The following is a 55473-nucleotide window of genomic DNA, read 5'->3' as shown; positions in this document are numbered from 1 at the left end:
CCTCTCCCAGCACGCGCATGAACCCGGCGAGCACCACCAGATCGGGCGCGAACGCATCGATCGCCGCGGCGAGCGCCACCTCGAACGCCTCGCGCGAGGAATGGGCCTTGTGATCGACCACGGCCGTGGCGATGCCGTGGCGCCGGGCGAATTCGAGGCCGGCGGCTTCGGGACGGTTGCTGATCACCGCCGCGACGCGCGCCCCTGGAATCGCAGCGCGCACGATCGCCTCCATGTTGCTGCCGCGGCCGGAAATGAGGATCACCAGATTGCGCACACCCGCTCCTTTCACGCCGGCTTCACGATAAACTTGGATTGTAGCGTCTACCGCCAAGCCCCATGCCCCGTATCCACCTGCTGCCCGACGCCCTGATCAACCAGATCGCTGCCGGCGAAGTCGTCGAGCGCCCTGCCTCCCTCGTCAAGGAACTGGTCGAGAATGCGCTCGACGCCGGCGCCCGTGCCGTGGCGGTGACGCTCGAGCAGGGCGGCGTGCGCCGCGTCCGCGTCCAGGACGATGGCCACGGCATAGCGCGCGAGGAGCTCGCGCTCGCGGTCATGCGCCACGCCACGAGCAAGCTGCACACCGCGGAAGACCTGGAGCGCATTGCCACGATGGGTTTTCGCGGCGAAGCGCTCGCGGCGATCGCCTCCGTCTGCCGCCTGACGATCACCTCGCGCGCTCAGGGAAGCGAGCACGCCTGGCGGTTCGACGCCGTAAGCGGCGAACTCGCCCCGGCGGCTCTGGAATCCGGCACGGTGATCGACTGCGCCGACCTTTATTACAACACGCCGGCGCGGCGCAAGTTCCTCAAAAGCGAATCCACCGAATACGCCCACTGCGAAGAGGCCCTGCGCCGCGTGGCCTTGTCGCGCCCAGAAGTAGCCTTTGCGCTCAGCCACAACGCCCGCAGCGTGCTGCATCTCAAGCCAGGCACCCCCGAGGAGCGGCTCGCCGCCCTGCTGGGGGAAACGTTCATCGAACGCAGCCGGGCCGTGGAGGCCGAGGCCGGTCCGGCTCGGCTCTTCGGCCGGGTGATCGAACCGCGCCACGCCGATCAAAGTCGACCGCCGCAATACTGGTTCGTCAACGGCCGCTTCGTGCGCGATCGCATGCTGACCCAGGCACTGCGCCAGGCCTACGCCGACGTCCTGCACGGATCACGCCAGCCCGCCTTCGCCCTCTTCCTCACCATCGACCCCGCGCTCGTCGACGTCAACGTCCATCCGGCCAAGATCGAGGTGCGCTTCCGCGATTCGCAGGCGGTGTTTCGCTTCGTGCTCGACGCGGTGCGCCGGGCGCTGGCGCCGAGCCGCATCGCGCTCGAAGCGCTTGAAGAAACCGATCGGCGAGGGAGCCCCGAATCTCTCGGCACGGCGCCCCTGCCGCAACAGCCAAGCCTACCCTACTCTTCCCGGAGCGGCGCACCGGCCTCGCGCCCGGCCCCCTATCCCGCCTCGCCTCCCCGCGCCCCCGCCGGTTCGCGCCTGCACGACGCCGCCGCCGAGACTGCCTATCTCGCCTTCGCCCGCTCGGCCCTTGCCCCAACGAGGGAAGCGGACGGCACCTCGGCCGTGCGACCGGTCGCAGAAAGCACCGAAAAGGGCTCGCCGGAAATTCCCGCCCTGCCGGCTGCCACCAGCACCGACGACGCCCTCGCCCCCCCGCCGCTGGGCTACGCGCTGGCGCAACTGCACGGCATCTACCTGCTCGCGCAAAACGCCGCCGGACTCGTGCTCGTCGACATCCACGCCGCACACGAGCGTATCCTCTACGAAGGGCTCAAGGAGGCATGGGATCGCACCCCGAGCGTGCAACGCCTGCTCGTGCCGCTCGTGCTCGCGGTCGATGCCCGAGAATATGCTGCATGGGAAGAACACCGTGAAACGCTCGAACGGCTGGGGTTCGACGTCGGCGCCCTGGGCCCCGGGCAACTGGCCGTGCGCTCGGCTCCCTCGCTCCTCGCCCAAGGTGCGCTGGAACCCTTGGTACGCGCCCTGCTGCACGAACTTTCCGAGCTGCCGCAAAGCCTTGCCGTCGAATCCTTCCGTGATAAGATTTTAGCCACGATGGCCTGTCATGGAGCCGTACGGGCCCACCGCCCGCTCACGCTCCCCGAAATGAACGCGCTCCTGCGTGCCATGGAGCGCACCGAACGCAGCGACCAGTGCAATCATGGTCGCCCCACCTGGGTGCAACTGAGCCTCACCGAGCTCGACCGCCTCTTCCTGCGCGGACGCTGAACGCCCGCAGCTCTTCTGGCCGCTCAGCCCCACCCCCAGCGGTAGAGCGCATAGGCAAGGAGCAGTGCCGCCACGCTCGCCCAGCCGAGCCGGTCGATGATGCGGTGCAGCCTCGCCTCCATGCGCTCGCCGCCCCAGCGCATCAGCGCCGCCACGAGAAAAAAGCGCGCGCCGCGCCCCACGAGCGAGGCGAGCGTAAACGGCAGCAGCGCCATCTGCGCCACCCCGGCGGCGATGGTAAAGACCTTGTACGGGATCGGCGAGAAGCCGGCGATGAACACCGCCCACGCTCCCCAGGCGTCGAACCATGCCCTTGCCTGCAGATAAGGCTCCCAGTACGAAGAACCCTCCAGCCAGGGCCGGATCCCCGCGAACGCGAAATAGCCGATGGCGTAGCCGAAAAGCCCTCCCAACACCGAAGCCACGGTGGTGAGCAAGGCCAAAGCCCAGGCGCGGCGCGGCGCGGCCATGGCCATCGGCGCGAGCATCACATCCGGCGGCACCGGAAAAAACGAGGATTCGGCAAACGACAGCAGCGCCAGATACCACGGCGCGTGTGGATGGCGCGACCAGCGCATGGTGCGCGCGAACAGCGAAGAAAAGATCTTCATCGACGAAAATGGCCTGGCGGGATGAGAATCGGCCGGATTCTATGCTATAGAAAAGAAAATGCACATACCGCCACCCCCAAAGGGCGAGGTCACCAACCGTCCCCTTATCCCCTGGCTGCTCGGCCCTACCGCCGGCGGCAAGACGGCGCTCGCGCTCAGGCTCGCCGAGCGTTTTCCGCTGGAGATCGTCAGCGTCGACTCGGCGCTGGTCTATCGCGGCATGGACATCGGTACCGCCAAGCCCACAGCCCAGGAACGGGCGCGCGTGCCGCACCATCTCATCGATCTCGTCGAACCGGAAGAAGCCTACGGCGCGGCGCGTTTCCTTGCCGATGCGCTCGCCGCCATCGAGGAAATCCTCGCGCGCGGGCGGCTGCCGCTGCTCGCGGGCGGCACCATGCTCTACTTCAAGGCGCTAAGGGAGGGCCTCTCCGACCTTCCTCCAGCCGATCCGCGCCTGCGCGCCGAGCTCGACGCACGCGCGGCACGCGAGGGCTGGCCGGTGCTACACGCCGAACTCGCCCGCCTCGACCCGCAGGCTGCTGCCCGGCTCGCTCCCACCGACGCGCAGCGCATCCAGCGCGCACTCGAGATCGTCCTTCTCACGGGCGAACCGCTCGCTGCACGCTACGCCCGCCGCACCCCTGCCGCCCACGGTTACCGCTGGCTGCCGCTCGCGCTCGTGCCGACGGATCGCGCACGGCTGCACGAGCGCATCGCCGAGCGCTTCCGCGCAATGCTGCAAGCAGGATTCATCGAGGAAGTGATGCGGCTACGGCAGCGCCCGAACCTCACCCTTTCCCACCCTTCCATGCGCGCCGTGGGCTATCGCCAGGTCTGGCACTACCTCGAAGGCACGATCAGGCGCGAAGCCATGATCGACGCCGGGATCGCCGCCACGCGGCAACTGGCCAAACGCCAGCTCACGTGGCTGCGCCAGTTCGGCGAAACCTGGCCCGAGCTGCGCCGCTTCGACCCCTTTGCGCCGGACACGCCGCAGCGCTTGGCTGCGGCGCTGGAGGAGGCGTTTTAGGCTGGCGAGCCCACGATGCGCGCCTGCGGCTCATCCCCTACCCGCGGCACCACCTCGCCGATGCGATAGACCGTCTCGCCCTGCGCCCGCAGCAGTCCTTCTGCCGCCCCGGCCTTCTCGGGCGCGACCACGAGCACCATGCCAATGCCGCAGTTGAAGACGCGCGTCATCTCGGCCTCGGCCACCTCGCCCTGCTCCTGCAGCCAGCGAAAGAGCGCCGGCCGGGGCCAACTGCCCAGATCGATGTGCGCGGCGAGCGGTTCTGGCAGGATACGCGGCACGTTCTCCCTGAGCCCACCGCCGGTGATGTGCGCAAGCCCCTTGACGGCCTCGGGCAGCTCGCGCAACAGCGCCAGGATACTGCGCACGTAGATACGGGTGGGTTTCATCAGCGCCTCACGCAGCGGCTTGCCGTCGAGCACGAGTTCGGCATCGCGCGCCGCATCCACCCCATGGCCCGCCTTGGCGAGCACGCGGCGGACGAGGGAATAGCCGTTCGAATGCGCCCCGCTGGACGCGAGCCCCAAGAGCACGTCGCCGGCGGCGATGCGCGAACCGTCGAGGATGGCTTCGCGCTCCACGGCCCCGACCGCGAACCCGGCCAAGTCGTATTCGCCTTCCGGATACATGTCGGGCATCTCGGCCGTCTCGCCGCCAATCAGCGCACAGCCGGCGAGTTCGCAGCCGCGCGCGATTCCGCCCACTACCCGCGCCGCCACCTCGACGTCGAGCTTGCCGCAGGCGAAATAATCGAGAAAAAAGAGTGGCTCGGCGCCTTGCACGAGGATGTCGTTCACACTCATCGCCACCAGATCCTGCCCCACCCCGTCGTGCATCCCCCATGCAAAGGCGAGTTTGAGCTTGGTACCCACCCCATCGGTGCCGGAGACGAGCACCGGATCGCGATAGCGCCCACCCAGCGCGAAGAGCGCGCCGAAGCCGCCGATGCCAGCGAGCACTTCCGGGCGCATGGTGCGCGCCGCCAAGGGTTTGATGCGTTCGACCAGGGCATCGCCCGCGTCGATATCCACTCCGGCATCCCGATACGTCAGTCCCGTCACAGCGACTCCTCTTGCTCAGCTTCCGGTTCCCCGGCGATAATTGGCACCTATATATCACAAGGCGGTCGTTCCGACCGAACCCTCGCACATGGCGCACGACGCAAAATTGTACGATACCGCATGAACGGCGCACCCTCCTCCCGCGCAGAATTTTGGCTGTGGGGCGGATGTGCGGCGCTCTTCGCGCTGCTCTTCTACTCCCTGCTGCCGGTGCTCACGCCGTTCATCGTCGGCGCGGTGCTCGCCTACATCTGCGGCCCCATCACCGACCGGCTCTCCGCCCTGGGCCTGCCGCGATCCTTGGCGGCCTGGCTCACCATCATGGCCGTCGGGCTGGTGCTGGTGACCCTCGTCCTGCTCGTGCTGCCCATTTTCTGGCGCCAGATCGCCGTCTTCATCCAGCAGCTGCCCGACCTGCTGGGCCGGCTCGACACGCTCTTGCAGGACCTGGGGCGGCGCATCGGGGTCGACATCGATCGCATCGACCCGGAGTTCGTGCGCGACTGGCTCAAGGAACACTGGGCGAGCGCCCAGAGCTGGCTGCTGGTGCTGCTGGGCAAGCTCAAGAGCGGCGGCGCCGTGCTCGTGGGAACGCTCATCGACCTCGCCCTCATCCCGCTGGTGATGTTCTATCTGCTGGTGGAATCGCCGCGCCTGCGCCGCGCGTTGTTGCGCCTGCTGCCGCGCGACTGCCAGCAGCCGGTGGCAAGGAAGATGCGCGGCATCGACCAGGTGCTGGCCGAATTCCTGCGCGGGCAGCTGTCGGTGATGATCGCGCTCGCTTTTTACTACAGCATCAGCCTGAGTCTGGCGGGGCTCAATTTCGCCCTGCCGATCGGCGTCATCACGGGACTCGTCGCCTTCATTCCCTACGTGGGCTACGGCACGGGAGTGGTCCTGGCCACCTTGGCCACCCTGCTGCAAGGGCCGGAGCTCGGGCTCGTGCTGCCCGTGGTCATCATCTTCGCCCTCGGTCAGGCCCTCGAGACCTATGTGCTCACCCCCTATCTGGTGGGCGAGCGCATCGGGCTGCATCCCTTGGCGGTGATCTTCGTGCTCATGGCCTTCGCCCACTGGTTCGGCTTCGTCGGTATGCTGATCGCGCTGCCCACCGGCGCGGTGCTGCTCGTGGTGTTGCGCGATCTTCTCGCGGCATGGAAGCGCAGCACCCTCTACCGTGGACGTCGGGGGAAAGGCCCTTGAGCACCCAGCTCGTGTTCGATTTCTTCGACGACACCGTGCCGACCTTCGAGCGCACGGTCATCGGGCACAACGCGGAGCTGGTAGCGGCGCTGCAGTGCCTGGTGCAGACGCGAGACGGCAATCCCCTGCCCGCCGCCCATCTCTACCTCTGGGGCGACTCAGGCAGCGGTCGCACGCACCTTCTGATCGCCACCGCCGAGTTCGCCCAACGCCACGCTCGCCCCGTACACTACTTCGCCGCAGAGCATTTCGCCGGCGAAGCGCTGCCGGAGACGCCTGAGGCGATCCTTCTCCTCGACGACGTGCAGCGCGCCCCCCCTGGGCTGCAACATGCGCTCTTCAACGCCTACAATCGCGCACGCGAACTCAAGCAACGGCTGGTGGTGAGCGGTGACGCCCCGCCGCTGCGACTGGCGCTGCGCGAGGATCTGCGCACCCGCATCGGCCAGAGCCTGGTGTTCCACGTCGAGCCACTCGACGATGCGCAGCGGCTCGGCTTCCTGCAGCAGTGGGCCCAGGCACGCGGCATGCGGCTGGAACGCGACGTAGCCACCTACGTGCTGCACCGCATCGAACGCGACCCGCGGCGCCTGGCCGCTTTCGTCGCCGCGCTCGACCGGCGATCGCTCGAGCGCCAGCGTCCCGTGACCGTGGCGCTCGCGCGCGAGGTGCTCGCCGAGCTGGAGGCGGAACCGCTTCGGGATGAATCTGGTCTATCAAACAAGGAATGATGGTGAACCTCTCGCTCTTCGATCTGGACAACACCCTGCTTGCCGGCGACTCGGATTTCGAGTGGGCGCAGTTCCTGATCCGCAAAGGACTGGTCGACGCCGAGCTCTATGAAGCAAAGAACGCCGAGTTCTACGCCCAGTATCAGGCCGGCACGCTCGACATCCACGCTTTCCTCGATTTCCAGCTCGCCCCGCTCGCGCGCCACGAGCGCCGCACACTGGAGGCGCTGCACGCCGAATTCATGCGGGAAGTCATCGAACCCATGATGACGCCGGCGGCCAAAGCCTTGGTACGCGAGCATCTGGCCGCGGGCGACGTGGCGGCGATCGTCACCGCCACCAACGCCTTCGTCACCGGACCGATCGCGCGCGCCTTCGGCATCTGCCACCTCATCGCCACCATCCCCGAGCAGCAAGACGGACGGTTTACCGGCCGCTGCCGCGGCACGCCGGCCTTCCAGGCGGGCAAGATCGCGCGCGTCGAATCCTGGCTCGAATCGCTGGGCCTATGGTGGACGAGCTTTTCCCGCACCACCTTCTACAGCGACTCGCACAACGACCTTCCCTTGCTCGAACGCGTCGACGAGCCCGTCGCAGTCGATCCGGACGAGCGGCTGCGCATGCACGCCCTTACCCACGGCTGGCGCATCTTGTCGCTGCGCGAAGCCTCGCCCGCGACGTGCTGAGAAACCCATGATCCGCAAACTCATCAAAAAAGTCATCGCCAAAGTCACCAAACCGAGCGCTTCGGTGCCGGCCGTCTTGCCGGCCGCGCGCTACGGCATCACGCCCGAGCACATTTCTCCCGGCGCCCGCCTCGTGTGCGAGACGCTGCAGCGCCACGGCCATCAGGCGTACGTGGTGGGTGGCGCGGTGCGTGACCTGCTCTTGTCGCGCACGCCCAAAGACTTCGACGTCGCCACCGACGCCCATCCCGAGCAGGTGCGTGCCCTTTTTCGCCGCGCCCATATCATCGGACGCCGCTTCAAGATCGTGCACGTCTATCACGGCAAGGAAACGGTGGAAGTCACCACTTTCCGCGGCCTGGTCGATCCCGAGCGCGCCCCCGTGGATGCACACGGCAGGCTGCTCGACGACAACGTCTTCGGCACGCACGCCGAAGACGCCCAGCGGCGCGACTTCACCATCAACGCCCTCTACTACGATCCGGTGGCCGGCGTGCTGCACGACTTCCATCACGGCGTGGGCGACATCGAGGCGCGTACCCTGCGCGTGATCGGCGACCCGGAGCAGCGCTACCGCGAAGATCCGGTGCGCATGCTGCGTGCCGTACGGCTCGCCGCCAAGCTCGACCTCCTGATCGACCCGGCGGCCCGCGCCCCCATCCGGCGGCTCGCGCCGCTCCTGGAGAACGTTCCGCCGGCGCGGCTCTTCGACGAGATCGTGAAGATCCTCACCTCGGGTTACGCACTCGCCTGCCTCGAGCGGCTGCGCGAGGAGGGCTTGCACGGAGGTTTGCTGCCGGTGCTCGATCTCGTCTTCGCGCATCCGAGCGGCGAGCGCTTCGTGCGCCTTGCCCTGGAAGACAGCGACCGACGCATCCGCGAGGGCAAGAGCGCCTCGCCCGCCTTCAGCTTCGCCGCCTTGCTGTGGCCGCGCGTGCTCGACGAATGGCGCCGGCGTCAGGCCCAGGGCGAACCGGTCTTCCCGGCGCTGGAAGCCGCAATGGACACCGTACTGGAGACGCAGGCCGAGTCGCTCGCGATCACGCGCAAGCTCGCCGGCGACATCCGTGAGCTGTGGATGATGCAACCGCGCTTCGAGCGGCGTGCCGGTAAGGCCCCCTACCGCCTCGTCGAGCAGCCGCGCTACCGTGCCGGTTGGGATTTTCTCTCGCTGCGTGCCAAGGCAGGGGAAGTGCCGGAAGAATTGCCGCGCTGGTGGCAGCGCTTCGCCCACGGCGACGAGGCCGAACGCGCGGCGCTGCTGCGCGAAGCGCGAAGTGCCGGTGAACCGCCGGCCAAACGCAAGCGCCGCCGCCGTCCGCGCAAGGCAAACGCGGTCGAACCCGGGACGATCGCAGTCACTCCCACGCCGGACGCGCCATGACCCCCGTGCTTGCCTACGTCGCGCTCGGAGCCAATCTCGGCGAAGCCGAAACCACGGTACGGGCGGCGATCGCCGCCCTGGGGCGATTGCCCGGCACGCAGCTCGTTGCCGCCTCCTCGCTCTACCGCACCGCGCCGCTCGAAGTCCCCGAGCCGCAGCCGGACTACATCAACGCCGTAGCGCGCCTGGCTACGACGCTGACGCCGCATGCCTTGCTCGACGAACTCCTCGCGCTGGAAGCGCGCTTCGGCCGCGTCCGTCCCTACCGCTGGGCGCCGCGTGCGCTCGATCTCGACCTGCTGCTCTATGGCGACGTCGTACTCGACACCCCCCGCCTCACCCTGCCCCATCCGCGGCTGCATCGGCGCGCCTTCGTGCTCGAACCGCTGCTCGAACTCGATTCCTTCCTGGAAGCCCCTGGCCTGGGGCCGCTGTCGGCCTGGCGTGCGCGGCTGAGCGACCAGGACGTCGAACGCCTCCTGCCCCATCCCGCATGAACGCGCTCTCCCACCCCCCTCTCTGGCTGCAAACGGCGCTGCTGCTTTCCGCTTCCAACCTCTTCATGACTTTTGCCTGGTACGGCCATCTCAAGCATCTGGCCGACCGGCCGTGGTGGTTCGCCGCGCTCGCCTCCTGGGGCATCGCCTTTTTCGAGTACCTGCTGCAGGTGCCGGCCAACCGCATCGGCGCCCAGGCGCTCGCCCTGCCGCAGCTGAAGCTGATGCAGGAAGTCATCACGCTCGCCGTCTTCGTGCCGTTTGCCGTCTTCTACATGAAGCAACCGCTCAAGCTCGACTATCTCTGGGCCGCGTGCTGTCTGCTCGGCGCCGTCTATTTCACCTTCCGGACGACCTGACCATGCTCGACAAGGCCCGCTATCTCGTCATCGAAGGCCCGATCGGCTGCGGCAAGACTCGGCTCGCGCAGAAACTGGCCGAGGCGCTCACCCTGCAGCCAGCGCTGGAAGCGCCCGAGCGCAACCCCTTCATCGCCCGCTTCTATCAACACCGCGAACGGTGGGCGCTGCCCTTGCAGCTCGACTTCCTCTTCCAGCGCCTCGAAGCGCTCTCGAGCGTGAGCCAGATGCTCGCCGCCGGGCAGCGCGTGGTGAGCGACTTCATGCTGCAGAAAGACACTCTCTTCGCCGAGCTCAACCTCGAGGCGGACGAATACGCCCTCTACCGGCGGATCCAGGAGCGGATCGTCCCGGCAAACCTCCCCAAGCCCGACCTCGTCGTCTACCTGCAGGCGCGCCCCGAGACGTTGGCCGAACGCGTCGAGCGCCGCGCCTGGGCGGCCGAGCGCGGCATCTCGCTCGATTACCTCACCGACGTCTGCGCCGCCTACGCCCGCTTCTTCTATGAGTACGACGCCTCCCCCCTCTTCATCCTGGACGCGGAGGTACTCGATCCCATCCACGAATCGGGCGACTTCGCCCTTGTGCTCGAACGCCTGCGCGAGATGCGCAGCCACCGCGAGTATTTCGGCTACGCCTGAGCGGCGCGGGTTGTGCGCCGCGGCGAAATGCGCCACAATCGCCCGCACCATCGCTGCACGGAGGAAGTCATGAGCGCCCAACCCTTGGACGACAAGCCCGTCACGCTCACGCGGCTCGCCGAGATGCGCGCCGCCGGCGAGAAGATCGCCATGCTCACCTGCTACGACGCGAGTTTCGCCACGCTCTTGGAGCGCGCCGGCGTCGACGTCCTGCTCGTGGGCGATTCGCTCGGTAACGTCGTACAGGGACAAAAGAGCACCCTGCCGGTGACGATGGCCCACATGGTCTATCACACCGAATGCGTGGCCCGCGGAGCCCGGCGCGCCTTCGTCGTCACCGACCTGCCGTTTGCCTCCTACCAGGAAAGCCCGCAGCAGGCGCTACGCAACGCCGCTGCCCTCATGGCTGCCGGGGCGCAGATGGTCAAGCTCGAAGGCGGGCAGGTGATGGCCGAGACGGTGCGATTCCTCGTCGAACGCGGCATTCCGGTGTGCGGGCATATCGGCCTCACGCCGCAGGCGGTGCACCAGCTCGGCGGCTATCGCGTGCAGGGGCGCAGCGAGGAAGACGCACGCCGCCTCCTCGAAGACGCCCTGGCGCTGGAAGAAGCCGGAGCGACACTCCTCGTCATCGAGATGGCCCCGCGTACCCTGGGTGCCGAGATCAGCGCCAAACTTTCGCGCACGGCCACCATCGGCATCGGCGCCGGGCCTGAGTGCCACGGCCAGGTCTTGGTACTGCACGACATGCTGGGCATCTACCCCGGGCGCAAGGCGCGCTTCGTCAAGAATTTTCTCACCGGCCGCGATTCGGTCGAGGAAGCGGTGCGCGCCTACGTGCGCGAAGTGAAGGAAGGGACGTTTCCCGCCCCGGAACACTGCTACTAGAGGCTTTAGAGGCTTGCCATGACCACGATTGCACCGCTCACGACCGTGGCCGAAGTCCGCGCCCTGCGGCCCTCCCTGGGACGCGTGGTGCTGGTGCCGACCATGGGCTGCCTGCACGAAGGGCACCTCGCCCTCGTGCGCCAGGCCAAGACGCTCGCCGACACGGTGGTGGTGAGCATCTTCGTGAACCGCCTGCAATTCGGCCCGAACGAGGATTTCGAGCGCTACCCGCGCACCCTGCCGCGCGACCTGGAGCTGCTCGCCGCCGAAGGCGTGCGCCACGCCTTCGCCCCCAGCGAAACGGAAATGTACCCCGAACCGCAAACCTACACCGTGGCGCCTCCGCCCGAGCACACCGACATCCTCGAAGGCGCCGTGCGTCCCGGGCATTTCCGCGGTGTGGCCACCGTGGTCACCAAGCTCTTCGGCATCGTGCAGCCCGAAGTCGCTCTCTTCGGCAAGAAGGACTACCAGCAGCTCATGGTGCTGCGCAACCTGGTGCGCCAGCTCGCCCTGCCGGTGACGATCGTCGCCGGCGAGACGATGCGCGCCCCCGACGGCCTTGCACTCTCCTCGCGCAACACCTATCTCTCAGAAGCCGAGCGTGCCGAAGCCCCGCGCCTCTACCGCGTGCTCACGCGCATCGCCCAGGCCGTGCGCGCCGGGGCCACCGACCATGCTCGGCTGGAAACGGAGGCGATGGCCGAACTTGCCGCCCACGGCTGGCAGCCGGACTACGTCACGGTACGCCGCCGCGCCGACCTGCAGCCGCCCGCACCGGGCGAGCAGGAACTCGTCGTGCTCGGCGCCGCGCGCCTGGGCAGCACGCGGCTCATCGACAACCTCGAGATCTGACGGGAACCGACATCAGCGCGGCGTGTAGCGCAACCCCACGAAAGCGCTCAGTCCCGGTGTGTTGTAGCCGCGCACGCTCTCGTAGTCCTTGTCGAAGAGGTTGTCGATGCGCGCCTCCAGCTTCAAATCCGGCGCGAAACGATAGCTCGCCACGAGGTTGAAGAGGCTATAGGCGCCGAGCTCGCCGCCGCCGGCCGTCGCGGCTTCCGGACGCCGCCCCATCCCCACCCATTCGAGGCCGGCGTCCCACGCGCCCCATTGGCGCCACAGCGACGCGGTGGCGCTGTGCCGCGCCCGGCGCGCGAGCGCTTTGTCGGTGGTCTCGTCGATCGCCTGCAACCAGTCGTAGCTCGTGCGCCACTGCCAGGCACCCGCAGCCCCCTCCCAGGCGAGCGTCACCCCCTCGAAGTGCGCTTTGCCGACGTTGATGTAGCGTCCGCCCCAGGTGTCGGTCGGCACCCAGTCGATCAGATTTCTCACCCGGTTGTAATAATAGGTGAGCGAGGCGGATTGCTGGCCGCGCTCCCAGACGAGCGCGACTTCGCGGTTGCGCCCTTTTTCCGGCTCCAGCTGCGGATTGCCGGAATAAGGGTCGAAGAGCTGGTAGAGCGAAGGCGCCTTGAAGGACGTCCCCAGACTCGCGTGCGCTCGCCATTCGCGGGCGATCTGATAGCCGTAGGCGAGCGCGTAGGTATCCTCGCCACCAAAAGTCGAATGCTGGTCATGCCGCGCGCTCAGCTGCCAGCGGTGCGGCCCGAGGTTGGCGCTCCAGGCGGCCACGGCCGAGTTGATGGCGATGGATTCCTCGCTCGAGGACTCGTCCCCTAACGGCGCGTTCTGCTCGAAGCGCTCCAGCGCGAGCATCGCCCGCCCCAGCGGCAGGGCCACGTCGTTCTGCCAGCTGTATTCGTCGTTCTCGGTGCGCATCCGGCTGGGCCAGGAGGAGACGTATTTGTGCCAATCCAGAGCGTGCCCGATGCGCAAGGTGCTCGTCCAAGCGTCGGTGAGGGCGTTGCGCGTATAGACCTGCCACTGCTGCGTGCGAAACTCCTCGTAGTCGTTGAACTGGCTCGTCGGCGGGATTTCGTCGTAGTGGGCCCGACCCTGGTTTTGTCGCAGCACGAAGCCCATCTCGTGGCCGGCGAGCGGCGTGAGCACGAGCGAGGCGGTACCGCCGCGGTTGCGGTAGGCATCGTCGTCCGCGTCCTGCCCCGAGGCATTTTTCATGGCGGAGAAGCCACCGCTATAGCTCTGCTGGAAGTCCGCCCGCAGCCGGACGAGCTCGTTGCCCACCGACAGCCCGGCGCTGCCCTGCGCCGTGTCGTACGAGCCATAGCCCGCGAAGGCATCGACCGAGAGGCCGGGCGCACCGCGCCGGGTGAAGATCTGGATCACGCCGCCGATGGCATCCGCCCCGTACAAGGTCGAAGCCGGTCCGCGCAGGATCTCGATGCGATCGACATCGGCCAGCGACAGGAAACGCAGGGGCGAACCGGCCAGGTCGAGCGAGTTGATCGGGACGCCATCGACCAGCACCTTGGTCTGGTCGGGACGCGTCCCGCGCACGAAGAGGCTGGCCGACGTCCCAGGCCCCCCGTTGCGCGTCATCTGGATGCCGGGCTGACGGGCGAGCAGGTCGACCACGGTCTCGCCCCCCGCGCGCTCGATCTCCTCGCGCTCGATCACCGTGACGTCGGCAAGGATCTCGGAGACCCGCGTCTGCTGCCGCGTGGCCGTGACCACCACCGGCTCCAGCGCCTCCTGGGCCTCGACTCCAAAAGAAAAAGACGACAAAAGCAGGCTCGGCGGCAGCGCGGCCGCCAAAGATTTGACGAAGCGATTCACATGATTCCCCTCGGCCGGCCACCCCGCCGGCCCGAATGGAAAGCCCACCGCAGGCGAGCATCTCGCCTGCGCCCTGAGTTTCTGGCCGGTCTCCGGGCTTGCGAGATTTGACGCGCCGCCTTCCCGGGCCCAAAGAGCCCAGTGGCGTTTCGGCGCGCCCGCACTCGCCTACCGTTGCGGGGGCAGCAGCGGCTTTGCCGGAAGCACTCCGGCGCACCGCTTTCCCGTTTCACCGCGCCGGGAGAACCCCGGCCACGGCACCAGAAACGTGAGGGCGAATTCTACCTCAAGGCGCCCCGACCTCGCCGTCGGCCATGCGATCGAGGATCTCGCGCACCTCGGTCGAACGGACCTGGCGGCGGGTCGCCTCCAGCACGGGCGCGAAGGACGCACGATAGGGTTCGGCCCAACGCCGCCAGCGCTCCAGCGTCCGGGCCAGGCGCGATCCCACGATGGGGTTGGTCGCATCGAACCGCAGCACCGCCTCCTGCCAAAAGGCCCAGGCCGGCTCGCCGGCGGCGCAGGCTTCGGCAAGGTTGTTGGCGAAGAAATTGAGTACCAGGGCATACACCTTGTTCGGGTTGGTCCAGCGAAACGCCCGATGCTCGGTCAGACGCCGCACGCGCGCAAGCACCACCCCCGGGGCAGCGTGCCACGACCAGCGCATCGCCTGGCGGGCGAACCATTTGTCGAGCACCAGCTCGTCGTCGGCGTAGCGCGCCTCGAAGGCGGAGAGCAGCGCCTTGCCCACCGACTCGTCGGGATGCGCGAGCGCGGCATCGAGCGCCGCCAGCCGCTCGGTGAGGTTGTCGGCGGCGGCAAACGTGCGCGAGCAGCGTTCGTCCTCACCCAGCAGCGCCTCCATGCGCCAGGAAAACGCGGCGAGCGCACGCCGGCCGGCCTCCAGCGGATCGTAGCGGTAGGGGCGAGCGGCTCCGGAATCCCGCCAGCGGGGCCACAGCTCGGCTCCAGCCCGGGCGAGCGCGAGCGAGGCGCGCACGAGGGCGGCACGCAGGCGCACCGGGTCGGCCGGCGTCATCGCCTCCAGCAACCAGCGCTCGCTGGGAAGCGCCGCGGCCTTGACGCGGAACATCGCATCGAGCGACTCGTCGGCGAGGAGCTGCCTCCAGGACGCGACGAACCCCTCGTCCAGCGTCTCGGCTTCACCCCGCGCCAGCCGCAGCACCTGGCGCTGCGCCCAGCTCTGCGCCGCATCCCAGCGGTTGAAGGCGTCCGAATCGTAGGCCATGCGGTGGCGCAGCGCCTCGTCCGGCTCATCGAGCATCAGCCGCACCGGTGCCGAAAACCCGCGCAGCAGCGAAGGCACCGGCTTCGGCCCTGGCGGCAGACCGACGAATTCGAGCGCGAGCGTCTCCCCCGTCAGGGTGAAGAGGCGGGTCCTCGCCCCCACCGCGGTGTCGCGCGGCGCGATCGGCCGCATCCCTCCGGCTGGCGGCGCCTCGGGTTCGGGCACGGCATCGCGCTCGTCGGCGAGCACGAGCGGCAGGTCGCGCCCGTCGGCACCGAGCAGCCCCAGGCGGATGGGCAGCACCACCGGCCCTTTCTCCGGCTGTCCCGGCGTAGGCGGAGTGAATTGCCTCAGGCGCAGCCCGTAGCGCCCCGCTTGGCCGTCCCAGTCTTCCTCCACCACCAGCCGCGGCGTGCCCGCCTGTTCGTACCAGCGCAGGAACGGCGTCAGATCCACGCCGTTCGCCTCGGCCATGGCCGCGACGAAATCCTCGCAGGTCACCGCCCGACCGTCGTAGCGCTCGAAGTAACGGTCCATCCCGGCGCGAAAGCCTTTTTCTCCCAGCAAGGTGTGCAGCAGCCGGATCACCTCGGCGCCCTTTTCATACACGGTGGCGGTGTAGAAATTGTCGATCGCCCGGTACGCCTGCGGGCGGATGGGATGCGCCATCGGCCCGTCGTCCTCGGGGAACTGCGCCGTGCGCAGCGTCTGCACGTCCTCGATGCGTTTCACCGCCCGGGCCGACGCCGCCCGTTCGGGCCCAGCCGCCTCGGCCAGCTGGTCGGCGCTGAATTCCTGCTCGCGGAACACCGTGAGCCCTTCTTTCAAAGTGAGCTGGAACCAGTCGCGGCAGGTGATGCGGTTGCCCGTCCAGTTGTGGAAGTACTCATGCCCCACCACGGCCTGCACCGCGGCATAGTCCGCATCGGTGGCCGTCTCGGGGCTCGCCAGCACGTACTTCGTGTTGAAGATGTTGAGCCCCTTGTTCTCCATCGCCCCCATGTTGAAATCCGACACCGCCACGATCATGTAGCGGTCCAGATCGAGCACGCGGCCAAAGCGGCGTTCGTCCCAGCGCAGCGCCGCCTGGAGCGACTCCAGCGCCCAATCCGCCCGCGGCAAGTGTTCGGCCTTGACCCACACCTGCAGCAAGGCCCGGCGCCCGTCGGCCAGCGCCACTTCCCGCTCGAGCGCCTGCAGGTCGGCCGCCACCAGCGCGAAGAGATAGCACGGCTTGGGGAAAGGATCCACCCACACCGCGCGATGCCTTCCGCCGGGCAAGCGCGCCGTCTCCTGCAGATTGCCGTTGCTGAGCAACACCGGATAGCGCGCCTCGTCCGCTTCCAGGGTCACGTGGAAACGCGCCATCACGTCGGGCCGATCGGGAAACGGTGTGATGCGGCGAAAGCCCTGCGCCTCGCACTGCGTGAAAAGCCCCGTGCCCGAGCGGTACAGCCCCGAGAGCGCCGTGTTGCGCGCCGGATGGATGCGCACCACGGTCTCTACCCACGCCTCGGGGCCGCGTGCGCCGTAGAGCCGCAGGCTGGAGGCGTCATACACGAACCCGCGTTCACCCGGTCCGGCCAGCGGCGACAGCGGCTCGCCATCGAGCGTCACCGAGACGAGCTCGAGCTCCTCGGCATCGAGTACGACCGGTTCCTCTTCGCTCACCCCTTCGCCGCGCACGCAGTGCAGCCGCGCCCGCACCTCGGTCGTTTCCTCGTCGAGCGCAAAGGAGAGCCACGCCTCGCGCACCGACCACTGCGGCGGCCGGTAATCTTCGCGTCGGATCAGGTTTTCCGTCATGGTTTGCTCCTCATCGTTTCGGTGGCAGCAGCACGACTCGCGTGCCTGCCAAGCGGTCATGCAAGAATTGCCCCTCGGCATCGACGAAGGCCCATAGCACCCCAAGCCCCGTCAACCACGAAGGCCAGCAGAGCAGGTAGCGCCACAGGCAGCGCCGCAGGCCCGGGGGCGCACCGTTGCACTCGACCAGCCGCAGGCGCCAGGTCTGCATCGCCAGCGTCGCCCCCAGGCGCCACCAGCAACCGACGAAATAGGCGCCCAACAGCATGAAAAGGTGCAGGAAAAGCCAACCGCCAGAAGCGATCCTCCCCCAGACCGTTCCAATCAGGATCCACGGCAGCATGAATCCGACCCCCACGATGCCGCCCAGGAGCAGCAGCTCGTAGAGGGCGGCGGCAAGCCGCCGTGGCAGCGGCGCGAGCACGGCCACGATCTTGCGCCCTTCGTCTTCCATTCTTCGCTCCGAAATCGTCAATGCAGATGCCACCACGCATAGAAGGCCGCACTGCTCGCCACCACGTTCAAGGCCGCCTCGGCGAACCCTCCATTGGCGAAGAGCCGAAAACCCACCCGCCGGCGCCACGGCCAGAATAGGGGGATCCCGCCGTCGGTGAGGAAATCGCCAAAAAGGTGCGAGGCGTAGCCCGCCGCGAACCCCAGGCCGATCGGCATCGACACGAAACAAAAGAGCCCTCCGCCCACCAGCGCGAGAAACGCGAGCGAATGCGTCAGCCCCCGATGCCCGGCGATGCAGCGCACCAGCCACGACACGAGCGGCATCGCCCGCCCCATGCGCGAATGCGGGTGATCCACGTCAGGGAAGAGCCCTCCGACCACCGCCGCCGCCATCCACAGCATGAACTCGTTCGCCCCGCCCACCGGCAGCCGCCCCACCCCTGGCAGCGGCACCACCTGCACTGCCGCCCACGAGGCGCTGCCGGCCAACACGGCCCAGAGCAAATGCGATTTGTACGTCATTGCAGGATGATCATCGTTACGTTCGGTTTTCGCGCCGGCGCTGACGCGGCGCCCTTCCCCCTCCCTCATCGGGCGCAGACTGTACCATTTCCGGCGCCGCTACTGCGCCCTCTCCTCCACTGCCCCCTCGCAAAAGCCCACCAGCGTCCCCGGCGGAATCGGCGTCCAGGTTTCGTTGTCGGTGAGCGGCGTGGTGGCGATCACCGCCACGCGGTCCTGCGGCGTGGTCACCTCGCTGAAGTCCATCGTCAGGTCTTCGTCGCACAGATGCGCCGCGGCAAAGGGCGCCTGGCGCACCCGGTAGCACAGGCGGGTCGAAGCGTGCGCATAGAGCCGCTCGCCGTTGGAGAGCAGGAAGTTGAATTCCCCGTGCGCGGCAATCTCCCGCACCGTCTCGCGCAGCGTGGCGAAGAGCGCTGCCGGCGTCGGCGGCCCATCGGGGAAACGCCGCGCCAAGGTATCGAGCAGGTGGCAAAAAGCCCGCTCCGAATCGGTATCCCCCACGGGCAGGAAACGTCCGCTCAAACGAGGCGCGTAGTCGAGAAGGTTGCCGTTGTGCGCGAACACCCAGTAGCGGCCCCACAGCTCGCGCACGAAAGGGTGCGTGTTCTCCAGCCGCACCACCCCTTGCGTGGCCTTGCGGATGTGGGCGATCACGTTGAGCGAACGGATGGGGTAGTGGCGCACGAGCTCGGCGATCGGCGAATCGGCGCTCGGCTGCGGATCGAGGAAGACGCGCACGCCACGCCCCTCGAAGAAGGCGATCCCCCAGCCGTCGCGGTGGTGGTCGGTGCGCCCGCCCCGTGCGCGGAAGCCGGTGAAGGAAAAGCAGATGTCGGTGGGAACGTTGCAGTTCATGCCGAGCAGCTGGCACATGGACAGACCTCGCAAGCACGAATCATGGGTTCGACGAGCGATAGTCTAACGCAGACGAAACCTTGCTTGACCGTGCGCACTCCCATCGTTATAATTTCATGTTCTCTCATACCCTTTTTCGGAGCAGCGCCATGTACGCGGTCATAAAAACCGGCGGCAAGCAGTATCGCGTCACCGTCGGCGAAAAGATCAAAGTAGAACAGATACCTGCTGAAGTGGGCGCCGAAATTTCCCTGGACCAGGTCCTGATGGCCGGTGAAGGTGATTCGGTGAAAATCGGCACGCCCGTGCTCGAAGGCGCGCGCGTGAAGGCCACGGTCGTCGCCCACGGCCGGCACCCCAAAGTGCGCATCTTCAAGATGCGCCGCCGCAAGCACTACCAGAAACACCAAGGCCACCGGCAAAACTACACCGAATTGCACATCCAGGCGATCGAAGCCTGATCCCCTTGCGCGAGGACAACCACCATGGCACACAAAAAAGCGGGCGGCAGTTCCCGTAACGGCCGCGACTCCGAATCGAAACGGCTCGGCGTGAAGCGCTACGGCGGCCAATTCGTGATCGCCGGCAACATCATCGTGCGGCAGCGCGGCACCCAGTTCCACGCCGGCGACAACGTCGGCGTCGGGCGCGACTACACGCTCTTCGCCCTGAAAGACGGCATCGTCGAATTCACCGTCAAAGGGCCGAAGCAGCGCCGCTACGTCACCATCCGGCCGCTCGAAGCCTGATTCACCGCGCCGCTCCTGCGGCCTGAGGAAAGCCTCGTCCGGCGTACCGGGTGAGGCTTTCCCTCTTTGGAAGACCCATGAAATTCATCGACGAAGTCCGCATCGAAGTCATTGCCGGCAAAGGGGGCGACGGCTGTGCCTCGTTCCGCCGGGAGAAATTCATCCCCAAGGGCGGGCCCGACGGCGGTGACGGCGGACGCGGCGGCAGCATCTGGTTCGAGGCCGACGAAAACCTCAATACCCTCATCGACTACCGCTACACCCGCCTCTTCCGTGCCCAACGCGGAGAAAACGGCCGCGGCAGCGACTGCTACGGCGCCTCCGGCGAGGACATGACGCTGCGCGTGCCGGTGGGCACCCTGATTTTCGACGACGAGACCGGCGAGCTCCTCGCCGACCTCGCCCGGCCGGGCGAGCGGGCGCTCATCGCCAAAGGCGGCCGCGGTGGGCTGGGAAACCTGCACTTCAAATCGAGCACCAACCGCGCCCCGCGCCAGCGCACGCTCGGCGAGCCGGGCGAACACCGCCTGCTGCGCCTCGAACTGCGCGTGCTCGCCGACGTGGGGCTCCTGGGGCTGCCCAACGCGGGCAAATCCACCTTCATCCGCGCCGTCTCCGCCGCGCGGCCCAAGGTAGCCGACTATCCGTTCACCACGCTCCACCCCAACCTCGGCGTGGTGCGCACCGACGTGAACCGCAGCTTCGTCGTCGCCGACATCCCCGGCCTGATCGAAGGGGCGAGCGAAGGCGCCGGGCTCGGTCACCGTTTCCTGCGCCACCTGCAGCGCACGCGCCTGCTGCTGCACCTCATCGACCTCGCCCCGCTCGACCCGGAGGCCGACCCGGTGCACGACGCGCACGCGCTCGTCGAAGAGCTGCGCCGCTACGACGAAGCGCTCGCGGCCAAACCCCGCTGGCTCGTGCTCAACAAGATCGACCTCATCCCTGAGGACGAGCGCGAAGCCCGCATCGCCGCGTTTCTCGACACCTACGGCCCCGCGCCGCGCCATTTCGCCATCAGTGCCGCCACCGGCGAAGGCTGCCAGGCGCTCGTCTACGCAGTGCAGGAAGCGCTCGAGGCGATGAAAGCCGAAGCGCCCGCGCCGCAGGATCCGGAAGACGTCTTGGACGACCGCGACGAGACCGAGCATGACGCATCCTGACCGCCGCGCAGCGCTCGCCACCGCCAGGCTCCTCGTGGTCAAGGTCGGCAGCGCGCTCGTCACCGCCGACGGCCGCGGCCTGGATCACGAGGCGATCCGCGGCTGGGCAGAGCAGATCGCCCGCCTCTTCGAGGAAGGGCGGCGCGTCTGCCTCGTCTCCTCGGGGGCGATCGCCGCCGGCATGCAGCGCCTGGGCTGGGCACAGCGCCCCAAAGAGACGGCCCTGCTGCAGGCGGCCGCCGCCGTCGGCCAGGCCGCACTCGTCGACGCCTACGAGCACGCTTTCCGCCCCCACGGGCGGCACACGGCCCAGATCCTCCTCACCCACGCCGATCTGGCCGATCGCACGCGCTATCTCAACGCCCGCAGCACCCTCAAGACCCTGCTCGATCTGGGCGTGGTACCCATCATCAACGAGAACGACACCATCGTCACCGACGAGATCAAGTTCGGCGACAACGACACGCTCGGCGCGCTGGTGACCAACCTCATCGATGCCGACGCCCTCTTCATCCTCACCGACCAGCAAGGGCTCTACACCGCCGACCCGCGCCTCCATCCCGAGGCCGAGCTCGTGGCCGAGGGCAACGCCGAAGACCCGCGTTACGCCGCCATGGCCGGCGGGGCCGGCTCGAGCATCGCCAAGGGCGGCATGATCACCAAGATCCGCGCCGCCGCCCGCGCCGCCAAGAGCGGAGCGCACACCGTCATCGCCTCCGGGCGCGAGCCCGAGGTGATCGTGCGCCTCGCACATGGCGAACCGCTGGGAACGCTCCTCTACGCCGAGCGCAACCGGCTCGCGGCGCGCAAGCAGTGGCTCGCCGACCACCTCAAACTCGCCGGCAGACTGTACGTCGACGCGGGGGCCGCCCGGGCGCTGCGCCAGGGCAAGAGCCTGCTGCCGGTCGGCGTCACCCGCGTGGAAGGCGAATTCGTGCGCGGCGCCGCCGTCGCCTGTCTCGACCCCGAAGGGCGGGAGATCGGCCGCGGTCTCATCAACTACAGCGCCGCCGAGGCGCGGGCCATCCTCGGCCTGCCCTCGAACCAGATCGCCGAGCGCCTCGGCCACGTGGACGAACCCGAGCTCATCCACCGCGACAACTTCGTGCGCACCGGCTGAGCGTCAGCGCCGAATCATCGCAGCCACCCCAGGATCACGCTCAGCGTCAAGGCCGAGGCCAGCGTGGTGAGCGAAATGAGCCGTGCCACGGCCGGCGCGTCGCCCCCGAGGCGGCTTGCAAGGATGTAGGCCGAACTCGCAGAAGGCAGCGCCGCAAAGAGGATCAGCATCTGGCGCGCCAAACCCTCGATCCCCCACCATTGCGCTAGCCCCCAAGCGACAAGCGGCAGCGCCAACAGCTTGATAAACACGATGAACCACGCCCCTGGCTTGACGAAGGAACGATCCAGGCGCAAGGCCGCCCCCACGCCAAGGAGCCCCATGGCCACCGCCGCGGATGACAGGCGCCCCAGCAGCGTATCGACCGGCGCGGGCAACGGCAGGCCCGCCGCGTGATAGGCGGCACCGGCCAGGGTGGCCAACACCAGGGGATTGGTGAGCAGTGCCCGCACGGTGGCCCGAACCCCTCCCCGGCTCATGGATCCCACCGCCAAGACGTTCGCCAGCGGCACCATCGAGCCGCACAGCGCCCCCATGAGGGCCGAGCCGCTCGCCCCGGCCAGTTGCCCCGCGAGCGCCATGCCGATATAGGTGTTGAAGCGATAGGCGCACTGGATCTGCGAGGCCGCCCGCACCGCATCCGGGTCGATCGCGCGGCGCAGCATCCACCCCAGGGCAAAGCCCGCAATCACCGTGACCGCCGCCGCTCCCACCAGGGCCACGGCATCCGCGCCCAAGATCGGCGCATGGACGAGCGAGCGGAAGAGCATGGCCGGAAAGAGCACGAAATACACCAGCCGCTCCACCCCGTTCCAGAATTCCGGCTGCACCATCACCCGGCGTGCGAGCAGCGCCCCCAGCACGATCAAGGCGAAATCCGGCAGGACCAGCGCGAATCCCTCTCCCATGTGCCCTCCTCTCCTGGTTCAGTCGCCCATTGTACGGCTTGAGGCAATGGGAAAAATCTCCTTGAAATCCCCCGCTCCCGCCCCCATAATGGATCGACGACCCCTATCTGCGGAGCAAACAGGCATGACCGAAGAAACCCGACGCACCGAACCGATCGATCAGCCTCAAACCCCCGAGGCAGCCAGTGCGAACGAAAGCACGGCCAATGCCAACGAAGAAAAAACCGACGTGATGCCCAGCCTCGAAGAGATGCTGCGCATCGCCGAGCAGAAAGCCGCCGAACACCACGATGCCTGGCTGCGGGCCAAGGCCGAGGCGGAAAACGTCCGCCGCCGCGCCCAGGAAGAAGTCGCCAAGGCGAGCAAGTTCGCCAGCGAGCGCTTCGCCGCCTCCATGCTGCCGGTGAAAGACAGCCTCGAGGCCGCCCTCGGCACACCCAACCAGACTTTGGAAACCCTGCGCCAGGGGGTGGAACTCACCCTGCGCCAGCTCGAAAACGCCTTCGAGAGCGCCAACGTGCGCCAGATCGATCCGCAGGGCGAAAAATTCGACCCCCACCTGCATCAGGCGGTGGGCATGATCGAGAGCGAGGCCGAGCCCAACACCGTCGTGCAAGTCCTGCAAAAAGGCTATCTGCTGCACGAGCGGGTACTGCGCCCGGCGCTCGTCATGGTCGCCAAGCCCAAGTCCGAACCGGAAAGCACCAAGGGCGGCGAGCAGGGCGCCTCCTCTTGAAAAACCGGCTCATCGCCGCCATCTGAACTTCAACCGAATCCAAACGAGAGGAACGCATCATGGGAAAAATCATCGGCATCGACCTCGGCACCACCAATAGCTGTGTGGCCGTGATGGAAAACGGCAAGCCGAAGGTGATCGAAAACTCCGAGGGCGCGCGCACCACCCCCTCGGTGGTCGCCTATCTCGAAGACGGCGAGATCCTGGTAGGCGCTCCGGCCAAACGCCAGGCCATCACCAACGCCGCCAACACCATCTACGCCGTCAAGCGCCTCATCGGCCGCAAGTTCGACGACCCGGAAGTGCAGAAGGACATCAAACTGATGCCCTATAAGATCGTGCGCGCCGACAATGGCGACGCCTGGGTCGAAGTGCGCGGCAAGAAGATCTCGCCGCAGCAGGTCTCGGCCGAAATCCTGCGCAAGATGAAGAAGACCGCCGAAGACTACCTCGGCGAGGAAGTGACCGAAGCCGTCATCACGGTGCCGGCCTACTTCAACGATGCCCAGCGCCAGGCCACCAAAGATGCCGGCCGCATCGCCGGGCTCGACGTCAAGCGCATCATCAACGAACCCACCGCCGCGGCGCTCGCCTACGGCATGGACAAGAAGCCGGGCGACTCCAAGATCGCCGTCTATGACCTCGGCGGTGGCACCTTCGACATCTCCATCATCGAGATCGCCGAAGTCGACGGCGAGCACCAGTTCGAAGTGCTCTCCACCAACGGCGACACCTTCCTCGGCGGCGAAGACTTCGACAACCGGCTGATGGACTACATCGTCGACGAGTTCAGGAAGGAACAGGGCGTCGACCTCAAGAAAGATCCGCTGGCCATGCAGCGGCTCAAGGAAGCGGCCGAGAAGGCCAAGATCGAGCTCTCCTCGAGCCAGCAGACCGAGGTGAACCTCCCCTACATCACGGCGGACGCAAGCGGCCCGAAACACCTCGCCATGAAGATCACCCGGGCGAAGTTCGAGGCGCTGGTCGACGACCTCATCGAGAAGACGCTCGAACCCTGCCGTATCGCCCTCAAGGATGCCGGGCTCAAGGTCTCGGACATCGACGACGTCATCCTCGTCGGCGGTCAGACCCGCATGCCCAAGGTGCAGCAGAAAGTCAAGGAATTCTTCGGCAAGGAGCCGCGGCGCGACGTCAACCCCGACGAAGCCGTCGCCATCGGTGCCGCCATTCAGGCGGGCGTGCTGCAAGGGGAAGTCAAGGACGTGCTGCTTCTGGACGTCACGCCGCTGTCGCTGGGCATCGAGACGCTCGGTGGCGTGATGACCAAGCTCATCCCCAAGAACACCACCATCCCGACCAAGGCGACGCAGATCTTCTCCACCGCCGAGGACAACCAAACGGCCGTCACCATCCGCGTCTTCCAGGGCGAGCGGGAACTCGCGCGCGACAACAAGCTGCTCGGGGAATTCAACCTCGAGGGGATTCCGCCTGCGCCGCGTGGGGTGCCGCAGATCGAGGTCACTTTCGACATCGACGCCAACGGCATCCTGCACGTGTCGGCCCGCGACAAGGCCACCGGCAAGGAGAACAAGATCACCATCAAGGCGAACTCCGGCCTCAGCGAAGAGCAGATCAAGCAGATGATCCGCGACGCCGAAGCGCACGCCGAGGAAGACCGTCGCCTGCGCGAGCTGATCGAGGCGCGCAACCAGTGCGACGCGCTCATCCACTCGGTGCGCAAGAGCCTGGAAGAGCTCGGCGACAAGGTGAAGGCCGACGACAAGGAGAAAATCGAAGCGGCCCTCAAGGAAGCCGAAGAGGCGATGAAATCCGACGACAAGGGTAAAATCGAGGCTGCGATGCGCAAGCTCGGGCAGGCGAGCGCCGAGATGTCGCAGCACCTCTACGGTAGCGGCGAAGCGGGTGGCGCGACCGGCAGCGCCGGCGCCTCGTCGAGCCAGCGCGCGGGCGACAGCGACGTGGTCGACGCCGAGTTCACCGAGGTCAAGGACGACAAGAAACACTGACCGGCCCTGCCCTGCACCCTGAAAGCCGAGCCCGCGTCGGACCCTTCCGGCCGGGCTCGGCTTCATCATGATTCCACACGGGCGAGACGATGGCACAACAAGACTATTACGCGATCCTCGAGGTGAGCCGCGAAGCGACGGCGGCCGAGATCAAGAAGGCCTACCGGCGCCTGGCGATGAAATACCACCCGGACCGCAATCCCGGCAACAAAGAGGCCGAAGAGAAATTCAAGGAAATCCAGCGCGCCTACGACGTGCTGAGCGACGAGCAAAAGCGCGCCGCCTACGACCGCTACGGGCACGCCGGCGTCGATGGCGCGGCCGCGGGCGCTGGGGCGGCCGGATTCGACGACTTCGCCGAGGCCTTTTCCGACATCTTCGGTGACCTCTTCGGCGGCGGCCGGCGCGGCCGCTCCCAGGTCTATCGTGGCGCCGATCTGCGCTACCAGCTCGAGATCACGCTCGAAGAGGCCGCCCACGGCACCACCAAGACCCTCCGCATCCCCACCACCGAGACCTGCGACACCTGCCACGGCACCGGCGCGCGCCCCGGCACGCAGCCACGGGTGTGCCCCACCTGCGGCGGCGTCGGCCAGGTGCGCATGCAGCAAGGCTTCTTCTCCATTCAGCAGACCTGCCCCGAATGCCACGGCAGCGGCAGTATCGTCGCCGATCCCTGTCCCGACTGCGGCGGCGCCGGACGCGTGCGGCGAACGCGCACGCTGGAGGTGAAGATTCCCGCCGGCATCGACACCGGCATGCGTCTGCGCCAGAGCGGCTATGGAGAAGCCGGCATCAACGGCGGCCCGCCGGGCGATCTCTACGTCGAGATCCGCATCAAGCCCCACCCCATCTTCCAGCGCGAGGGCGACGACCTGCACTGCGAGATGCCCATCTCCATCACCACCGCGGCGCTGGGCGGCGAAATCGACGTCCCCACGCTCGATGGCATCGCCAAGCTGCGCATCCCGCCGGGCACACAGACGGGCAAGGTCTTCCGCCTGCGCGGCAAAGGCATCCGCAACGTGCGCAACCAGGGCGTGGGCGACCTGCTCTGCCACGTGGTGGTAGAGACACCGGTCAATCTCACCGAGCGGCAGAAAGAACTCTTGCGCGAATTCGAGGAGATCGCCCGCGAGAATGCCGAGCGCCACAACCCGCGCAGCAAATCCTGGTTCGACCGCATGCGCGAGTTCTTCACCGGCGAGACGCAATGAGGCGCTGACAACGGACGCGGCGGCAGGCTTCGATCCCCCCTCTCCGACCGAGGGGACGCATCACCCTAGCCCTCGTCCAGACGCGCGCCGCGAATCTGCTATCCTTGCCCAGCCGTCTTCGTACAGGACCTTCCCATGCCGCAGACCGCTTCCCGCATGAACCCCTGGCGCCGCGCCCTGCTCGCGGCGCTCTTCGCCTGCACCTTCTCCCCCCTTTCCTTCGCCCAAGGAGCCCAAGCCGTGCAAGTCAAACTCGCCACCAACCGCGGTGACATCGTGCTCGAACTCGACGCCGCCAAAGCGCCCAAGACCGTCGAGAACTTTCTCGCCTACGTCGAGAGCGGCCACTACGACGGCACCATCTTTCATCGCGTCATCGACGGCTTCATGATCCAAGGCGGCGGGCTCACCGCCGACATGAAGCAGAAACCCACCCGCGCCCCCATTCCCAACGAGGCCGACAATGGTCTCAAGAATCTTCGCGGCACCGTGGCCATGGCCCGCACCCAGGACCCGAATTCGGCCACGGCGCAGTTCTTCATCAACGTGGCCGACAACGACTTCCTCGACTACCGCGCCCCCACCGTCCAGGGCTGGGGCTACTGCGTCTTCGGCAAGGTCGTACAGGGCATGGACGTGGTCGACGCCATCAAGTCGGTGAAGACCGGCGCCGTCGGCCCGTACCGCGACGTGCCGCTCGAACCGGTGGTGATCGAGCACGCCGAGGTGATCCGGTGATGGCGCTGCCGGCGTTCGAAGCGCCGCGCCTGCGCCTGCCGCGCGCCGCTTTCGTCTCCGACCTGCACCTCGACATCGACCGCGATACGCCGCGCCTGCACGCCTTCCGCGAATGGCTCGCGCAGCGCCCGGCCGAAGAACCCATCTTCCTCCTGGGCGACATCTTCGAATACTGGATCGGCGACGACTGGACGCACCCGGTGGTGGAGACGCTCATCGACGCCTGCGCCGCCGCCCGTGCACGCGGGGCCGCGTTCTACTTTCTCGCCGGCAACCGCGATTTTCTCGTAGGCGAGACCTTCGCCGCGCGCGCCGGCTGGGAGATGCTGCCCGACCCGGTGACGGTGGAGATCGCCGGAATCGCCTTCGTGCTCACCCACGGCGATCTGCTCTGCACCGACGATCACGCCTATCAGACCTGGCGCGCCCAGGCACGGCAGCCCGCCGCCCAGGCTGCCTTCCTCGCCCAGCCGCTACCGGCGCGCATCGCCTTCGCCCAGCGCTCGCGCGAGCAGAGCCGCGCCTACCAGGGGGAGCTGGAGGCGCCGATCGACGTCAATGAGGAAGAAGTCCGCCGCTGGCTCGAAGCCTGCCGCCCCGCGGTGCTGCTGCACGGCCACACCCACCGCTGCGCCGTGCACCACTATGCGATCGCAGGCGAGCCACGCGAGCGCTGGGTGCTGCCCGAATGGCACGACACCGCCCGCTGGCTGGAGATCGGCCCCGACGGCGCCACTTGGCACGGCGTGACGCCGGCCAGAGTGGAGCACTCGTGAGCGCACCATGCCGACGATCAGCCTCTTCTATGGCATCATCATCAACATGTACTTTTTTGACGACGAGCGGCACAAGCTTCCCCACATCCATGCAAAATACCAGGGAATGGAAGCCGCTTTCTCCATCATCGACGGCTCGTTGTTGAGTGGGGATTTTCCTGCGGCAAAAGCCAGGCTCGTCCAAGCATGGATCGAGATCCATCGAGAGGATCTCTTGGCCGATTGGGAACTCGCCATCAACGGTCAAGCTCTTTTTCCCATCGACCCCTTGCGTTGAGGTTCTGCCATGGAATCGGTCGTCCGCGTCATCCCGCACGAGAACTTCACGCTCGAGCTCTGGTTCGACGACGGAAGCCATCGCCTCTTCGACGCCCGTCCCTATCTCGAACGTGGCATTTTTACCCGCCTGAAACGGTGGGACGAATTTCGGCTGGCCCACGTTGGGCTCGGCACCGTCTGCTGGCCCGGAGGACTGGACATCGCCCCGGAGACGCTCTACGACAAATCGGTGCCGCTCGCATCCGGGGAACCTCTGAATCTCGCCACCGGCTGAAGCCTCAGCCGCCGATCGCATCCAGCCCGCGGGCGAGGTCGGCTTTCAGGTCCTCGACCTCTTCCAGGCCGACCGAGAGGCGCAGCAAGTCTTCGCCCACGCCCATGGCCGCGCGTACTTCCGGCGCCAGGCGGCCGTGCGTGGTACTCGCCGGGTGCGTGATGGTGGATTTGACGTCGCCGAGGTTACCGGTGATCGAGAAGAGCCGGGTAGAATCGATCACGCGCCAGGCCTCACTGCGCCCGCCGTGCACCCGAAAACTCACCACGCCGCCCCCGAGTTTCTGCTGGCGCCGCGCGAGCGCGTGCTGCGGATGCGATTCGAGCCAGGGATAGCGCACCTGAGCCACGTTCGGATGCCCCTCGAGCCAGCGCGCGAGCGCGAGCGCCGCCTCGCTCTGCGCCCGCACCCGCAGCGGCAGTGTCTCCAGGCTCTTCACCAGCACCCAGGCATTGAAGGGCGAAAGGCTCGGACCTGCCGTGCGCAGGAAACGATAGACGAGGTCGATGAGGGAACGCGCGCCGAGCACCGCTCCGCCGAGCACCCGGCCCTGGCCATCGAGGTACTTGGTGGCCGAATGGATGACGAGATCCGCCCCCAGGGCGAGCGGCTGCTGCCCGATGGGGGTGCAGAAGGTGTTGTCGACCGCGAGCAAGGCCCCCGCGCGGTGTGCCCGTTCGGCGAGCGCGGCCAGATCGACGAGCTGCACGAGGGGGTTGCTGGGCGTCTCGCAGAAAACGAGTTTGGTGCGTGGCGTGAGCGCCGACTCGAGCGCCGTGGCATCGTTCAGATCGACGAAGCGCGTGGTGATGCCAAAGCGCGGCAGGATGGCCGAGAAGAGCTGGTGTGTAGCGCCGAAGAGTCCCTGCCCGGCCACGATTTCCTCGCCCTGCGAGACGAAGGCCATGGCCGTGCACAGAATCGCCGCCATGCCCGAAGCCGCGGCGATGCAGGATTCGGCCCCCTCGAGGCTCGCAAGCCGCTCCTGGAACATACTCACCGTCGGGTTGGTGAAGCGGCTGTAGGTATAGCCCTCTTCCTGTTCGAGGAAGCGCGCCGCGGCTTGCGCCGCGTCGGCAAAAACGAAACTCGAGGTGAGATAGAGCCCTTCGGCATGTTCGCCGAATTGGCTGCGCAGCACGCCGTCGCGCACCGCGCGCGTGCCTAGACCCTTGCCGTCGTTCATGACCGTCCTTTCATGCGTCTTGATCGAGCGGGAGGTTGAGGTCGAGCTGCGCCGCGCCGGCGCCTTCTTCACCCTCCCGGGAAGCGACCGAATCCTCGCCGCGCCGTTCGATCCGTTCAAGGTATTCGGGCGTGACGTCGCCCGTGATGTAGCAGCCGTCGAAGCAAGAGGACTCGAAGCGCTGGATCGATGGGTTGACGCTCTGGATGGCGCGCTTGAGATCTTCGAGTTCCTGATAGAGCAAGCCGTCGGCGCCGATCTGGCGGCGCACTTCCTCCTCGTCGCAATAGGCGGCGATGAGCTCGCGGCGGCTTGGCATGTCGATGCCATAGACGTTGGCATAGAGCACGGGCGGGGCGGCCGAGGCGAGGAAGACTTCCACGGCACCGGCGTCGCGCGCCATCTGGATGATCTCGCGGCTGGTGGTACCGCGCACGATGGAGTCGTCGACGAGCAACACGCGCTTGCCGCGGAATTCCTGATGTACGGCGTTGAGTTTCTTGCGCACGGAATTCTTGCGCACCGTCTGCCCCGGCATGATGAAGGTGCGGCCGATGTAGCGGTTCTTCACGAAGCCTTCGCGGTAGGGTAGCCCCAAGCGGGTGGCCATCTCCAGCGCCGCCGGTCGGCTGGAATCGGGAATCGGGATCACCACGTCGATGCGTGCGTGCGGATAACGGGTGCGGAAGCGCTCGGCGAGGTATTCGCCCATTTTCACCCGCGCCTCATAGACCGACACCCCGTCGATCACGGAATCGGGCCGCGCCAGATAGACGAATTCGAAGAGGCAGGGGGCGAGCACCGGCTCGTCGGCGCACTGGCGCGCCCGCATGGTGCCGTCGATGCCAAAGAGGATCGCCTCGCCCGGGGCGACGTCGCGCACGAGACGGAACCCCAGGGTGTCGAGCGCGACCGATTCGGAGGCGACCAGCCACTCCGTTCCAGAGGACGTGTCGTTGCGGCCGAAGACGAGCGGACGGATGCCGTAGGGATCGCGGAAGGCGAGCAGGCCGTAACCGGCGATCATCACCACCACCGCGTAGGCGCCGCGGCAGCGCCGATGCACGCCCCGCACCGCCGCGAACACCGCCTCGTCGTCCGGCCGCGCCCCTTTGGAGGCGGCCGCGAGCTCGTGGGCGAAGACGTTGAGCAGAATCTCGGAGTCGGAATTGGTGTTGATGTGACGCAGGTCGGTTTCGAAGATCTCGCGCTTGAGCGCCTCGCCGTTGGTGAGGTTGCCGTTGTGCGCGAGCAGCAGCCCGAAGGGCGAATTGACGTAGAAAGGTTGCGCCTCGGCCGGATTGCAGGCATCCCCCGCCGTGGGATAGCGCACGTGACCGATGCCCCAGTTGCCCACGAGGCTGCGCATGTTGCGCGTGCGAAAGACGTCACGCACCAGACCCGGCCCTTTGTGCATGTAGAAGCGGTCGTCACTGCCGGTGGCGATACCCGCGGCGTCCTGGCCACGGTGCTGCAATACCATCAGGCCGTCGTAGAGGAGCTGATTGACCGGCTGATGGGCGACCACCCCGATGATTCCGCACATTCAAACGATCTCCCTAGGCAAAGGCAATTTCTCGATCAAACCTCGCGGCAGCCAAGGCTCCAGGCGCTGCAAGGCCACGACGATCCACGGCACCGTGCGCGCCTGTCGCCACCAAGGGGATTCCTGGGCACCGACCGCCAGCAGCACCGCCGCACACAACAACACCACGGCCGCTCCGCGCAGCACACCGAAGATGGCACCGAGCAGACGGTCCACGCCCCCCAGCCCGATGGCGTGCAGGACCTCACGCAAAGCGTAGCGTACCAACGCCGCCAGCATGAAGACGGCAAGAAAGATCGTCGCAAACCCGAAGATGCGCTGCAGCAAGGGATCGGCGAACCAACCTGCATAGAACGCCCGGCCGATCGGCCAGCCGAACGCCCACCCCAGACCGATCGCCAGCACCCAGGCCGCCAGCGAGAGCAGCTCGGCGACGATGCCGCGCCAGGCGCCCACGAGGAGCGAAATGCCGATCACCGTGAATACCGCGTAATCGAACTCATTCATGGTGAAGCGACATGCACGACGCGCGGGCTCAGGCGCTGCTGCTCGGCGATCGCCTTGGCCGACTGCGCCTTGGCTTCACTCACGAAAGGACCAATGCGCACGCGGTACCACCCGTCGGCGCCTCCTTCGACGAAGGCATCGAGCCCGGCGCCGCGCAGCTGCCCGGCCACCTGTTTCGCCTTGGCCTCGTCGCGGAAGGCACCCGCCTGCACCACCCAGTAGCCCGGCAGTTTCTGTCCCGGTTTCAGCGCCCCTTCCAGGGCTGCGAGCGCGCGCGCCTTCTCCTGCAGGGCATCGGGTTTGACGGTAGGCGCCGGTTTGGGTTCGGGCACCGGTTTGGGGGATTCCGGCGGCGCGGCGGGTTTGGCCGCCGCCACGTTCGCTTCCGGTCGCGGCGGGAGAGACGCCACCGGTTTCGATTGCGGCGGCTCTGGTTTGGCAGCAGGTTCTTGCCAGGCCGGAGGGGATGAGGGAGGAACCGGTACGGGCGCTTCGGCGAGTTCGGCTTCCGGGGGCGGTGTTCCTTCGGGGCCGGCCGTCTGGGTCGGGTCGGGAACGGCTGCAGGCGGCGGCACGGTCGCCGGCACCTGATCGCGCGCGGGGATCCGCACCTCGACCGGGGCTTTCTGCCCCTTGGGCTTTTTCTCCATCACCAAGGGTAGGGTGATGAGCGCCGCGAGCAGCAGGACGATCGCGCCGACGAAACGCCGCCGTATCCTGCGCAACCGCTCGAGAGTGTCTTCCTGGGTCGTCACCGTGCTTCCGTGTCCTGGACGTGCAGCGCACGCAGCGCCTCGGCCACCGTGAGGAAAGAGCCGAACACGACGATTCTATCATCGTCCTTGGCCTGCGCCCTGGCCGCAGCAAGCGCCTCGGGCACCGAGGCGAACGTTTCCCCAGGCACCACGCCCGCAGACTCCAAGCGCGCGGCGAGCGCCCCGGCCGTGAGCGCGCGCGAGCCTTGCAGACCGGCGGCGAACCACACATCGATCCGGCGGACGAGCGCGCGCGCCACCCCTTCCACGTCCTTGTCGGCGAGCATGCCGACCACCGCCAGCGTGCGCCGGTAGCCCGGCATGGCGGCGAGGTTCTCGGCGAGCACGGCCGCGGCCTGCGGATTGTGCGCAACGTCGAGGATCACGCTCGGGCGGCCCGGCAGCACCTGGAAGCGCCCCGGCAGTTCCACCGTCATCAGGCCCTCGCGCACCGCCTGCATCGCCAGCGGCAGACGATCGCGCAGGCAGGTGAGCGCCATCAGGGCCGCGGAGGCGTTCATCAGCTGATTGACTCCGCGCAGCGCCGGATAGGGCAGACCGCCGCGGTTGCCCGCCGTGCGCGACCACCAGCGCCACTGCTGGCGGTCGCCGTCGTAGCCGAAATCCACCCCGAGGCGGTAGAGCTCGGCACCGAGCGCAGCGGCCGTCTCCAGCACCGAGCGCGGTGGCACCGGATCGGCGACGATGGCCGGACGTCCGGAGCGGAAGATGCCGGCTTTTTCACGACCGATCGCCTCCCGGTCCGGCCCGAGCCAGGCCTGATGGTCGAGCGCCACGCCGGTGAGGATCGCGGCATCCGCATCGAAGACGTTGGTGGCATCGAGCCGCCCGCCCAGCCCGACCTCCAGGATGATGGCATCGAGCGGTTCGCGGCAGAAGGCCACCCAGGCCGCCAGCGTGCCGTGCTCGAAATAGGTGAGCGGCACGTCGCCCCGCACTGCCTCTACGGCTTCGAAGGCGGAAAGCAGGGCTTCGTCGCCGATCGGCTGACCGTCGAGGCGCACGCGCTCGTTGTAGCGCAGCAGATGTGGCGAGGTGTAGCAACCGACGCGGTAACCGCCGGCGCGCAGCATCGCTTCGAGCAGCGCGCAGGTCGACCCTTTGCCGTTGGTTCCAGCCACGGTGATGAGCACCGCCCCAGTCGCAACCGGCAGGCGATCGAGCACCGCCCGCACCCGCTCGAGTCCCAGGGCGATCACGTGGCTCGCTGCGCGCGCTTCGAGCTTCTCCAGCCAGCGATCCAGGGCGGAAGTCTGCGTCATGCCACCTCGTGCGGGCGCAGCCCCAGCAGAGAGAAGGTACGCGCGAGCCACGGCCGCAGCTGGCGCCGATCGACGATGGCATCCAGCGCCCCCTTCTCCAGCAGAAACTCGGCGCGCTGAAACCCTTCCGGCAGAGTCTGGCGCACCGTCTGCTCGATGACGCGCGGCCCGGCAAAACCGATGAGCGCTCCCGGTTCGGCCACGACCACGTCCCCCATGAAGGCGAAACTGGCCGACACCCCGCCCATGGTCGGGTCGGTGAGCACCGAGACGAAGGGCAGCCGCGCCTGGGCGAGCTGCGTGAGCGCGGCATTCGTCTTGGCCATCTGCATGAGCGAGAGCACCCCTTCCTGCATGCGCGCGCCGCCGCTTGCGGCGATGCACACGAAGCCGCAGCGATGCTCGATGGCGTGGCGCACCCCGCGCACGAAACGCTCGCCCACGACCGAGCCCATGGAGCCGCCCATGAACTCGAACTCGAAGCAGGCCGCCACCACCGGCAGGTTCTCTAGGTGCCCGGCGAGCACGATGAGCGCCTCGCTCTCGCCCGTGGCCTTGACCGCTTCCTTGAGCCGGTCGGTGTAGCGTTTGCTGTCCTTGAATTTCAGCGCATCCACCGGACGTACTTCGGCGCCGATCTCCACTCGCCCCTCGGGGTCGAGCAGCGCTTCGAGCCGGGCACGGGCGCGGATACGGTGGTGATGGCCGCATTTGGGGCAGACGCGCAGTTCGCGATCGAGGTCGGCAGCGTAGAGCACCTCGTCGCAGGCTTCGCACTTGGTCCACAGCCCCTCGGGGACGCTGTGGCGCGCGCCGCTCACTTCACGCCGGATGCGCGGCGGCAGGATCTTGTCGAGCCAGCTCATGGCGCCACTCCTTCATCGAGCGCCCGGCGGATCGGGCGCAGGAATTCCTCCGCCCGCCGGCACGCCTCGTCGGCATGTGCAGCGCCTTCGATCGCTTCGAGCAAGCGGCTGCCGATGACGACCGCGTCGGCCGCCGCGCCGATCTCGGCGGCGGTGTGCGCATCCCGGATGCCGAAGCCCACCGCGATGGGAAGCCCCGTGCGCTCGCGCAAGGCGGGAATGCGCGCGAGCACCTCGGCCACGTCGAGGGAACCGGCCCCCGTCACGCCGGTGAGCGAGACGTAATAGACGTAGCCGCCGCCGAGCCGTGCCACCTCGTCGGCCCGCTCTGGTTTGGAAGTGGGCGCGAGCAGAAAGATGGGGTGCAGCCCCGCTTCGTGCAGCCGCGCGGCGAAGGATTCCGCCTCCTGCGGCGGATAATCGACGGTGAGCACGCCGTCGACGCCGGCGGCGCGCGCCGCCTCCACGAAGCGCTCCTCGCCCATCGCCTCGATCGGATTGGCGTAGCCCATCAGCACTACGGGCGTGTCGGCATCCGTGCGGCGAAAGTCGCGCACCAAGTCGAGCACTTGCGCAAGCGTCATACCCTGCGCCAGGGCCCGTTCGCTCGCCCGCTGGATGGTGGGGCCGTCGGCCATGGGGTCGGAGAAAGGGATCCCCAATTCGATCAGGTCGGCCCCGGCGCGCACCAGCGCCGGCAAGAGCGCCCTGGTGGCTTCGGCCGAAGGAAAACCCGCCGTCACGAAGGGGATGAGCCCTCTGCGCCCCTCTTGCCGCAGACGGGCGAAAGTACGGTCGATACGGTTCATGCGGTCCTCGTTCACAAGCGGATGCCCGAGCGTTCGGCCACGGTGTGCATGTCCTTGTCGCCCCGCCCCGACAGATTGACGAGCAGCACCGTGTCGCGCGGCAGGCTGGGGGCGAGCTTGGCCGCGTAGGCGAGCGCGTGCGAGGATTCGAGCGCCGGGATGATGCCCTCGTAGCGGCACAGCGCATGGAAGGCCGCCAACGCCTCCTCGTCGGTCACGGCCACGTACTCGGCGAGTCCCAGGTCCTTGAGGAGCGCATGCTCCGGCCCCACGCCGGGATAGTCCAGGCCGGCGGAGATGGAATGCGTCTCGCGGATCTGACCGCCCTCATCCTGCAGCAGGTAGGTGCGGTTGCCGTGCAGCACGCCGGGGCGGCCGGCCACGAGCGTGGCCGCGTGCCGCCCCGTCTCGATCCCCTCTCCGGCCGCCTCCACCCCGATCAGGCGCACCGATTCATGCTGCAGATAGGGGTAGAAAATCCCGATGGCGTTGGAGCCGCCGCCGACGCAGGCGATCACGTAGTCGGGCTGACGGCCGATGAGCTTCGGCATCTGCCACAGGCATTCCTTGCCGATCACCGTTTGGAAATCGCGCACCATTTCCGGATAGGGGTGCGGCCCGGCCACGGTGCCGAGGATGTAGAAGGTATCATGCACGTTGGTGACCCAGTCGCGCATGGCCTCGTTGAGGGCGTCCTTGAGCGTGCGCGAGCCGGAGGCGACCGGCACCACTTCGGCCCCGAGCAGCTTCATGCGATAGACGTTGGCCGCCTGCCGGCGCACGTCCTCTTCGCCCATGTAGACGACGCAGCGCATGCCGTAGCGCGCCGCCACCGTGGCGGTGGCCACGCCGTGCTGCCCCGCACCGGTCTCGGCGATCACGCGCGGCTTGCCCATGCGCCGGGCGAGCAGCGCCTGGCCGATGCAGTTGTTGATCTTGTGCGCGCCAGTGTGGTTCAGGTCCTCGCGCTTGAGGTAGATCTGCGCCCCACCCAGGATCTCCGACCAGCGCTTGGCGTGGTAGATGGGGCTGGGGCGGCCGACGTAGTGCTCGAGCTCGTATTCGAACTCGGCGCGGAAAGACGCGTCGCGCTTGGCTTCCTCATAGGCCTGGGCGAGCGCCTCGAGCGCCGGCACCAGGGTCTCGGCCACGTAGACGCCGCCGTAGGGGCCGAAATGGCCCCGGGCATCCGGGTAGTGATAATCCATCAGCGCATTCCTCGGGTCACGGCGGCGAAGAAGGCCGCCATCTTCTGCGGGCATTTGATTCCTTTGGCCGCCTCGACGCCGCTCGAGACATCCACGGCCCAGGGTCGCACGCGCGCGATCGCCTCGGCCACCGTCTCGGGCGTGAGGCCGCCGGCGAGCACCACGGGGCACGGCAGACCGGGCGGGATCAGGTTCCAGTCGAAAGCACGGCCACTGCCGCCCCATACGGCGGAGTCGGCATCGAGCAGCAGCCCCTTCGCGTCGGGATAGCATCGCGCCAATTCTAGCAGATCGAGCCCCGGGCGCACCCGCAGCGCCTTGAGATAAGGCCGGGCGAAACGCCGGCACAACTCGGGCGGCTCGTCGCCGTGGAACTGCAGTAGATCGAGCGGCACACGCTCGAGCACCGATTCCACCTCGTCCGGGGTGGGATTGACGAAGAGCCCCACCGTGGTGACGAAGGGGGGCACTTCGGCAAGCAGGGCTTCGGCCTGCGCGATCGTCACCGCCCGGGGGCTGGGCGGATAGAAGACGAAACCGAGCGCATCGGCGCCCAGCCGGCAAGCCTCCCGCACGTCCTCGGAGCGCGTCAGACCGCAGATCTTCACGCGCACGCGGCGGGGGGGGGCAGAATTTGAATTTTGGGGGTCAGGATTTTGGGACATCCACTTCCTCGTCCAAGCCGAATTCGGGCCGGCGCACGATCCGCTCGGGCACGCCCAGCCCTGGCGGATACTCGACCCCACAGAAATAGAGCCCGGCGGCAGGAAAAGTGGGCGCGGCGAGCGCGCGCTCGCGCCGTTCGAGCACCTCGCCGACCCATTCGGGCGGGAAACGCCCCTTGCCCACGTAGACGAGCGCGCCAACGAGGTTGCGCACCATGTGATGCAAGAAGGCGTCGGCGTGGAAGTCGAAGTGCAGGAAGGGGCCGCGGCGTTCGATTTCGAGGCGATGGAGGGTCTTCACCGGCGAGCGCGCCTGGCATTGGGCCGTGCGAAAGGCCGAGAAGTCGTGCGTCCCCAAGAGCGACGTCGCGGCCTCGCGCATCGGCTCGAGCGCAAGCGGCCGCGCTTCCCAGCCCACCCGGCCGGCGAGCGCGGCCGGGCGCACCGGCGCATTGTAGAGCACGTAGCGGTAGTGGCGGGAGACGGCGCGATAGCGCGCGTGAAACGCCTCGGATACGGGCCAGGCCGCACGCACCGCCACGTCTTCGGGCAGATGGGCATTCACGCCCCGCACCCAGGCGTAAGGCGGTCGTTCGGCCGCCGCATCGAAATGCACCACCTGGGCGAGCGCATGTACTCCGGCATCCGTGCGTCCGGCGCAGTGCAGGCGCACCGGCTGCGCGGCGAGTACCGAGACCGCCGCCTCCAGCACCGCCTGCACCGTGCGCCCCTCTGCCTGCATCTGCCAGCCGAGAAACCCCTGCCCGGCGTATTCGACGAGCAATGCCCAGCGCACCGCGCCTCACCCCCGCCGGCGGGAGAGTCCCGTCAAGCTTTACTCCCCAGGATCCGGTCCATGAGCTGCTGCGCCGCAGCGCGCTGTGTCTCGTCGCCGTCGCGCAGCACTTCCTCGAGCAGTTCACGCGCTCCTTCGGTATCCCCCATCTCGAGATAGGCCTCGGCGAGTTGCAGGCGGGTGTCGTGATCGGCCGTGCCGGCTTCACCGGCGAAGCGCTCGAGGTCGATGTCCATCACCTCGGTCGGCGGACCGGCCTCGGACGACTTCTGCTCTTCAGCGCTTGCCGGAGCCACCGCGGAAGGCTCCGCTCCTTTCGGCGGTTCGGTCGGCTCCTTGCCCGGCGCCTCCGTCTCCGGCGAGATCTCGGCGAGATCGAAATCGATCTCTTCGAGCATGGACTTCAATTCCTGCGACTCCGCCATTTCGGCCGGAGAAGGAGCGGGGCGCTCTTCACGCGGCGCCGCAGCGTTCTCTTCCAGCGAAAGCTCGGGGAATTCCAGCGCCGAGGAATCCTCCCCTTTTTCCGGGGAAGGAGCCTCTGCCGCCGGAGCCCCCGAGGGCGCCTGCGGCCGAGCTTCTTCCTCGGGAGGAAGTTCGAGATCGAAATCCAGCGCATCCGGGGCCGGCGCAGGCGCCGCGGTAGCCGGCGCAGGCTTCGGTTCGGCCGCCATCTGCTCCGTCAGTTTGTCGAGATCGAAGTCGAGTTCGACGAAGTCTGCTTGGGGAACGGTCGCAGCTGGCTCGGCAGTCGCGGCCGGTTGGGCCGGCGCCTCGGCGGCCGGCGCCGTAGCCGATGCAGGCGAAATCTCGCGCTGCAGCGTCGATTCGCCCGCTTTTTCGGCCAAAGACTCCGTGGGCTCCAAGGTGTCGGTCACGACCACCGTGGCGAAACGCTCGTCCTGCGGCCAGGCCCGCTGCCCGATCGCCAGGGCCATGGTCCAGTCGGGCCCCTGCTCGCCGGTCAATTCGGACAGGGTCCGCAGATATTGATCGAATTTTGCCCGATCGCCGCGCTTGGCATAGACTTCGAGCAGCTTGAGGTAGATGGCCGCACGCCGCGGGTTCTGCTTGAGCGCGTCGAGCAGGATCTCCTCGGCCTGGGGGTCGCGGCCGTAGGCCAGATAGACCTCGGCCTCGGCCACGGGATCGACCCCTTCGTCGGCATGCAGGGCGTTGAACGCGACTTGGGTGAAATCGGTACCGAGGATGCTGGAGGTGTCGATGTTCTGCCCCGAGGTGACGGCGCGACCGGACTCGGTGACCGGACCGGAGTGCTCGATCGTGGTCACGGCGGGGGTCTCTGCCGTCACCGTCGCAGGAGCGGAGGAAATGGGAAGAGCGGCTTTTTCCTCGCGCCGGCGGCGGTAAGCAGACCAGCCAAACATCGCAAGCAGCGCGGCCGCGGCCCCTCCTACAGCAGGCAGGAGCCCATCGATCCACGACGCCTCGCTCTGTTTGGCGCTGGCTTCGGCCTGCGCCTGCAGGCGGGCCAGGGTAGCGTTTTGCGCCTCGAGCTGTTTCTGCAGACGGGCGATTTCCGTCTCGAGCTTGACGATGCGCTCGTTCGCCTCGCCGAGCGCCGCTTCCGAGGCAGAGAGGCTCTCTTGCAAAGCCGCGGTCTCGGGCAAAGGAATGGCGGGGCTTTTCGTTTCCGTGCCGGCCCCCGTCTCCGGAGCCGCACCGACCTTGAGCCGATCTTCGGCGGGCGCAGGCGATGGGGCTTCGAGCGCCTCGCGGGCGATCGCCTTGCCCTTGTCTGCCGCAGCCTCCGGCGCTGGCGCAGGCCCCGTTTCGCGGGCAGGCGCTGCCGCGGCCTGCCGCGGCTTGCTTGGCGCACGCAGCATCGAACGCGCTTCGGCCAGAGGGATGCGGCGGATCTCCTCGCTCGAAGGCACCTTGAGCGTCGCGCCGACCTTGAGCCGGTTGATGTCCCCCTCGATGAACGCATTGGGGTTGGCGCGCCACAATGCCACGAGCGTCTGCTCGGTCGTGGCACCGGATGGCGAGACTTGCCGTGCGATGGCGTAGAGCGTTTCGCCGGGCTGCACGGTCCATTGACCCGGCGTCTGCCGCGCTGCCGCCTTGGCGGGTACGGTCACATCCTTTCCGGTAGCCGGCACCGGACGTGCCGGCGCAGCCATTTCTGGCGGATCGAGCAGGATGGCGAATTCCCGCACCAGACGTCCGCCGGCCCAGTTCATGTCGAGCAGGACATCGACGAAGGGCTCCCGGATCGGCGTGCGGCTGGTGAGCACGATCTTGGCCCGGTTGCCGTCCCGGACCACTTTGGCATCGATCGCCTGGATCGTGGCGTTGTACGGCACGCCGACTTGGCGAAAATACTCGGCGGGGGCGATGCGTGCCGAGAGGGATCGCAGCTCTTCCGGAGTCGCCTTCACGGTGATCTCGGCCGTGAGCGGCTCCCCCAGGCGGGAGCGCACGATGAGCTCACCGAATCCCGCGCTCCAGGCGTTACCCCACAAAGCGCCCAGCAACAGGGCCAAAGGCACCTGCCTCGTTCGTTTCATGTTCTGCGCTCCCTCGTCGACATCGAATCCTGCAGCGGTTCCTCAGGCTTGCAGCAGGATCCGCAACATTCGGCGCAACGGCTCGGCCGCTCCCCACAGGAGTTGGTCGCCTACCGTAAACGCCCCCAGATACTCCGGCCCCATGGCGAGCTTGTGCAAACGCCCGATGGGTACCGTCAAGGTCCCCGACACGGCCGCCGGCGTGAGCTCGCGCTCGCTCGCCTCGCGCTCGTTCGGTACCACTTTCACCCACTCGTTGGCCCCGGCGATGATCGCTTCGATCTCCTCGAGCGGCACGTCGCGCTTGAGCTTGACCGTCAACCCTTGTGAATGGCAGCGCATGGCGCCGATACGCACGCACAAACCGTCGATGGGGATCGACCCTGGCGTGCGGAAGGGCGGCTTGCCGAGAATCTTGTTGCACTCGGCCCCGCCCTTCCATTCTTCCTTCGACTGACCGTGCTCGACCGGCACGTCGATCCAGGGGATGAGGCTGCCGGCAAGCGGCACGCCGCGGAAATTCTTGGTGGGAAAATCGGGCGAGCGCAGAGCAGCCGTCACCTTGCGGTCGATCTCCAGGATGGCGGAGGCCGGGTCGGCGAGATCTTTCTCCACCGCCCGATAGAGCCGCCCCATCTGCTCGAGGAGCTCGCGCATGTTCTGCGCCCCCGCGCCGGAAGCCGCCTGGTAGGTCATCGACGAGACCCACTCGACGAGCTCCTCCCGGAAGAGCCCGGCGAGCGCCATCAGCATGAGCGAGACGGTGCAATTGCCGCCGATCCAGTCGCGCCCGCCCTTGGCGAGCGCCGCGTCGATGACCGGCCGATTGACCGGATCGAGCACGATCACCGTGTGCGGTTCCATGCGCAGGGCGCTCGCCGCGTCGATCCAATGCCCTTTCCAGCCGGCCGCGCGCAGCTTGGGATAGACCGCCTTGGTGTAGTCGCCGCCCTGGCAGGTGAGGACGATGTCCATCCGGGCGAGCGATTCCAGGTCGTAGGCGTCCTGGAGCGGCTCGGCCGGGGTCACGCCGCCGAAGCCCGGCGCGGGTTTGCCCGCGGCCGAAGTGGAGAAATACACCGGTTCGAAGAGGGTGAAATCTTTCTCCTCTTCCATGCGCTGCATCAGCACGGAACCGACCATCCCGCGCCAGCCGACCAATCCGACTCGTTGCATTGCCATTCTCTGTTCCTCGTCTCGTTTTTCTGTCATTACAGCGCCGCGACCACCGCGTCGCCCATCTCGGCGGTGCCGACGAGCCGCGTGCCGGGCTCGAAGATGTCGCGCGTGCGCAATCCCTGCGCGAGCACCGTGCGCACGGCCCGCTCGATGCGCGCGGCCGCGTCTTCCCAGCCGAAGCTGTGGCGCAGCATCATCGCCGCCGACAGGATGGTGGCGAGCGGATTGGCCACGCCCTGGCCGGCGATGTCCGGCGCCGAGCCGTGGCAGGGCTCGTAGAGCCCCTTGCCCTGCTCGTCGAGCGAGGCCGAAGGCAGCATGCCGATGGAGCCGGTGAGCATGGCCGCCTCGTCCGAGAGGATATCGCCGAACATGTTGCCGGTGACGATCACGTCGAACTGCTTGGGCGCGCGCACGAGCTGCATGGCGGCGTTGTCGACGAGCATGTGCGTGAGCGTCACGTCGGGGTACTCCGGCGCGAGCTCGTTCATCACGTCGCGCCACAGCTGGGTGGTCTCGAGCACGTTCATCTTGTCGACCGAGCACAGCTTCTTGCCGCGGCGGCGGGCCGTTTCGAAGGCCACGCGGCCGATGCGGCGGATCTCGCTTTCGCGGTAGATCATGGTGTTGAAGCCGACGCGCTCGCCGTCGCGCACTTCGATGCCGCGCGGCTCGCCGAAATAGATGTCGCCGGTGAGCTCCCGCACGATGACGATGTCCAGCCCCGAGACGACTTCGGGCTTGAGCGTAGAGGCCGAAGCGAGCTCGGGGAAGAGCACGGCCGGGCGCAGGTTGGCGAACAACCCCAGATCCTTGCGGATACCCAAAAGCCCCCGCTCGGGGCGCTGGGCGCGCGGCAGCTCGTCCCACTTCGGCCCGCCCACGGCGCCGAGCAGCACCGCGTCGGCCCGGCGCGCCGCCGAACGCGTTTCCTCGGGATAAGGCTCGCCGGTGGCGTCGATCGCCGCGCCGCCCAGGAGGGCGTATTCGTACTCGATCGGCAGCGCGAGGGCGTCGAGCACCTTCACCGCCTCGGCCACGATCTCAGGGCCGATGCCGTCGCCGGGAAGCACACAGACGCGTTTTTTCATGCTGCCGACTCCTCGACGAAATAATAGGGATGGCGCGCGCGATAGGCCTCTTCGAAGCGGCGGATCTCGTCGGCGTGGCGCAGCGTCAAGCCGATGTCGTCCCAGCCGTTGAGCAGACACTCCTTGCGGAAGGAGTCGATCTCGAAGGAAATCACCCTGTCCTCGGGCGTGGTGATGGTCTGCGACGGCAGATCGATCGCCAGACGGTAGCCGGGCGTGGCCTCACATTCGCCAAAGAGCCGATCGACTTCCTCGGCCGGCAGCACGATGGGCAGCAGCCCGTTCTTGAAGCAGTTGTTGTAGAAGATGTCGGCGAAGCTCGGACCGATCAGCGCCCGAAAACCGTAGTCGAGCAAAGCCCAGGGCGCATGCTCGCGCGAGCTGCCGCAACCGAAGTTCTCGCGCACGAGCAGGATCTGCGCCCCCTGGTAGCGCGGCTGGTTGAGCACGAAGTCGGGATTCTTCGGCCGCTTGCTGCAGTCCATGCCCGGCTCGCCACGGTCGAGGTAGCGCCACGCGTCGAAGAGGTAGGGGCCGAAGCCGCTGCGATGGATGGACTTGAGGAATTGCTTGGGGATGATGGCGTCGGTGTCGACGTTGGCCCGATCGAGCGGAGCGACCAGGGCGTCGAGGCGGATGAATTTTTCCATGTCTTTGTCTCTCTCGGGTCTCAGACGGAGGCCGGCAGCAGTTCGCGCACGTCGACGAAGTGTCCGGCGATCGCGGCGGCGGCGGCCATGGCGGGGCTCACGAGGTGCGTGCGCCCACCCGCACCCTGGCGGCCTTCGAAGTTGCGGTTGGAAGTCGAGGCGCAGCGCTCGCCCGCCTCCAGACGATCGGCGTTCATCGCCAGGCACATGGAACAGCCCGGGTCACGCCATTCGAAGCCGGCTTCGATGAAGATGCGGTGCAGCCCCTCTTCCTCGGCCTGCTTCTTCACCAGGCCCGAGCCGGGCACCACCAGCACGCGCTTGACGTTGGGTGCCTTCTTGCGCCCGCGCACGACGGCGGCGGCCGCGCGCAGATCCTCGATGCGGGAATTGGTGCACGAGCCGATGAAGACCTGATCGACGCGGATCTCGCCGATCGGCGTGCCCGGCTCCAGCCCCATGTAGGCGAGCGCCCGCCCGGCGGCGTCCCGCTTGACCGGATCGGCGAAAGAAGCCGGATCGGGCACGCGCCCTTCGATGTCGGTGACCATCTCCGGCGAGGTGCCCCAGGTGACCTGCGGCTTGAGGGTGGCGGCGTCGAGCACCACCTCACGGTCGAACCGGGCTTCAGGATCGGACACGAGGGTGCGCCAGTAGTCGACCGCCTGCTCCCACAGCTCGCCCTTGGGCGCGAGGGGTTTGTCGCGGAAATAGTCGAGGGTCTTGTCGTCGACCGCGACCATGCCCACGCGCGCGCCGGCCTCGATCGCCATGTTGCATACCGTCATGCGCCCTTCCATGGAGAGGGAGCGGATCGCCTCGCCGGCGAATTCGATGGCGTGCCCCGTGCCACCAGCGGTGCCGATTCTGCCGATGATGGCCAGGATCACGTCCTTGGCGTAGACGCCCGGCGGCAGGCTGCCGTCGACGCGCACGCGCATGTTCTTGGCCTTTTTCTGGATGAGGCACTGGGTGGCGAGCACGTGCTCGACTTCGGAAGTGCCGATGCCGTGGGCGAGGCAGGCAAACGCCCCGTGCGTGGAGGTGTGCGAGTCGCCGCACACCACGGTCATACCGGGGAGCGTCGCCCCGCTCTCCGGGCCGATGACGTGCACGATGCCCTGGCGCGGATCATGGAAGGGAAAATAGCGCAGCGCGCCGAAAGCGCGGATGTTCTGGTCGAGCGTGACCACCTGCTCGCGCGAAATGGGATCGCGGATCTCGGTCTCGCTAGGATCGGTAGGCACGTTGTGATCGGCCGTGGCGACGATGGAACCCGTCCGCCAGGGCTTTCGCCCCGCCAGACGCAGCCCTTCGAACGCCTGGGGACTGGTCACCTCGTGGATCAGGTGGCGATCGATGTAGATGAGGGCCGTGCCGTCGGGCTCCTGGCGCACCAGATGCGCGTCCCACAATTTGTCATACAAGGTCTTGGCGTTCATCGAACGGTCTCTCCGGGTCAATCGCGCCACCCACGGCGCGTAATTATTTCACAACCTCGTCATCGGCGCCAACACCATGGCGTAGCGCATTAGCAACAGGTCATCCCTTCAAAGTGGCGAAGGAATCGAACCCGTTGCACCCGGCGACAAAGCCGGAACGGGGGAAAGCGGCGGCACCACGTCGCCGCACTGCGCCCGATGGCGCAGCGCCTGATCCATCAGCACCAGGGCGAGCATGGCCTCGGCAATCGGTGTGGCGCGAATCCCCACGCAGGGGTCGTGCCGTCCGTGGGTGGCCACCGTGGTCGGCACCCCGCGCAGGTCGATCGAACGGCGCTCGAGCCGGATGCTGGAGGTGGGCTTCACCGCCAGATGCACGACGACGTCCTGCCCCGTGCTGATGCCGCCGAGAATGCCGCCAGCGTGGTTCGACAGAAACCCCTGCGGCGTGAGCTCGTCGCCATGCTCGCTGCCGCGCTGGGTCACGACGGCGAACCCGTCGCCGATCTCCACGCCCTTGACGGCGTTGATGCTCATCATCGCCGCGGCGATCTCGGCATCGAGCCGCCCGAACACCGGTTCGCCCCAACCCGGGGGTACGCCGCGGGCCACCACCGTGAGCCTTGCGCCGACCGAGTCGCCCGCCTTGCGCAGCGCATCCATGAAGCGTTCGAGCTCCGGCACCAGCTCGAGATTCGGAGCGAAGAAAGGATTCTGCTCCACGTGCTCCCAGGAAACGAAGGGGATCTCGATCGGCCCCAGCTGGGCCATGAAGCCGCGGATCACCACGCCGTGGCGCTCGCGCAGCCACTTCTTGGCGATCGCCCCGGCCGCCACCCGCACCGCCGTCTCGCGCGCCGAAGAGCGCCCGCCGCCGCGCGGATCGCGCCGGCCGTATTTCATGGTGTAGGCGTAGTCGGCGTGCCCCGGACGGAACGTCTCCACGAGGTTGCCGTAATCCTTGGAGCGCTGATCGACGTTGCGGATGAGCAAGGCGATCGGCGTGCCCGTCGTCATGCCCTCATAGACGCCCGAGAGGATCTCGACGGTGTCGGGCTCGCGCCGCTGGGTGACGTGGCGCGAAGTGCCGGGCTTGCGCCGGTCGAGCTCGCGCTGGATGTCGGCCTCGGTGAGCGCCAGGCCCGGCGGGCAGCCGTCGACCACGCAGCCGATCGCCGGCCCGTGCGATTCCCCGAAGGAAGTCACCGTGAACACTGTGCCGAAGGTATTGCCCGCCATCGCTTACCCTACCGTCCGTGCGCAAAAGAACGAGTTTAGCATGCGCTCCACACGGCTTCGACTCACTGGAAGAATCGCTCCAGCTGCACGAACACCTCGTGATCGGCTCCATGGCGGCGCACTTCGAGCACGTCGACCAGGCGCTCGAGCTGGCGGACGAGCTGTTCCAGCCGCTGGTCGGCGAAGACGGTGAGCCAGATGCGGCTGCGCCGCCCGTCGGGCAAGGGCATGCACAGGATCCCCTCGACGTTGAAGGCGCGCCGCGCGAACAAGCCACAGACGTGACTCATCACGCCGGGATGGTTGTTGACCTCCAGCTCCAGCACCACTTTCTCGAAACCGCCCGTAGGCAGCGGTTCGGCCACTTGTTCGATCATCTTCCTCTCCTGTCAGCCCTCGATCATCTCGGTGTTGGCGGCGCCCGGCGGCACCATGGGATAGACGAAGCGCTCGCGCTCGATCGAGCAGTGGATGAGCGCCGGACCGGGGCGGCGCAGGATCGCCGCCAGATCGGCCTCGGGATGCTCGCTGCGATCCAGATCGAGCGCTTCCAGCCCGAAGCCCTCGGCGATCTTGACGAAGTCCGTCGGCCGGCGGTAGTTCGAGGCGATCACGCGCTTGCCATAGAAGAGATTCTGCTGCTGATAGACGAGCCCGAGCGACTGGTTGTTCATCAGCACGATCTTGACGTTGCCCCCTTCTTCGGCGAGCGTCGCCATCTCCTGGATGTTCATCTTCAGGCTGCCGTCGCCGGTGAAGCACACCACCGTGCGCTGCGGCTCGGCGAGCGCAGCGCCGATCGCCGCCGGCAGACCGAAGCCCATCGTGCCCAGCCCGCCGGAGGTGAGCCACTGCCGCGGCCGGCGCAGCGGATAGGCTTGCGCCACCCACATCTGGTGCTGGCCGACGTCGGTGACCACCACCGCCTCGTCGTCGAGCGCCTTGGCCACCGCCTGGACGAGCCCGTAGTGGCTGCGCGGATCCTCGCGCCCCTCCAGCACGAGAGGGAAGCGCGACTTCAGTCCCGCCACGTGGCTCAGCCAGCGCTTGCGCAGCTGGGCCCGCACCCGCGGCAACAGCGCCTGCAGCACCGCCTTGACGTCGCCATGGATCGCCACGTCGGGGCGACGGATCTTGCCCAGTTCCGCCCGGTCGATGTCGATGTGGATCACTTTCGCCTCGGGGCAGAACTGCGACGCCTTGCCGATGGCCCGGTCGTCGAAGCGCGCCCCGACGCAAACCAAGAGGTCCGCCTCCTGCAGGGCAAAATTGGTATGGCGCGCCCCGTGCATGCCCAGCATCCCCAGCGAGAGCGGATGATCGACCGGCATCGCACCCAGCGCCATCAGCGTCATGGTGGTAGGCATCGAGGTCTGCTCGGCCAAGGTCACCGCGAGCGGGGCCGCATCGGCATGGATCACTCCGCCGCCCAGGTAGAGCACCGGGCGCTCGGCCTCGTCGATCAAACGCGCCGCCGCCGCGATCGCCGTTTCATCCAGCGGCGGCAGCGGATCGGACTCGGCCGGCGCGGGCAGTCGCTCGAAGGTGACGAGCTGGTTCTGCACGTCCTTGGGCACGTCGACGAGCACCGGCCCGGGACGCCCCGACATGGCGATGCGAAACGCGTGTGGCATCACCTCCAGCAGCTCGGCGGCCGAGCGCACGAGGAAATTGTGCTTGGTGATCGGGATGGTCATGCCGTAGATGTCGACTTCCTGAAAGGCGTCGGTGCCGATCATGGCAAGCGGCACCTGCCCGGTGATCGCCACCAGCGGGATGGAGTCGAGCCGCGCATCGGCGATCGCCGTCACCAGGTTCGTCGCCCCGGGGCCGCTCGAAGCGAAGCACACCGCGGGTTTGCCCGTCACCCGCGCCATGCCCTGAGCCATGAAGCCGGCACCCTGCTCGTGGCGCGCGAGCACATGCCGGATCGTCTTCGACTGGCTCAAGGCGTCGTAGAGCGGCAGGATCGCCCCGCCGGGAATGCCCACGATCGTCTCTATCCCCTGCTGTTCCAACAAGCGCACGATCAATTCGGCGCCGGTCATCGTCATCATCGCCCTACTCCTCGTTGCCGGGAAAAACGAAAACCCCCTCGGGAGACTGGCTCCGGAGGGGGTCGGGTTCGAATCGGTAGTACGGTTTGATCCGGCTTCAGTCCCTCCGGGGCGCACGCAGCCCTACGCCTACGCGTACGAGCAGCAGCACGGCCAGGGAAAGGGGAAAACGGATCACCAAAGCACTCCGACTCGACTCACGGGCAAAAGTAAAACATGAAATCCGGTCTCTGACAAGCGGTTTTTTCACCCCTGCCGCCAAGCTTCCTCGCGCAGCGCGCGGCGCAGGATCTTGCCCACCTGCGTCTTGGGCAGTTCCTCGCGGAATTCGACGTAATGCGGCACCTTGTAGGGGGTGAGCCGCTCGCGGCACCATTGCCGAATCGCTTCGGCATCGAGCGTGGGGTCACGACGCACCACGTAGGCTTTCACCGCCTCGCCGCTGCGCTCGTCGGGCACGCCCACCACCGCCACCTCCAGCACGCCCGGATGCAGCGCGATCACGTCCTCGACCTCGTTGGGATAAACGTTGAAGCCGGACACGAGGATCATGTCTTTCTTGCGATCGACGATGTAGAGGAAGCCGCGCTCGTCCATTCGCGCGACGTCGCCCGTGCGCAAGAATCCATCGGGGAAGAATACCTTGGCCGTCTCGTCCGGGCGGTTCCAGTACTCCCGCATCACCTGCGGTCCGCGCACGCACAATTCCCCCGCATCACCCGGCGGCACCTCGGCGCCGGCGTCGTCGCGCAGGCTCACCTCGGTGGACGGCAGCGGCAGGCCGATGGAATGGTTGAACGCCGGCAAATCCAGCGGGTTGATCGTCACGGCCGGCGAAGTCTCGGTCAAGCCGTAGGCTTCGAGCAGCGGCCGGCCGGTGAGCTGCTGCCACTTCTGCGCCACCGCCTGCTGCACGGCCATGCCGCCGCCCAGGGTGAGCTTGAGCGGGGAAAAATCGAGTTTGGCGAAACCGGGGTGATGCACCAAGGCGTTGAAGAGGGTATTCACGCCGGTGATCGCAGTAAACGGCCACTTGCTCAATTCCCGCACCAGGCCGTCGATGTCCCGGGGATTGGTGATGAGCAGGTTGTGCCCTCCCAGGCGAAAGAAAACGAGGCAGTTGGCCGTGAGCGCGAAGATGTGGTACAGCGGCAGGGCCGTCACGACGCGTTCCTCACCCTCGCGCAACACCGATTGGACCCAGGCCGTAGCCTGCAGCACGTTGGCGATGAGGTTGCGGTGCAGCAGCACCGCACCTTTTGCCACCCCCGTGGTCCCTCCGGTATATTGCAGGAAGGCGACGTCTTCCAGCCCTGGTTCGACGCGTGTCATGGGGCGTGCCGCCCCCCGGCGCAGGGCTTCGCTCCAGCGCCGATGCCCCGGCAGACGCCACGGCGGCACCATCTTTTTCACTCGGCGCACGACGAAATCCACCACCCACGAGCGAGGCGCGCCCAGCATCTCCGCAAGAGAGGTCACCACCGCCGCCTTCAGCGAGCGCACCTCGGGCACCTCGTCGAGCGTATGGGCGAAATTCTCCAGCACGACGATCGCCTCGGCGCCGGCGTCGCGCAACTGGTGCGACACTTCGCGCGGCGTGTAGAGCGGATTGACATTGACCACCACGCAGCCCGCCCGCAGGATGCCGAACATCGCCACCGGATACTGGAGCACGTTGGGCAGCATCAGCGCCACCCGCGAGCCCGGCGCCAAGCCAAGTCCATGCTGCAGGAAAGAGGCGAAGTTGGCCGAAAGACGGTCCACCTCGCGGTAAGTCAACGTCCTGCCCATGTGGGTGAACGCGGGCAGGTCGGCGAAACGCGCCACGCTGCGCTCGAACAAGTCGACCAGCGAGGCATGCTCGGTCGGGTCGATTTCCGCCGGCACGCCCGGCGGATAGCTCCTGAGCCAGATTTTTTCCATGGATTCTCCTCCACCTCGGATCACGCCGCAGGCTGATTCCCGCGGCCTCGATCCCTCCTCCCGGTAGCGCCGACGCCTCTTACGGGCGACTGGCATGGATATCCCTGGACCCTCGATCAAACTTCTTTTTCGCCGGTCTCCGGCCAATTGCGGATGTAGTCTTTCAACATCCGGTTCTCGAAATCCTTTTCCTCGAGCACCGCCTTGGCGACATCATAGAACGACACCACGCCGAGCAGCGTTCCGCCCTCCATCACGGGGAAATAGCGCTGGCGCGTCTCCACCATGCGGCGACGCAGCTCGTCGAGCTCCATGTCGGGATCGGCGACGATGGGCTGGCGCAGCATGGCCTCCTCCACCGTCAACATCCCCCAGGAGGCGCAGGCATGATGGATCGCCACCAGCACTTCGCGAAAGGTGAGCAACCCCGCCATCTTCCCCGCGTCGAACACCACGAGCGAGCCAATGTCCTGCTCCACCATCACCGCCACGGCATCGGAGAGAAAGCGGCGGGGCGTGATGGTGAAGAGCGCCGTTCCCTTGATCGCCAGGATTTCACGTACCTTCATGCTTTTGCCCCTGGCTGCTCAGCGGATGAGCTGGTCGCGCTTGTTCTTGACCTTTGCCCATTCATCGGCATCGGGCAAGGGATCCTTGCGCTCCACGATCGGCGGCCATTTCTTGGCGAGTTCGGCGTTCAGAGCGATGAAATCGCGCTGATCGGCCGGGACGTCGTCTTCGGCGTAGATGGCCTCGACGGGACATTCCGGCACGCACAAGGAGCAATCGATGCACTCATCGGGATCGATCACCAGCATGTTCGGGCCCTCGCGGAAGCAATCCACGGGACAGACGTCCACACAGTCGGTATACTTGCAACGGATGCACGCTTCGGTCACGACGTAGGTCATGAGAAATCCCCTGTTTGTGCGCGACGGCAGGGCGAACGGCTCACCCGCCTTTTGCATTTATACCACGCCTTCGTCGTTTTGCGCGGCCGCAGCCCCCTTCCCGCCTCCTTACCCCTTGACGCCGCGGCCATGATGCCCTAAGTTACGCCTTATCGCCCCGCAGCCGTTCGGCCGGGGCTTTCCTTCTCTCCCGACCACCCCCGAGACACACGATGAGTGAACACATCCATCACGTGAGCGATGCCACTTTCGAGCAGGAAGTCCTGCAGTCGAAGACGCCGGTGCTGCTCGACTTCTGGGCCGAATGGTGCGGCCCCTGCAAGATGATCGCGCCGATCCTCGACGAGATCGCCAAGGAATACGCCGGCAAGCTCAAGGTCTGCAAGCTCGACATCGACCAGAATCCCGAGACGCCCGCCAAATACGGCGTACGCGGCATCCCGACGCTGATGCTCTTCAAGAACGGCAACGTCGAGGCCACCCGCGTCGGGGCAATGGCCAAATCCCAGCTCGTCGCGTTCATCGACAGCAACCTCTGACGCCGACTGCGCGCCTGACGTGTTTTCCGGCCGGCCGTTCGTGCCGGCCTCCTTTCAGCCTCCCTCTTCCGGCTTGCTGCCACGATCATCGCGGCAAGCCGGTCTCGATCTCTTCCCATCCAGAACCTTCATCGACCGAAAACCATGCATCTGTCCGAGCTCAAGTCGTTGCACGTCAGCCAGCTCTTGGCCCTAGCCAATGAACAAAACATCGAAGGCGCCAACCGCCTGCGCAAACACGAACTCGTATTCGCGCTGCTCAAGAACCGCGCCAAGAAAGGGGAACCCATCTTCGGCGAGGGCGTGCTGGAAGTCCTGCCCGAAGGCTACGGCTTTCTCCGTTCGCCCGACACGTCCTACCTCGCCAGCCCGGACGACATCTACGTCTCACCCTCCCAGATCCGTCGCTTCAACCTGCACACGGGCGACACCATCGAGGGCGAGATCCGCATCCCCAAGGAAGGCGAACGCTACTTCGCCCTGGTGAAGCTCGACCGCATCAACGGCGAGTCGCCCGAGAAGTGCAAGCACAAGATCCTCTTCGAGAACCTCACCCCGCTGCACCCGAACGAAGCCTTCAAGCTCGAGCGCGACATCCGCAGCGAAGAGAACCTCACCGGCCGGGTCATCGACATCATCGCCCCCATCGGCAAAGGCCAGCGCGGCCTCATCGTCGCCCCGCCCAAGACGGGGAAGACCGTGATGCTGCAGCACATCGCGCATGCCATCACCTCGAACCATCCCGACGTCGTGCTCATCGTGCTCTTGATCGACGAGCGCCCCGAAGAGGTCACCGAAATGCAGCGCTCGGTACGCGGCGAGGTGGTCGCCTCCACCTTCGACGAGCCGGCCGCGCGCCACGTGCAGGTGGCCGAGATCGTCATCGAGAAGGCCAAACGCCTCACCGAGCACAAGCGCGACGTGGTGGTGCTGCTCGACTCGCTCACGCGCCTGGCGCGCGCCTACAACACCGTCGTACCCTCCTCGGGCAAGGTGCTCACCGGCGGCGTGGACGCCAACGCCCTGCAAAAGCCCAAGCGCTTCTTCGGCGCGGCGCGCAACCTCGAAGAAGGCGGCAGCCTCACCATCATCGCCACGGCGCTCATCGACACCGGCAGCCGCATGGACGACGTGATCTACGAGGAATTCAAGGGCACCGGCAACATGGAGCTGCACCTCGACCGGCGCATGGCGGAGAAGCGCGTCTATCCGGCGATCAACGTCAACCGCTCCGGCACCCGGCGCGAAGAGCTGCTGATGAAACCGGACATCCTGCAAAAGGTGTGGATCCTGCGCAAGCTCCTCTACGGCATGGACGATCTGGAAGCCACCGAATTCCTCCTCGACAAACTCAAGGCGACGAAGAACAACGCCGAGTTCTTCGACGCCATGCGCCGCGCCTAAAACAGAACGGTCGAGGCGGGAGCCGCTTCCGGCAGCCCGGCCTGCGCCAAACCCAAGCGCAAAAAACCGCGGTTTCGAACCGCGGTTTTTCGTCTACCGCCCGGCTACGGCCCAGGACAATCGCCCCGAGCAGCCTGAGGCTTACCTGTCGTAGCGGTAGAACCCTTCGCCCGTCTTGCGCCCGAGCCGGCCGGCCTCGACCATCTCCACGAGCAGCGGCGCGGGGCGGAATTTCGGATCCTTGAACCCTTCGTAGAGCACCTGCATCACCGCGAGCTCGACGTCGAGCCCGATGAGATCGGCGAGCGCCAGCGGCCCGATCGGATGGTTGCAGCCCAGTTTCATCGCCTCGTCGATCCCCTCGGCGCTCGCCAAGCCTTCCTGCAGCGCGAAGATCGCCTCGTTGATCATGGGGCACAGCAGGCGATTGACCACGAAACCCGGGCTGTTCTTCACCGCCACCGGCGTCTTGCCCAGCGCCTTGGCGATCGCCTCGGCCTTCTGGTAGGTTTCGTCGGAGGTCTGCAGGCCGCGGATGAGCTCGATGAGCGCCATCACCGGCACCGGGTTGAAGAAGTGCATGCCGATGACGCGTGCGGGATTCTTCGTCGCGGCGGCGATCTTGGTGATGGAGATGGAGGAAGTGTTGGACGCGAGGATCGCCTCGGGCTTGGCGAGCGCATCGAGCTTGGCGAAGAGCTCGAGCTTGAGCGCCTCGTTCTCGCTCGCCGCCTCGATCACCAGGTCGGCCGAAGCCACGCCGTCGAGCTGGGTCGCCGTTGCGATGCGCGCGAGCGTCGCGTCTTTGTCCGCCGCCGTGAGTTTTTCTTTCTTCACCAGGCGATCGAGGTTGGCGGAAATGGTGGCCCGAGCCCGCTCGAGCTGTTGCGTGGAAATGTCGTAGAGTCGCACGGAAAACCCGCTCTGGGCCGCGACCTGGGCAATGCCGCTGCCCATCGTTCCTGCGCCGACGATGAAGATGGTCTGCATGGATGACTCCTCTGCGGTTGGTGGAAGACGTGCGCCGGCATCCGGCGCGTTTGCTGCAGTGCAGTGTAGCACAGCGCCAACCGGAGCGCTTGCCGCCTCGCCCAGCCTCCTTTATCATGGAAAGCGCATGACGACTGGCACCGCCCATGCCCCGAGCCCTTCTCATCGACGACGAACCCGACCTGCGCACGCTGCTCACGCTCGCGCTGCACCGCCACGGCTGGCAGGCCGACGCCGTGGGTGACTGCGCCGGGGCCCGCCGCGTGCTCGACGATACCGCCACGCCGTATCACCTCATTCTCACCGATCTGCGCCTTCCGGACGGCAACGGGCTCGATCTCGTGCGCCACGCCCGCGAGCGTCGCCCCCTCACGCCGGTGGTCGTCCTCACCGCGTACGGGGACATCGACACGGCGGTACAGGCCGTCAAGCTCGGGGCGCACGACTTCCTCACCAAACCCTTGCGCATCGAGCGCCTCGCCCAGCTCCTCGAAGGTTTCGCCCAGTGCCCGCCGGATCAGGACGCCCCCGTCGACCCGGCGGCATTGCGCGCAGCCCTCGAGCGCAACCGCTGGAACCAGAGCCGGACCGCACGGGAACTGGGCTGGACGCTCGCCAAGCTGCGCTACTGGATGCAACGCCTCGGCCTGACCCAATAGCGCCTTGCGAAATCATGAAAATAGCATGAAACGAACCCTTCCCCGCTGATGGTACAATTTCTTTTTTCTCTTTCGAGGAGTCTCCCTCATGTTCATCACCGACGCTTACGCCCAAGGCGCCCCGGCAGCGGATCCGACCGGCGGCCTGATGCAGCTGCTGCCCATCATCCTGATGTTCGTCGTGCTGTGGTTCCTCATGGTGCGGCCGCAGATGAAACGGGCGAAGGAGCACAAGGCCATGATCCAGGCGCTCGCCAAAGGCGACGAGGTAATCACCCAGGGCGGCATCGCCGGTCGGGTAACCTCGGTGGACGAAGATTTCGTTCGGGTCGAAATCGCCAAAGGGGTTGAAGTGACGGT

Annotated in this window: 57 protein-coding genes and 1 riboswitch (2 of these 58 running past the window's edge); of the genes, 26 read left to right on the top strand and 31 right to left on the bottom strand. The window is 67.1% G+C overall.

The annotated features are described in order from the left end of the window. Positions 1-277: the 5' end (the start) of a phosphoribosylglycinamide formyltransferase gene (gene purN, locus ASC37_RS01640; RefSeq protein ID WP_055422693.1), read on the bottom strand. It extends 374 nt beyond the left edge of the window; 277 of the gene's 651 nt are visible here — the first part of the coding sequence; it begins with the start codon at positions 275-277; its stop codon lies beyond the left edge, outside the window. Between the two features lie 62 nt (positions 278-339). On the opposite strand from purN, the gene mutL reads away from it, so the two are divergent. Continuing rightward, positions 340-2244, top strand: coding sequence for a DNA mismatch repair endonuclease MutL (gene mutL / locus ASC37_RS01635; protein ID WP_055422692.1), 1905 nt, complete (start codon positions 340-342; stop codon positions 2242-2244). 23 nt (positions 2245-2267) lie between these two features. Here the strand turns inward: mutL and ASC37_RS01630 are convergent, their stop codons facing one another. Beyond that, positions 2268-2855: a YqaA family protein gene (locus tag ASC37_RS01630; RefSeq protein WP_055422691.1), complete on the bottom strand. Its 588-nt coding sequence runs from the start codon at positions 2853-2855 to the stop codon at positions 2268-2270. Between the two features lie 58 nt (positions 2856-2913). Between ASC37_RS01630 and miaA the strand changes: the two genes are divergently transcribed. Continuing rightward, positions 2914-3888, top strand: a complete 975-nt coding sequence (miaA, locus tag ASC37_RS01625) for a tRNA (adenosine(37)-N6)-dimethylallyltransferase MiaA (RefSeq protein WP_055422690.1) — start codon at positions 2914-2916, stop codon at positions 3886-3888. On the opposite strand, the gene purM is transcribed toward miaA, so the two are convergent. Then, positions 3885-4949 (bottom strand): phosphoribosylformylglycinamidine cyclo-ligase, encoded by a 1065-nt coding sequence (purM, locus tag ASC37_RS01620; protein WP_055422689.1) that lies wholly within the window; start codon positions 4947-4949, stop codon positions 3885-3887. The genes miaA and purM overlap by 4 nt on opposite strands. A gap of 120 nt (positions 4950-5069) precedes the next feature. On the opposite strand from purM, the gene ASC37_RS01615 reads away from it, so the two are divergent. From ASC37_RS01615 to panC, 9 genes are all read left to right on the top strand, one after another. Beyond that, positions 5070-6152, top strand: coding sequence for an AI-2E family transporter (locus ASC37_RS01615; protein WP_055422688.1), 1083 nt, complete (start codon positions 5070-5072; stop codon positions 6150-6152). Continuing rightward, positions 6149-6883 (top strand): HdaA/DnaA family protein, encoded by a 735-nt coding sequence (locus ASC37_RS01610; protein WP_055422687.1) that lies wholly within the window; start codon positions 6149-6151, stop codon positions 6881-6883. The genes ASC37_RS01615 and ASC37_RS01610 overlap by 4 nt, the downstream gene beginning before the upstream one ends. A gap of 2 nt (positions 6884-6885) precedes the next feature. Then, positions 6886-7569 carry a histidinol-phosphatase gene (locus ASC37_RS01605; protein WP_055422739.1) on the top strand — a complete coding sequence of 228 codons (684 nt, stop codon included), beginning with the start codon at positions 6886-6888 and terminating at the stop codon, positions 7567-7569. A gap of 7 nt (positions 7570-7576) precedes the next feature. After that, a complete protein-coding gene (gene pcnB / locus ASC37_RS01600; RefSeq protein ID WP_055422686.1) occupies positions 7577-8953 on the top strand; it encodes a polynucleotide adenylyltransferase PcnB in 1377 nt (458 codons plus the stop codon). Beyond that, entirely contained in the window at positions 8950-9450 is a 501-nt protein-coding gene (folK, locus tag ASC37_RS01595; protein WP_055422685.1) for a 2-amino-4-hydroxy-6-hydroxymethyldihydropteridine diphosphokinase, read from the top strand. Before pcnB ends, folK begins: the two co-directional genes overlap by 4 nt. Further along, a complete protein-coding gene (locus ASC37_RS01590; RefSeq protein ID WP_055422684.1) occupies positions 9447-9809 on the top strand; it encodes a DMT family protein in 363 nt (120 codons plus the stop codon). The genes folK and ASC37_RS01590 overlap by 4 nt, the downstream gene beginning before the upstream one ends. 2 nt (positions 9810-9811) lie before the next feature. Further along, positions 9812-10450, top strand: coding sequence for a deoxynucleoside kinase (locus ASC37_RS01585; RefSeq protein ID WP_055422683.1), 639 nt, complete (start codon positions 9812-9814; stop codon positions 10448-10450). Between the two features lie 69 nt (positions 10451-10519). After that, the gene (gene panB / locus ASC37_RS01580; protein WP_055422682.1) at positions 10520-11338 is read left to right on the top strand and encodes a 3-methyl-2-oxobutanoate hydroxymethyltransferase; all 819 of its coding nucleotides are present in this window, start codon (positions 10520-10522) and stop codon (positions 11336-11338) included. An 18-nt stretch (positions 11339-11356) separates the two neighbouring features. Further along, complete coding sequence (panC, locus tag ASC37_RS01575) at positions 11357-12193, top strand: pantoate--beta-alanine ligase (RefSeq protein ID WP_055422681.1); 837 nt, start codon at positions 11357-11359, stop codon at positions 12191-12193. 12 nt (positions 12194-12205) lie between these two features. Here the strand turns inward: panC and ASC37_RS01570 are convergent, their stop codons facing one another. The 5 genes from ASC37_RS01570 to ASC37_RS01550 form a co-directional block, all read right to left on the bottom strand. Next, positions 12206-14038 carry a TonB-dependent receptor domain-containing protein gene (locus ASC37_RS01570; RefSeq protein WP_055422680.1) on the bottom strand — a complete coding sequence of 611 codons (1833 nt, stop codon included), beginning with the start codon at positions 14036-14038 and terminating at the stop codon, positions 12206-12208. Positions 14039-14104: 66 nt separating this feature from the next. Further along, positions 14105-14318, bottom strand: a riboswitch (cobalamin riboswitch). A 6-nt stretch (positions 14319-14324) separates the two neighbouring features. After that, complete coding sequence (gene pepN, locus ASC37_RS01565; RefSeq protein WP_055422679.1) at positions 14325-17093, bottom strand: aminopeptidase N; 2769 nt, start codon at positions 17091-17093, stop codon at positions 14325-14327. Between the two features lie 10 nt (positions 17094-17103). Further along, on the bottom strand, positions 17104-17547 hold the full coding sequence (locus ASC37_RS01560; protein ID WP_055422678.1) for an RDD family protein: 444 nt from the start codon (positions 17545-17547) through the stop codon (positions 17104-17106). A gap of 17 nt (positions 17548-17564) precedes the next feature. Beyond that, complete coding sequence (locus ASC37_RS01555; protein WP_055422677.1) at positions 17565-18071, bottom strand: metal-dependent hydrolase; 507 nt, start codon at positions 18069-18071, stop codon at positions 17565-17567. A 99-nt stretch (positions 18072-18170) separates the two neighbouring features. Further along, a complete protein-coding gene (locus ASC37_RS01550; RefSeq protein ID WP_055422676.1) occupies positions 18171-18947 on the bottom strand; it encodes a class II glutamine amidotransferase in 777 nt (258 codons plus the stop codon). Positions 18948-19078: 131 nt separating this feature from the next. Between ASC37_RS01550 and rplU the strand changes: the two genes are divergently transcribed. The 4 genes from rplU (at position 19079) to proB (ending at position 21961) form a co-directional block, all read left to right on the top strand. Then, positions 19079-19390, top strand: a complete 312-nt coding sequence (rplU, locus tag ASC37_RS01545; protein WP_028874848.1) for a 50S ribosomal protein L21 — start codon at positions 19079-19081, stop codon at positions 19388-19390. A 24-nt stretch (positions 19391-19414) separates the two neighbouring features. Then, complete coding sequence (rpmA, locus tag ASC37_RS01540; RefSeq protein ID WP_028874847.1) at positions 19415-19678, top strand: 50S ribosomal protein L27; 264 nt, start codon at positions 19415-19417, stop codon at positions 19676-19678. A 77-nt stretch (positions 19679-19755) separates the two neighbouring features. Beyond that, positions 19756-20841, top strand: coding sequence for an Obg family GTPase CgtA (cgtA, locus tag ASC37_RS01535; protein WP_055422675.1), 1086 nt, complete (start codon positions 19756-19758; stop codon positions 20839-20841). Then, positions 20828-21961 carry a glutamate 5-kinase gene (gene proB / locus ASC37_RS01530; RefSeq protein WP_055422674.1) on the top strand — a complete coding sequence of 378 codons (1134 nt, stop codon included), beginning with the start codon at positions 20828-20830 and terminating at the stop codon, positions 21959-21961. The genes cgtA and proB overlap by 14 nt, the downstream gene beginning before the upstream one ends. A 14-nt stretch (positions 21962-21975) precedes the next feature. On the opposite strand, the gene ASC37_RS01525 is transcribed toward proB, so the two are convergent. Beyond that, positions 21976-22869, bottom strand: coding sequence for an AEC family transporter (locus ASC37_RS01525; RefSeq protein WP_055422673.1), 894 nt, complete (start codon positions 22867-22869; stop codon positions 21976-21978). 124 nt (positions 22870-22993) lie between these two features. On the opposite strand from ASC37_RS01525, the gene grpE reads away from it, so the two are divergent. From grpE to ASC37_RS01490, 7 genes are all read left to right on the top strand, one after another. Continuing rightward, on the top strand, positions 22994-23605 hold the full coding sequence (gene grpE, locus ASC37_RS01520) for a nucleotide exchange factor GrpE (RefSeq protein ID WP_055422672.1): 612 nt from the start codon (positions 22994-22996) through the stop codon (positions 23603-23605). 59 nt (positions 23606-23664) lie between these two features. Further along, positions 23665-25593 carry a molecular chaperone DnaK gene (dnaK, locus tag ASC37_RS01515; RefSeq protein ID WP_055422671.1) on the top strand — a complete coding sequence of 643 codons (1929 nt, stop codon included), beginning with the start codon at positions 23665-23667 and terminating at the stop codon, positions 25591-25593. An 89-nt stretch (positions 25594-25682) separates the two neighbouring features. After that, positions 25683-26810: a molecular chaperone DnaJ gene (dnaJ, locus tag ASC37_RS01510; protein ID WP_055422670.1), complete on the top strand. Its 1128-nt coding sequence runs from the start codon at positions 25683-25685 to the stop codon at positions 26808-26810. Positions 26811-27050: 240 nt separating this feature from the next. Further along, positions 27051-27548 carry a peptidylprolyl isomerase gene (locus ASC37_RS01505; RefSeq protein WP_055422738.1) on the top strand — a complete coding sequence of 166 codons (498 nt, stop codon included), beginning with the start codon at positions 27051-27053 and terminating at the stop codon, positions 27546-27548. Beyond that, on the top strand, positions 27548-28324 hold the full coding sequence (locus ASC37_RS01500) for a UDP-2,3-diacylglucosamine diphosphatase (protein ID WP_055422669.1): 777 nt from the start codon (positions 27548-27550) through the stop codon (positions 28322-28324). The genes ASC37_RS01505 and ASC37_RS01500 overlap by 1 nt, the downstream gene beginning before the upstream one ends. A 7-nt stretch (positions 28325-28331) precedes the next feature. Beyond that, positions 28332-28601, top strand: a complete 270-nt coding sequence (locus ASC37_RS01495) for a DUF4160 domain-containing protein (RefSeq protein WP_055422668.1) — start codon at positions 28332-28334, stop codon at positions 28599-28601. A 9-nt stretch (positions 28602-28610) separates the two neighbouring features. Next, a complete protein-coding gene (locus ASC37_RS01490; RefSeq protein WP_055422667.1) occupies positions 28611-28877 on the top strand; it encodes a DUF2442 domain-containing protein in 267 nt (88 codons plus the stop codon). A gap of 4 nt (positions 28878-28881) precedes the next feature. Here ASC37_RS01490 and ASC37_RS01485 read toward each other — a convergent pair whose 3' ends face one another. From ASC37_RS01485 to fdxA, 21 genes are all read right to left on the bottom strand, one after another. Continuing rightward, the gene (locus ASC37_RS01485) at positions 28882-30063 is read right to left on the bottom strand and encodes an O-succinylhomoserine sulfhydrylase (RefSeq protein WP_055422666.1); all 1182 of its coding nucleotides are present in this window, start codon (positions 30061-30063) and stop codon (positions 28882-28884) included. A 10-nt stretch (positions 30064-30073) separates the two neighbouring features. Continuing rightward, positions 30074-31609, bottom strand: coding sequence for an amidophosphoribosyltransferase (purF, locus tag ASC37_RS01480; protein ID WP_055422665.1), 1536 nt, complete (start codon positions 31607-31609; stop codon positions 30074-30076). Then, positions 31610-32116, bottom strand: coding sequence for a CvpA family protein (locus tag ASC37_RS01475; RefSeq protein WP_055422664.1), 507 nt, complete (start codon positions 32114-32116; stop codon positions 31610-31612). Next, on the bottom strand, positions 32113-32871 hold the full coding sequence (locus tag ASC37_RS01470) for an SPOR domain-containing protein (protein ID WP_055422663.1): 759 nt from the start codon (positions 32869-32871) through the stop codon (positions 32113-32115). Before ASC37_RS01470 ends, ASC37_RS01475 begins: the two co-directional genes overlap by 4 nt. Beyond that, on the bottom strand, positions 32868-34154 hold the full coding sequence (gene folC / locus ASC37_RS01465; RefSeq protein ID WP_055422662.1) for a bifunctional tetrahydrofolate synthase/dihydrofolate synthase: 1287 nt from the start codon (positions 34152-34154) through the stop codon (positions 32868-32870). The genes ASC37_RS01470 and folC overlap by 4 nt, the downstream gene beginning before the upstream one ends. Then, on the bottom strand, positions 34151-35020 hold the full coding sequence (accD, locus tag ASC37_RS01460) for an acetyl-CoA carboxylase, carboxyltransferase subunit beta (RefSeq protein ID WP_055422661.1): 870 nt from the start codon (positions 35018-35020) through the stop codon (positions 34151-34153). Before accD ends, folC begins: the two co-directional genes overlap by 4 nt. Then, on the bottom strand, positions 35017-35829 hold the full coding sequence (gene trpA / locus ASC37_RS01455; protein WP_055422660.1) for a tryptophan synthase subunit alpha: 813 nt from the start codon (positions 35827-35829) through the stop codon (positions 35017-35019). The genes accD and trpA overlap by 4 nt, the downstream gene beginning before the upstream one ends. Positions 35830-35840: 11 nt before the next feature. Beyond that, complete coding sequence (trpB, locus tag ASC37_RS01450) at positions 35841-37037, bottom strand: tryptophan synthase subunit beta (RefSeq protein WP_055422659.1); 1197 nt, start codon at positions 37035-37037, stop codon at positions 35841-35843. Next, positions 37037-37702, bottom strand: coding sequence for a phosphoribosylanthranilate isomerase (locus tag ASC37_RS01445; RefSeq protein ID WP_055422658.1), 666 nt, complete (start codon positions 37700-37702; stop codon positions 37037-37039). Before ASC37_RS01445 ends, trpB begins: the two co-directional genes overlap by 1 nt. After that, a complete protein-coding gene (truA, locus tag ASC37_RS01440) occupies positions 37686-38498 on the bottom strand; it encodes a tRNA pseudouridine(38-40) synthase TruA (protein WP_072247877.1) in 813 nt (270 codons plus the stop codon). The genes ASC37_RS01445 and truA overlap by 17 nt, the downstream gene beginning before the upstream one ends. Before the next feature lie 32 nt (positions 38499-38530). Continuing rightward, positions 38531-41029 (bottom strand): FimV/HubP family polar landmark protein, encoded by a 2499-nt coding sequence (locus ASC37_RS01435; protein WP_082438324.1) that lies wholly within the window; start codon positions 41027-41029, stop codon positions 38531-38533. 42 nt (positions 41030-41071) lie between these two features. Then, positions 41072-42205, bottom strand: coding sequence for an aspartate-semialdehyde dehydrogenase (gene asd / locus ASC37_RS01430; RefSeq protein ID WP_055422736.1), 1134 nt, complete (start codon positions 42203-42205; stop codon positions 41072-41074). 35 nt (positions 42206-42240) lie between these two features. After that, positions 42241-43299: a 3-isopropylmalate dehydrogenase gene (leuB, locus tag ASC37_RS01425; RefSeq protein ID WP_055422656.1), complete on the bottom strand. Its 1059-nt coding sequence runs from the start codon at positions 43297-43299 to the stop codon at positions 42241-42243. Then, entirely contained in the window at positions 43296-43949 is a 654-nt protein-coding gene (gene leuD / locus ASC37_RS01420; RefSeq protein ID WP_055422655.1) for a 3-isopropylmalate dehydratase small subunit, read from the bottom strand. The genes leuB and leuD overlap by 4 nt, the downstream gene beginning before the upstream one ends. Positions 43950-43969: 20 nt before the next feature. Further along, on the bottom strand, positions 43970-45391 hold the full coding sequence (gene leuC, locus ASC37_RS01415) for a 3-isopropylmalate dehydratase large subunit (RefSeq protein ID WP_055422654.1): 1422 nt from the start codon (positions 45389-45391) through the stop codon (positions 43970-43972). 108 nt (positions 45392-45499) lie between these two features. Continuing rightward, complete coding sequence (gene aroC, locus ASC37_RS01410; protein ID WP_055422653.1) at positions 45500-46630, bottom strand: chorismate synthase; 1131 nt, start codon at positions 46628-46630, stop codon at positions 45500-45502. A 62-nt stretch (positions 46631-46692) separates the two neighbouring features. Continuing rightward, positions 46693-47007 carry an acetolactate synthase small subunit gene (gene ilvN / locus ASC37_RS01405; protein ID WP_055422652.1) on the bottom strand — a complete coding sequence of 105 codons (315 nt, stop codon included), beginning with the start codon at positions 47005-47007 and terminating at the stop codon, positions 46693-46695. Positions 47008-47019: 12 nt separating this feature from the next. Continuing rightward, on the bottom strand, positions 47020-48687 hold the full coding sequence (gene ilvB, locus ASC37_RS01400; RefSeq protein WP_055422651.1) for an acetolactate synthase large subunit: 1668 nt from the start codon (positions 48685-48687) through the stop codon (positions 47020-47022). Between the two features lie 246 nt (positions 48688-48933). Next, positions 48934-50610 carry an AMP-binding protein gene (locus ASC37_RS01395; RefSeq protein ID WP_055422650.1) on the bottom strand — a complete coding sequence of 559 codons (1677 nt, stop codon included), beginning with the start codon at positions 50608-50610 and terminating at the stop codon, positions 48934-48936. 116 nt (positions 50611-50726) lie between these two features. After that, a complete protein-coding gene (locus tag ASC37_RS01390; RefSeq protein ID WP_055422649.1) occupies positions 50727-51179 on the bottom strand; it encodes a CBS domain-containing protein in 453 nt (150 codons plus the stop codon). Between the two features lie 18 nt (positions 51180-51197). After that, complete coding sequence (fdxA, locus tag ASC37_RS01385; protein ID WP_028874820.1) at positions 51198-51521, bottom strand: ferredoxin FdxA; 324 nt, start codon at positions 51519-51521, stop codon at positions 51198-51200. 212 nt (positions 51522-51733) lie between these two features. Between fdxA and trxA the strand changes: the two genes are divergently transcribed. Beyond that, entirely contained in the window at positions 51734-52060 is a 327-nt protein-coding gene (trxA, locus tag ASC37_RS01380; protein WP_055422648.1) for a thioredoxin TrxA, read from the top strand. A gap of 144 nt (positions 52061-52204) precedes the next feature. Next, the gene (gene rho / locus ASC37_RS01375) at positions 52205-53464 is read left to right on the top strand and encodes a transcription termination factor Rho (protein ID WP_055422647.1); all 1260 of its coding nucleotides are present in this window, start codon (positions 52205-52207) and stop codon (positions 53462-53464) included. 141 nt (positions 53465-53605) lie between these two features. Here rho and ASC37_RS01370 read toward each other — a convergent pair whose 3' ends face one another. Next, complete coding sequence (locus tag ASC37_RS01370; protein WP_055422646.1) at positions 53606-54454, bottom strand: 3-hydroxybutyryl-CoA dehydrogenase; 849 nt, start codon at positions 54452-54454, stop codon at positions 53606-53608. Positions 54455-54600: 146 nt separating this feature from the next. Between ASC37_RS01370 and ASC37_RS01365 the strand changes: the two genes are divergently transcribed. Together ASC37_RS01365 and yajC are read left to right on the top strand one after the other, a co-directional pair. Next, positions 54601-55113, top strand: a complete 513-nt coding sequence (locus tag ASC37_RS01365; protein WP_055422645.1) for a response regulator — start codon at positions 54601-54603, stop codon at positions 55111-55113. A gap of 88 nt (positions 55114-55201) precedes the next feature. Next, on the top strand, positions 55202-55473 hold the 5' portion of the coding sequence (gene yajC / locus ASC37_RS01360) for a preprotein translocase subunit YajC (RefSeq protein WP_055422644.1). Its footprint extends 55 nt past the window's final position; only the first 272 of its 327 coding nucleotides appear in the window; its start codon is at positions 55202-55204; its stop codon lies beyond the right edge, outside the window.

Origin of the sequence: Tepidiphilus thermophilus (assembly GCF_001418245.1) — a bacterium.
GTDB classification, from domain to species: Bacteria; Pseudomonadota; Gammaproteobacteria; order Burkholderiales; family Rhodocyclaceae; genus Tepidiphilus; species Tepidiphilus succinatimandens.
Note: the sequence above shows the minus strand (reverse complement) of the source record. Positions and strands in the feature narration are given on the sequence as shown.

What these genes read in the sequence shown, in the direction of transcription:
- ASC37_RS01370 (WP_055422646.1), bottom strand. Translation starts at nt 54,454, where the DNA reads ATGCAGACCATCTTCATCGTCGGCGCAGGAACGATGGGCAGCGGCATT.
- accD (WP_055422661.1), bottom strand. Translation starts at nt 35,020, where the DNA reads ATGAGCTGGCTCGACAAGATCCTGCCGCCGCGCATCCGGCGTGAAGTG.
- purF (WP_055422665.1), bottom strand. Translation starts at nt 31,609, where the DNA reads ATGTGCGGAATCATCGGGGTGGTCGCCCATCAGCCGGTCAATCAGCTC.
- dnaJ (WP_055422670.1), top strand. Translation starts at nt 25,683, where the DNA reads ATGGCACAACAAGACTATTACGCGATCCTCGAGGTGAGCCGCGAAGCG.
- rplU (WP_028874848.1), top strand. Translation starts at nt 19,079, where the DNA reads ATGTACGCGGTCATAAAAACCGGCGGCAAGCAGTATCGCGTCACCGTC.
- ASC37_RS01500 (WP_055422669.1), top strand. Translation starts at nt 27,548, where the DNA reads ATGGCGCTGCCGGCGTTCGAAGCGCCGCGCCTGCGCCTGCCGCGCGCC.
- asd (WP_055422736.1), bottom strand. Translation starts at nt 42,205, where the DNA reads ATGCAACGAGTCGGATTGGTCGGCTGGCGCGGGATGGTCGGTTCCGTG.
- ASC37_RS01365 (WP_055422645.1), top strand. Translation starts at nt 54,601, where the DNA reads ATGCCCCGAGCCCTTCTCATCGACGACGAACCCGACCTGCGCACGCTG.
- ASC37_RS01590 (WP_055422684.1), top strand. Translation starts at nt 9,447, where the DNA reads ATGAACGCGCTCTCCCACCCCCCTCTCTGGCTGCAAACGGCGCTGCTG.
- ASC37_RS01435 (WP_082438324.1), bottom strand. Translation starts at nt 41,029, where the DNA reads ATGAAACGAACGAGGCAGGTGCCTTTGGCCCTGTTGCTGGGCGCTTTG.
- ASC37_RS01395 (WP_055422650.1), bottom strand. Translation starts at nt 50,610, where the DNA reads ATGGAAAAAATCTGGCTCAGGAGCTATCCGCCGGGCGTGCCGGCGGAA.
- grpE (WP_055422672.1), top strand. Translation starts at nt 22,994, where the DNA reads ATGACCGAAGAAACCCGACGCACCGAACCGATCGATCAGCCTCAAACC.
- mutL (WP_055422692.1), top strand. Translation starts at nt 340, where the DNA reads ATGCCCCGTATCCACCTGCTGCCCGACGCCCTGATCAACCAGATCGCT.
- panB (WP_055422682.1), top strand. Translation starts at nt 10,520, where the DNA reads ATGAGCGCCCAACCCTTGGACGACAAGCCCGTCACGCTCACGCGGCTC.
- ASC37_RS01495 (WP_055422668.1), top strand. Translation starts at nt 28,332, where the DNA reads ATGCCGACGATCAGCCTCTTCTATGGCATCATCATCAACATGTACTTT.
- leuD (WP_055422655.1), bottom strand. Translation starts at nt 43,949, where the DNA reads ATGGAAAAATTCATCCGCCTCGACGCCCTGGTCGCTCCGCTCGATCGG.
- ilvN (WP_055422652.1), bottom strand. Translation starts at nt 47,007, where the DNA reads ATGATCGAACAAGTGGCCGAACCGCTGCCTACGGGCGGTTTCGAGAAA.
- ASC37_RS01525 (WP_055422673.1), bottom strand. Translation starts at nt 22,869, where the DNA reads ATGGGAGAGGGATTCGCGCTGGTCCTGCCGGATTTCGCCTTGATCGTG.
- ASC37_RS01555 (WP_055422677.1), bottom strand. Translation starts at nt 18,071, where the DNA reads ATGACGTACAAATCGCATTTGCTCTGGGCCGTGTTGGCCGGCAGCGCC.
- fdxA (WP_028874820.1), bottom strand. Translation starts at nt 51,521, where the DNA reads ATGACCTACGTCGTGACCGAAGCGTGCATCCGTTGCAAGTATACCGAC.
- miaA (WP_055422690.1), top strand. Translation starts at nt 2,914, where the DNA reads ATGCACATACCGCCACCCCCAAAGGGCGAGGTCACCAACCGTCCCCTT.
- rpmA (WP_028874847.1), top strand. Translation starts at nt 19,415, where the DNA reads ATGGCACACAAAAAAGCGGGCGGCAGTTCCCGTAACGGCCGCGACTCC.
- rho (WP_055422647.1), top strand. Translation starts at nt 52,205, where the DNA reads ATGCATCTGTCCGAGCTCAAGTCGTTGCACGTCAGCCAGCTCTTGGCC.
- panC (WP_055422681.1), top strand. Translation starts at nt 11,357, where the DNA reads ATGACCACGATTGCACCGCTCACGACCGTGGCCGAAGTCCGCGCCCTG.
- dnaK (WP_055422671.1), top strand. Translation starts at nt 23,665, where the DNA reads ATGGGAAAAATCATCGGCATCGACCTCGGCACCACCAATAGCTGTGTG.
- ASC37_RS01490 (WP_055422667.1), top strand. Translation starts at nt 28,611, where the DNA reads ATGGAATCGGTCGTCCGCGTCATCCCGCACGAGAACTTCACGCTCGAG.
- folC (WP_055422662.1), bottom strand. Translation starts at nt 34,154, where the DNA reads ATGACGCAGACTTCCGCCCTGGATCGCTGGCTGGAGAAGCTCGAAGCG.
- ASC37_RS01615 (WP_055422688.1), top strand. Translation starts at nt 5,070, where the DNA reads ATGAACGGCGCACCCTCCTCCCGCGCAGAATTTTGGCTGTGGGGCGGA.
- ASC37_RS01585 (WP_055422683.1), top strand. Translation starts at nt 9,812, where the DNA reads ATGCTCGACAAGGCCCGCTATCTCGTCATCGAAGGCCCGATCGGCTGC.
- leuC (WP_055422654.1), bottom strand. Translation starts at nt 45,391, where the DNA reads ATGAACGCCAAGACCTTGTATGACAAATTGTGGGACGCGCATCTGGTG.
- trpA (WP_055422660.1), bottom strand. Translation starts at nt 35,829, where the DNA reads ATGAACCGTATCGACCGTACTTTCGCCCGTCTGCGGCAAGAGGGGCGC.
- ASC37_RS01550 (WP_055422676.1), bottom strand. Translation starts at nt 18,947, where the DNA reads ATGTGCCAGCTGCTCGGCATGAACTGCAACGTTCCCACCGACATCTGC.
- pcnB (WP_055422686.1), top strand. Translation starts at nt 7,577, where the DNA reads ATGATCCGCAAACTCATCAAAAAAGTCATCGCCAAAGTCACCAAACCG.
- aroC (WP_055422653.1), bottom strand. Translation starts at nt 46,630, where the DNA reads ATGGCGGGCAATACCTTCGGCACAGTGTTCACGGTGACTTCCTTCGGG.
- ASC37_RS01630 (WP_055422691.1), bottom strand. Translation starts at nt 2,855, where the DNA reads ATGAAGATCTTTTCTTCGCTGTTCGCGCGCACCATGCGCTGGTCGCGC.
- cgtA (WP_055422675.1), top strand. Translation starts at nt 19,756, where the DNA reads ATGAAATTCATCGACGAAGTCCGCATCGAAGTCATTGCCGGCAAAGGG.
- ASC37_RS01475 (WP_055422664.1), bottom strand. Translation starts at nt 32,116, where the DNA reads ATGAATGAGTTCGATTACGCGGTATTCACGGTGATCGGCATTTCGCTC.
- ASC37_RS01445 (WP_055422658.1), bottom strand. Translation starts at nt 37,702, where the DNA reads ATGTCCCAAAATCCTGACCCCCAAAATTCAAATTCTGCCCCCCCCCGC.
- ASC37_RS01560 (WP_055422678.1), bottom strand. Translation starts at nt 17,547, where the DNA reads ATGGAAGACGAAGGGCGCAAGATCGTGGCCGTGCTCGCGCCGCTGCCA.
- ASC37_RS01390 (WP_055422649.1), bottom strand. Translation starts at nt 51,179, where the DNA reads ATGAAGGTACGTGAAATCCTGGCGATCAAGGGAACGGCGCTCTTCACC.
- leuB (WP_055422656.1), bottom strand. Translation starts at nt 43,299, where the DNA reads ATGAAAAAACGCGTCTGTGTGCTTCCCGGCGACGGCATCGGCCCTGAG.
- trpB (WP_055422659.1), bottom strand. Translation starts at nt 37,037, where the DNA reads ATGGATTATCACTACCCGGATGCCCGGGGCCATTTCGGCCCCTACGGC.
- trxA (WP_055422648.1), top strand. Translation starts at nt 51,734, where the DNA reads ATGAGTGAACACATCCATCACGTGAGCGATGCCACTTTCGAGCAGGAA.
- proB (WP_055422674.1), top strand. Translation starts at nt 20,828, where the DNA reads ATGACGCATCCTGACCGCCGCGCAGCGCTCGCCACCGCCAGGCTCCTC.
- pepN (WP_055422679.1), bottom strand. Translation starts at nt 17,093, where the DNA reads ATGACGGAAAACCTGATCCGACGCGAAGATTACCGGCCGCCGCAGTGG.
- ASC37_RS01485 (WP_055422666.1), bottom strand. Translation starts at nt 30,063, where the DNA reads ATGAACGACGGCAAGGGTCTAGGCACGCGCGCGGTGCGCGACGGCGTG.
- folK (WP_055422685.1), top strand. Translation starts at nt 8,950, where the DNA reads ATGACCCCCGTGCTTGCCTACGTCGCGCTCGGAGCCAATCTCGGCGAA.
- ilvB (WP_055422651.1), bottom strand. Translation starts at nt 48,687, where the DNA reads ATGATGACGATGACCGGCGCCGAATTGATCGTGCGCTTGTTGGAACAG.